The organism is Bacillus sp. ISL-77 (assembly GCF_018613105.1).
This window is the reverse complement of record NZ_JAGGQY010000033.1, coordinates 57,672-113,027: the sequence shown is the minus strand read 5'-3', so window position 1 is coordinate 113,027 and position 55,356 is coordinate 57,672. Positions and strand designations below refer to the sequence as shown.

Here is a 55,356-nt window from a genome sequence, read left to right as displayed (position 1 = left end):
CAGTGGGGATTAAATAGGATGATCCCGGTACAATACCGAGGTCACCTGTTAGCTGCATAGGCCCTTTTATTAAACTGTCCATATTATGGGTTACAGTTCACTTAACAGCTTGCGTCTCTTTTTTTTGTGGAAATATAGACTACGAGGTAAAAAACGAAATTATACGCAAGTATAAACGAAAAATGGGTCGCGGCATGCTTTAAATAAAGTAGCGCTACGGCTTTTTTATTCGTACCAAGAACGCTAATGAGCTGCGCCTATCTTTAAGTAAGACATTCGAAGGGAGATAATTAATATGAAAAAAACAAAAGAGGATTTCATGCAGTATGTAACAATGTTTGATGAGGAAGACAAGGAATTTTTCCTTGAAGGTGCAGAAATAGACGAGGGCATAAAAAACGTGGTAGACGCAATCAACGAAATAGACGACTTTGTAACCATGAATAGTTGTCAAGGTGGCGGACATAGAGCGAATGGCATTATAGAACTAATAGTGCCAAGTCAGCCGCAAGACGTAAAAGATTTCGTAAAAGAATTAATGAAAGACTACGACGTAAATCATTGCCCTATTACTTACGTAGATTTTTACGTTCTAAATAATAACTACATCTTGGCTCATGAATTATTTATATTCTTACAGCGTAAATTTCCCGACGTACTACAATGTACCTTAGAGTTCCAATATGACTTCATTGTAAACGACGATGATGAAGCTATTCCAACAGGAGAGGTCGATTACCGTTACGGTATTAAGTCCACTATAGGTTATGACAAAGAATTACTCGATGACTTATCGAAGACAATTCGTTATTTTAAGACACTAATCGTAAACGAAAAGGAATAACAACGGTTCAGGGCGCAGGCTTAACGGCTTTCGTCTTTTTTTTGCCTTCCATGCCAAAAGCTGCTGAGAGCTGCGCCTATGTACGAGAAATCAAATCGTACAGGGGGCGCAATCATGAACAACGAAAGTCAAACGAAAGTTAGACCATTGACGAAAAGAATCGGTAAATATACTTGCGAGGTTTATTCCGTGAATGAGCCAAGCCCCGAAGCAATCAAGAACACTAATCGAGAAATCAATCGACTAATGAATAAAAAGTTTACCGAATAAACGAAAAGAAACCGCCCACGACAGGCGGTCTTTTTTTATAATTTATTCGTAGTATCTATACGATAATAGACACAACTGAGCCAGTCACAACAGGTGGGAAGAACTTAATTAATTTTCCAAAGAATTGAGAAATAATAATGACGATAAGTCCTGAGATAAGAATCGATCCATAAATAGCGGAAATACCATACTGTCCTCCAATGGCAATCATTGGTCCGACTGCAGTAAACGTACAGCCAAGTACAATCGGTAAACCAATTCCGAAAAAGCGATTCTGCCAAACTTGTAAAATTGTCGCAATTCCGCACATTAAGATATCGATCGATACCAAGTAGGTTAATTGTTCTCCGGTAAATTTAAGTGCTCCTCCGACGATAAGTGGGACGATTACCGCTCCGGCGTACATGGCTAATACATGCTGAATTCCTAACGAGGCTATTTTAAAAGGATGTTGTTTCATTTAATTAATTCCTCCACGTTCTCATTTATAAATGACACTTTTCCGTTTGAAAGCGAGGCAATCCGTGCTAAGGATTCAACCCTTAAACCAAGGTCCTTTAATTTTTGTGGACCATGTTGAAAGGACTTCTCGATGACAATGCCAATTCCAACAACTGTTGCATGGCTTTTTTGAACAATATCTACTAAACCAAGTGCAGCTTCCCCATTTGCAAGGAAGTCATCAATGATTAGGACTCTATCATTTTCATTTACATATTTCTTTGAAATGGAAATTTCGTTTGTTTCATTTTTAGTAAATGAATGGACTGAAGCTGTTAATAAATCATCGACAAGCGTCAAAGATTTTCTTTTTCTTGCGAAGATTACAGGAACATTCATATATAAACCAGCCATAACTGCAGGAGCAATTCCTGAAGATTCAATGGTTACGATCTTTGTAATACCATCACCTGCAAAAATCCTTGCAAACTCTTTTCCTATTTCAAGCATTAATTGCGGGTCTATTTGGTGGTTTAAAAATGAATCTACCTTTAGAACATTTTCCGATAGAACCTTACCGTTAGTGCGGATTTTCTCCTCTAGTAATCTCATGTTTTTTTGACTCCCTTTTAAAATAATAAAAGCCCAAAGGTCATTACATCACATCAAAAAATGAGTGAGGCAATGACCTTTGGGCTTTGTGTCCGAAAGGAAAAGGAATTAGCGCTCTTTAAAAAGAATCGCGACTTTCCCATTACCCACTCATAGTCTGATTGTTAACGGCAATCGGGTAGAAACTTGCGGGCCATATCCCCGCGATTATATGAGTGAAACCATATTAATTTATTCACATTATAAAACACAAGAAAAGAGTAAATCAATCATTTTTTCGCAAAAAACGAACATTTTGTTTTTTAAAATTAAAAATCGTTCGTGTATGGTAATCGTTTTAATTGGCGTAAATAAAAGGCTATATCAAAGATTGAATAACCATTCATTTTCAGGTACTATTATAGTGTATAATTTATTCAGAAAATTCTAAAATAAAGGGTGAGCAAAATGAAAAAATCGATTCCTGAATCATGGTGGAACCAGTTGAAACTACCGGTCATTTCGGCCCCGATGTTTTTGGTTTCAGGCACTGAACTCGTGAAAAATTGTTGCTTGAATGGCGTGATTGGTTCTTTTCCTGCTCCAAATGCAAGACCAATTGAGGTTCTTGATCAGTGGATGGGGAAATTAAATGAAGAGCTAGAAAAGGCTCGTGCACTCGATCCTAACCGAAAAATTGCTCCTTGGGCGATGAATATGGTGGTACATAGCTCTTACAGCCGCCTGCAGGAAGAACTTGCATTGATTAAAAAGCACCAGCCGCAATTGGTGATTACCTCCTTAGGAAGTCCGAAACTAGTCGTCGATATTGTGCATGAATATGGCGGGCTCGTATTCTCTGATGTGAGTGATTTGAAGTTTGCTCAAAAAGCAGCTGAATCTGGTGTCGATGGACTTATTTTGGTAGCAAGCGGGGCGGGCGGTCACGCGGGTCAAATTAACAGCTTTGCCTTCGTGGATATGGTCCGTAATTTCTGGGATGGTATCATTGTCCTTGCTGGTTCCATTTCAACAGGGAAGGGAATTTTAGCTGCTCAGGCAGCAGGCGCTGACCTTGCCTATATGGGAACCCGCTTTATTGTTGCGACAGAAAGTATGGCCAATGATGAATACAGGGAAATGCTGGTTGAAGCCACACAAGAGGATATCATTTTAACGGATGCTTTCTCCGGCATCATGTGCAATATGCTGGTACCTAGTATTAAAAAGGCAGGTTTGGACCCAGAAAAACTTGTCAAAAAAGACAATGTAAACTTTGATAATATGCAAAGGGAGACGAATGCGAAAGCATGGAAGGATATTTGGTCAGCAGGACATGGCGTCGGGGCAATAAATAAAATAGAATCGGCTTCTGAAATAATTAGTAGTTTAGAAAAAGAATACAAGGAAGCATTACAAAATATCAATCGAAATGTAGGGAAATTGAGTTCGGTTTCCGTAAAATAAGAAAAGCATACGATTGCGAAAAGGGACTCTCACAGTGAAGCAAACAAATGTCCTTGACGAGGAAAATTAAATAGATGAAAAAAACCGGGCATTGTCCGGTTTTTCTTTTGGAGTAAAAGAACTTATCCCCGAATTTTGCTTACTTTTTGTTTTTCTCCTTTGATACCATATTGACTACTTTATAACCTGGTTTCATCTTAATCTTCTTAATACCACTATTCATTGTGACTTGGTACATGGTAAATTTTCGAGGCTGATGTTCCAGTCTATCAATTTTTTTAATGGTTTCTTTTTGAAAATATTTATGTATTTTCTTCGTTTGCTTTTCTGGTTTTTCACCGTAAAGAAAATCGTAAGCAATTATAAATAGAAAAATAAATACCGCCCCAATAACTAGTGTGTATAAGGTTGAAAACAAAAATGACAAGGTTGACATCCTTTCTATGTAGCGTCGGAATGACTCAGTACGATTAAAAACAATTATAACTTAAAACCATGCCATTATAAAATAATTCATTGATAGCAGTTTGGTTATCTTAAGAAATAACATTATTTTTGACTGGGTACACTAAAAGAATATAAAAATATTTTTGTTTATTTGTCCACTAGATATGCACAACAATAAAAATTTATGATAAAGTATAGTATAGGAATCCTTTAATACCAGTGTTTAACAAAGGTGTGGATGTCCGCTTGAAACGGACGATTGTTTTTCCGTAAACGACAAAGCACGTTCAAATGAATAAAGGGGGAATTGAATATGTCCAGTACTATTTTGGAGCAATTTTTAAATGAAAATCTTGATAATTTAAAGGGAAAAGGTTTGTACAATGTCATCGATCCGCTCGAAAGCCCAAATGGACCAGTTATAACAATTAATGGCAGAGAACTAGTCAATCTATCTTCCAACAACTATTTAGGCTTAGCCACGGATGAACGTTTGAAAAAAGCCGCTACTGAGGCGATTGAACAATACGGAGTTGGGGCAGGGGCCGTTCGAACCATTAACGGAACACTTAAACTCCATGTTGAACTGGAAGAAAAATTAGCTGAATTCAAACATACAGAAGCAGCGATTGCTTACCAATCTGGATTTAATTGTAACATGGCGGCTATTTCAGCAGTAATGGATAAAAATGATGCGATACTTTCGGATGAATTAAACCATGCGTCGATAATCGACGGCTGCCGGCTTTCCAAAGCAAAAATTATCCGTGTGAACCACTCCGATATGGAAGATTTACGTGCAAAAGCAAAAGCAGCAAAAGAGTCAGGCCTTTACAATAAAATTATGGTGATTACAGACGGCGTGTTCTCGATGGACGGAGATATTGCTTTACTGCCTGAAATTGTCAAGATTGCTGAGGAATTTGATCTGATTACATATGTAGACGATGCTCATGGATCAGGTGTGCTTGGAGATGGGGCAGGGACCGTTAAGCATTTTGGTCTTTCTGATAAAATTGATTTTCAAATCGGTACATTATCTAAAGCAATTGGCGTAGTTGGCGGTTATGTCGCTGGTAAGAAAAATCTCATTGACTGGTTAAAAGTTCGCAGCCGTCCATTCCTATTTTCTACCTCATTAACTCCTTCCGATGTGGCAGCAAGTAAGAAGTCAATTGAAATCTTAATGGAGAGCACGGAACTGAACAAAAAGCTCTGGGAAAATGGAAATTATCTAAAAAAAGGCTTGAACGAGTTAGGTTTTAATATCGGCAACAGCGAAACTCCGATCACTCCTTGTATTATCGGGGACGAAGAACTTACTCAACAATTCAGTAAACGTTTGAATGATGAAGGGGTTTATGCCAAGGCGATTGTGTTCCCAACCGTTCCACAAGGGACTGGACGAGTGCGTAACATGCCAACAGCTGCACATACAAAAGAAATGCTCGATCAAGCGATTGCTATTTATGAAAAAGTCGGCAAGGAAATGGGCGTTATTTAGGTTTCACCCTAACTGATTAAGTAACGTAAAAATAAAGTAAATCACTATTTTTAGTAAGAGTGAAGAGGACGGAGAAACGACGATGAAGCGTATTTTAATCACAGGTGCTTTAGGGCAGATTGGATCAGAATTAACTTTAAAGCTAAGAGACATCTATGGTGCGGATAATGTCATTGCTACAGATATTAAAAAGAATGACAGCGAAGCCGCTCAAAGTGGTCCTTTTGAGACCGTCGATGTAACGAATTTAAACCAAATGGTGGAAGTGGCTAAAAAATACAACGTTGATACTGTTATGCATTTAGCCGCTCTTTTATCAGCTACAGCAGAAGCCAAGCCTGTGTTTGCCTGGAATTTAAATATGGGCGGGCTAATGAATGGTTTGGAAACTGCAAAAGAGTTAAAGGCACAATTTTTCACACCAAGTTCGATTGGTGCTTTTGGTCCATCCACACCTAAGGACAGCACCCCACAAGATACGATAATGCGTCCAACGACGATGTACGGTGTCAATAAAGTGGCAGGGGAATTATTGTCTGATTACTATTTCCAAAAGTTTGGTGTCGATACCCGCGGCTTGCGTTTTCCAGGGTTAATTTCCTATGTTGCACTTCCTGGCGGAGGGACCACGGATTATGCCGTTGAAATCTATTATGAAGCGATCAAGAATGGCCAATATACTTCATACATTGATAAAGGTACCTATATGGACATGATGTATATGCCCGATGCCCTAAATGCAATTGTTGACCTAATGGAGGCAGATTCATCAAAATTAATCCACCGTAATGCTTTCAACGTGACAGCGATGAGCTTTGATCCTGAAGAAATTGCGGCTTCTATCGCTAAGTATGTACCTGGATTTGAAATTTCTTATAATGTTGATCCAGATCGTCAAAAAATTGCGGAAAGTTGGCCAAATTCAATTGATGCTAGTGCGGCAAAAGAGGAATGGGGCTTTAAATACGCGTTTGATTTGGATAAAATGACCAAGGATATGGTAGAGAAGCTACGTCAGAAAAAATAATAATTATAATAATCCTGGACCAAAATGGTTCAGGGCTTTTTTTGCATAAAAGAAAAAGCGAATCAACTAAGGCTTCGCTGTTATCTTGTTACATAGATATATTTGTCTTTTTTCTCGGTAACTCTACCAATAATCGCAGCATATGCTAGACCATTAGAATGTAGCTTGTCGACATATTGAGCCGCTTCCTGTTCACTAAGTGAAACAAACAGACCCCCAGATGTAATCGCATCACATAGGACCAGCTGCTCCTCCTGAAGAATATCCTCATAAACAACATCATCAGCTATCCATTTATGATTCGACTTAGAACCACCAGGCACCACACCATTTTTCGCTAATTCAAGAGCACCTTCTAAAACAGGGACTTGTGAGAGTGAGAATTCAAAACTAACATTACTACCACGTGCCATTTCACTGCCATGTCCAAGTAATCCGAATCCAGTTACATCAGTTACAGCGTGAGGATGAAATTCTGTTAAAACTTCAGCTGCCACCTTATTTAGCGTAGCCATTGTCTCTGTCACAATCTGTTCCTGCAGAGGAGTTACGACACTTCTTTTTATACCGGTTGTGATAATACCCACACCAATCGGCTTAGTTAACACGAGAACATCACCAGGCTTGGCGCCGACATTTTTCCAAACTTTATCGGGATGGACTATTCCTGTAACGGAAAGTCCAAATTTAGGTTCCTGATCATCAATTGAATGGCCGCCAACGGTAATCGCACCGGCTTCTTTTACTTTATCTGCCGCACCACGAAGAATATCAGCTAGCATTTCGGCACCCAACTTTTTAATCGGAAAGCCGACAATATTCATAACTGTTTTAGGTTCACCGCCCATGGCATAAACATCGCTTAATGCATTTGCAGCCGTGATCTGACCAAACATATATGGATCGTCGACGATTGGGGTAAAGTAGTCAACTGTCTGTATCAAAGCGATGGAGTCGGTTATTTGGTAAACTCCAGCATCATCAGAAGTATCAAGTCCCACTAATAATTCAGGAACAGGTTCTTGTTTCGGTAATTGACGCAACACTTGCGCCAGGTCCTCAGGACCAATTTTACAGCCTCAACCCGCTTTTGTTGACAAAGAAGTTAGGCGAATTTTATCTTGTTCACTCAACATGTCCACCTCCATTTATATAGTATAACTCTTTCAAAAAAAAACCGCACGAATAGACAAAAAAATTGCTGAAGGAAAAGGAATAGGTTAAAATATTAACACTATCCTGATGTAGGAAACACTTTTTTGGAGGGTATTTTTATGAAGAACTATCATGTTATTGTTGAATTTTGCATGCAATGAAATTACGCACCAAAAGCCGCGAGTTTCGCGGAAGAGCTATTTAATCATTTTTTTAGAGATATTCAAAAGTTAGAACTGATTCCTAGTTCAGGCGGTGCTTTCGAAGTGACCGTGAATGGGGAGAAGATCTATTCGAAGCTCGAAACAGGTGTTTTCCCTGATACCGATGAAATGATAGAGATCATTTCTAATAAATAAAAAATAACCCTCAAATCCGTTTGGAAATGAGGGTTATTTTTTTAAAGATAAAATTATTATGTCAACTGCAGCATAAAAAATGATGCCACAAGTTTATCTTAAGGCAGGAATGAATCTATTTTTTCCTACTCCTCTATCTATTTTTGAAATAATTACCTCTAGAATTCCATTTGTAAATGTAGCAAATACGTTTTGATTAATGACTAGAAACGGAAAATTAATGGAACGGACTCTTTTTTGTTTATTCATGTAAGGGGGGTATTTGGATGCAGAAATCATTAATTTATTTCCTTCTATATAAACCTTTATTTCCGAAGCCTCGAATTCGCTTAAAATGGCCTCAACAATCCATTCCTTTTCTGTTTCATAAAGATCGATTGGAAATTGTGTTTCATCATAATAGGAAGTTAGTGGATCTAGAAAATAGTTTTCCAGCCATTTCTCCACTAAGTCAAAATCAAAGGTTTGATTTTTAAGTTGTTTCTTTTTTGACATATCTAATCCCCCTTGCTCGTTTCATTTTATTCAATGTGACTTAAAACGTGAAACTGATGTGATATAATTGGGAAAGTTAAAGCGCCCGTTTGTGAATTCCACTCATTAATACAGGCCTGGACTAGTCAAATGTCAGAGAAAAAGAACATGTGATAAAGGAGTTTTTATGTTGAAAGAATGGCTACGCTCATTACCACCGGTCCATGAACTTCAAAATCATGAGAGGTTTTTAACTCTCCTTCTAGAAAGTCAGCTTGATCATGCGCATCTGACCAAACAGCTTAAAGAGGTCATTGACAATATTAGGGATGCAATCCTAAATGATAATTGGCCAGGTGGTAGGCCAGGGACCAACCATTTTATTGAAGACCTATTTTTTATTCTCGAAACAAAAATACAGAAACAGTATTCTTATACCTTAGAAAAGGTCATAAATGCGACAGGAACTATTTTACATACAAACCTAGGAAGGGCTAGATTAAGCGAAAATGCAATAAACCATGTGATTGACACTGCAAGGAACTATTCAAATCTTGAATATAAGCTAACGGAAGGTGAAAGAGGTTCAAGACATAGTCATGTTGAAGCATTAATTAAAGATATCACCGGTGCAGAGGCTGCTATGGTGGTTAATAATAATGCTTCTGCTGTCTATCTGGTTTTAAGAGCTCTAGCTGCTAACAAAGAAGTCATTGTTTCAAGGGGACAGCTTGTTGAAATCGGTGGCTCTTTTCGAATCTCATCTATAATGGAAGAAAGTGGGGCAAAACTTGTAGAAGTTGGCACCACTAATAAAACACATCTTTATGATTACGAAAAAGCTGTCAGTTCAGAAACTGCGATCGTCATGAAGGTACATACTAGCAACTTTAAGGTCATCGGATTTACCAAATCTGTTGATACCGAAGATCTTGTTGGGCTTACGAAACGATTAGATAGTGTCATTTTTTATGAAGATCTCGGAAGTGGTGCTCTATATGACTTTAGAAAGCACGGAATTGGTGAAGAACCGGTAGTAAAAGAGGTCATTGAATTAGGGGCAGATGTTGTAACCTTTAGTGGTGACAAGCTTCTTGGCGGTCCACAGGCCGGTATAATTGCTGGAAAAAAAGAAATCATTGATTGCTTAAAAAAACACCAGTTGGCACGCGTTGTCCGTGTTGATAAGATGACGTTGGCTGCGCTTGAGGGGACATTAATCGATTATGCTCGTGGAGAAAATGGCTTAGTAAATATTCCAACCGTTCGTGATTTATTAGTTTCCTCTGAAGAATTAGACGTACGATCGCAGTCGTTTATTACAAATTTATTACAAAATACTGGAAAATATGTTACAAAAATTACAGAAGGAAGAAGCCAAGTGGGTGGGGGTACGATGCCGGATGTTGAGCTTCCAACCATGGTCGTGTCCTTAAAACATTGTGAATTGACGGCAGAACAGCTGGGAAGAAAGCTTCGATCCGAAGTGAAACCAGCAATTGTTGGAAGGATTCAAAAAGATGAATTTATCATTGATTTACGAACAGTGACTCCAGAAGAAGAAGAGGACCTGCTTCGGGCATTAATTAAAGTATAGACAAGCTTAGTAATCGACTGATGCCCCAGCACTTTAACAAAGTGCTGGGCATTTTTTGACTTGCGCCTATCTTATAAGTTTCTACATATCGTGATGTGTATTATGTTTGGCTCTAGTATGGTTGCGATTCTTGACTTTGTGAGAACCGCTTAATGGTTCAGGCTGCCCCGATTGTTTTGGTGCATTTTTTCGCATGTCTTTGCCATCGTTTTTGTTCATATTTCATCCCTCCTATATGTTAGGATGCAGTGATAAAGTCCTTTTATACCGTATATTTTTTGTTGTTCTGTGCAATTTAACGGTAAACAAAATGAAGGAGTGAATAAAGAAAGATGGATAAATTCCCATACAATAAAGATAAACAACAAGCGTTTCAAGCAGCACAGCAGGGGTATGAGAATGCACAAGGACTATTCGAGACAATTGTAAGTGATAGTGCAAGTTATGGTCATCAACTAAAGCATCTAAAAGACGAAGTCAATGAAGCCTACCAACAAATTGAAAATGCACTAGAAGTGGCATCGGAACATCAACGATCGCAGCTAGAGCGTTTCCAGCAGGATCTGCAAAGCATGGTGACAGAAGTAAACCAGACAGAATAAGAAAAGCAGGCGGAGGAGCCCGCCTGCTTTTTGTTATTATTGATTTTTCTTTCGTTTTTTGTTATTCATTCTTTCTTTTGCAGTTAATTCTGGTTCGCTCGCCATTTCCTCATTAAAACCTGCACCTTTACCTTGCCCCTTGGCTGCATTCATCCCTGGAATTACATGATTAGACTTTCGTTTCACCATTCTAATCACCTCCTACACTTTTACTATTTCCTCCATAGCAAAAAACATGACATTGAAAAAGTTTTTTGAGATAATAAATAATGAAAAAGGCGGTTTTCCCATGTCTTAAATCACATTAGCACAAATAGTGTTTTTTGAATTTTCAGAACAAAATACATAAAAAACATAAGTGAAACTTATCAATCGCAATAACTTTCTTGTTATTTACTTATGTAATCGCTTGTATTAAGATAAGAATTGTGAGAAAAGTTAAGCAGGATGGGAAAATTCAAACTTTTCAACTTTTCGTTAATTTTCGATTTATTAATGACGAATTAGGGGGTTTTTTACATGGTAAAAAATGATGTATTTAACGCACGCACTTCCTTTGAAGTGAATGGTAAACGTTACAACTATTACCGCTTAAGTGCACTGGAAGAGGCAGGAATTGGAAAAATTTCTAAATTGCCTTACTCTGTAAAAGTACTACTTGAATCTGTATTACGCCAATTAGATGGCCGAGCAATTTCAAAAGAGCATGTTGAAAACTTAGCAAAATGGGGCACAAATGAGCTAAAAGAAGTGGACGTACCATTTAAGCCTGCTCGTGTTATCCTTCAAGACTTTACAGGTGTTCCAGCAGTTGTTGACCTTGCTTCTTTAAGAAAAGCAATGGCAGACCTTGGCGGAGATCCTGACAAAATCAACCCTGAAAAAACGGTTGATCTTGTAATCGACCACTCCGTACAGGTTGATGCATATGGAGCAGCTGATTCCTTAAAAATTAACATGGATTATGAATTCGAACGTAATGCTGAGCGCTACCAATTCTTAAGTTGGGCGCAAAAATCATTTAATAACTATCGCGCCGTTCCACCTGCAACAGGTATCGTACACCAAGTAAACCTTGAATACTTGGCTGATGTTGTCCACGTTGCAGAAACAGATGGTGAATTAGAAGCTTATCCAGATACTTTGGTTGGTACGGACTCCCATACAACAATGATCAATGGTCTAGGTGTTCTTGGATGGGGCGTTGGCGGTATTGAAGCTGAAGCAGGAATGCTAGGTCAGCCTTCATACTTCCCTGTACCAGAAGTAGTAGGTGTTAAATTAACAGGTGAGCTTCCAAACGGTGCTACAGCAACTGACCTTGCTTTAAAAGTAACTCAAGTTCTTCGCAGCCATGGGGTTGTAGGGAAATTCGTTGAGTTCTTCGGACCAGGAGTATCAGTACTGCCACTTGCAGACCGTGCAACAATTGCAAACATGGCTCCTGAATACGGTGCTACTTGCGGATTCTTCCCAATTGATGATGAATCACTTGCATACATGCGCTTAACAGGCCGTGAAGAAGAGCATATCAATGTAGTAGAACAATACTGTAAAGCAAACGGTTTGTTCTTTGATCCAGCGATCGAGCCAGTTTATACAGATGTAGTTGAAATCGATCTTTCTGTCATTGAAGCAAATCTATCTGGTCCAAAGCGTCCTCAAGATTTGATTCCACTTTCTAAAATGAAAGAGGAATTTGTGAAAGCTGTTTCTGCTCCACAAGGAAACCAAGGCTTCGGCTTACAAGCAGATGAGCTTGACAAGTCTGCAACTGTTAATTTCCTAAACGGTGACGAAACTACTATTAAAACTGGTGCCGTCGCAATTGCTTCAATCACAAGCTGTACCAATACATCTAACCCATACGTTCTAGTGGGTGCTGGACTTGTTGCGAAGAAAGCAGTTGAATTAGGAATGGAAGTTCCTAAATTCGTAAAAACTTCCTTAGCACCAGGATCTAAAGTTGTAACTGGATATCTTCGTGATTCGGGGTTACTTCCTTACCTAGAGCAAATCGGCTTCAACCTCGTTGGTTACGGATGTACAACATGTATCGGTAACTCCGGCCCATTAAAGGAAGAAATCGAAAAAACAATCGCTGAAAACGATCTTTTAGTTACATCTGTTCTTTCCGGTAACCGAAACTTCGAAGGACGTATTCACCCGCTTGTTAAAGCAAACTACCTTGCTTCACCACCATTAGTTGTTGCTTACGCTCTTGCTGGTACTGTAAATATTGATTTTGCAAACGAAGCAATCGGTAAAGATAAAGATGGAAATGATGTATTCTTCAAGGATATCTGGCCATCAACTGCTGAAGTTAATGATGTTGTTAAACGTACAGTAACTCCTGAACTATTCCGCCGGGAATATGCAAACGTGTTCGGTGACAACGAGCGTTGGAATGATATCAAAACAAGCAATGAGCCTTTATATACTTTTGATGAGGATTCTACTTACATCGCAAATCCGCCGTTCTTTGAAGGCTTATCACCAGAACCAGGTATCGTCGAGCCATTAGCAGGACTACGTGTTGTTGGTAAATTTGGTGATTCAGTTACAACTGACCACATTTCACCTGCAGGAGCAATTGGTAAAAATACTCCAGCTGGTAAATATCTGCTAGAAAAAGGCGTTGCAATCCGCGACTTTAACTCTTACGGATCCCGTCGTGGTAACCACGAAGTAATGATGCGTGGAACGTTCGCAAACATTCGTATTCGTAACCAAATCGCACCAGGAACAGAAGGTGGGGTAACTACTTACTGGCCAACTGGCGAAGTGACATCTATTTACGATGCTTGCATGAAGTACAAAGAAAACGGTACTGGATTAATCGTTCTTGCTGGTAAAGATTACGGAATGGGTTCTTCACGTGACTGGGCTGCTAAAGGTACAAACCTTTTAGGTATTAAAACAGTTCTTGCTGAAAGCTTTGAACGTATTCACCGTTCAAACCTTGTGTTAATGGGTGTGCTTCCACTTCAATTTAAAGATGGCGAAAGCGCTGAAACACTTGGCCTGACAGGTAAAGAAACCATTGATGTTCAAGTAGACGAAAATGTAAGACCACGTGACCTTCTAAAAGTAACTGCAACGGACGAAGCTGGTAACAAGAAAGAATTTGAAGTTCTTGTTCGTTTTGACTCTGAAGTTGAAATTGATTACTACCGCCACGGCGGAATTCTTCCAATGGTTCTACGTGAAAAATTACAAGCTTAATATTGAAAAACACCATGCCAGCTGGTATGGTGTTTTTTCGGAAGAAATGATTGACAAATCTAATGATCCTCCAATAAAATAATACTAACAAACGAAAAGGAATGGTAAAGAGGCATGAAGTTATAATCTTATTTTTCAGACATGATTCGAATAACGAAAAATGTTGAACCTGAAGAATAGGATTCGTCTGTCCTTTTTTATGTCCTGATCGTATATGCCAATAAAACCTTTAAAAGGTTTATTTGTTGATTCATATTAACGGCAAATTGTGATCATTTCTAAGACATAAACTCTCTTCAGGTTCAATTGAAGGGAGTTTTTTTATGCATTCAAATCAAAAAACAGTCATTAAAGTAATCGGCTTAGAAAAAAGTTTTCATTTAAGAAAGGTATTCGAAAATATCCAATTTGATATAAAGAACGGGGAAAGGATTGGCCTTGTCGGATACAATGGTACAGGAAAGACAACACTAGCCAATATCCTTTTTGGAAAAATAACACCCGATAAAGGGATCATCGAAAAATCAAGCGAGTTAACAATAGGCTATCTATCACAGTCGATTGATTATGAGATAAGTGATTTTCATCAGTCATTATCAGGAAGCACAACGAAAGAATTATTCCAGCATGCTAGTGAGTTAGGTCTTCAAAAGGTCTATGACTGGGAGGAAGACCGATTAAATCATTTAAGCGGAGGGGAAAAATTAAAACTGGCACTCTCGACGGTTTGGGCATCAAAACCTGACTTCTTAATTTTGGATGAACCGACAAATCACTTGGATTTTCATGGGATTGAATGGCTGGTAACCGAACTAGAAAAATTTCAAGGACCTGTCTTAATTATCTCTCATGACCGTCATTTTTTAGATGAAACAGTGCATCGTATTTTCGAAATTGAACATGGCAAACTCCACTTTTACAATGGTAACTATAGTGACTATCGTGTTGAAAAACAACATCGGGCGGAGAATCAGCGACATCAATATAGCGCCCAGCAACGGCAAATAGAAATGGTTGAATCACAAATGGAACAATTAAAGTCATGGTCTGAAAAAGCCCATCGTGATTCAACCAAAAAGGGATCAGGACCCAGTAAAAGACAAAATGGTATTAAGGAATACCATCGGGCTAAGGCTAAAAAAACAGACAATCAAGTGAAATCAAAAATGAAACGTCTGCAAAATGAGCTTGGAAAAAATAAAATTGATAAGCCGTTAGATGAAGTCCAAGTAAGGTTCCAGTTTGACACTCAAGGGAAGAGAGGCAAACGGATTGTCGAGGCCAAACGTCTAAATAAATCGTACGAGGATCGAACACTCTTTCATAGCTCTAACTTCTACATTAATCATGGAGAGCGAATGGGACTCTTAGGGGAAAATGGCTGCGGGAAAACGACATTAATTAAGATGATCCTAGATCAAGAGACGTATACAGATGGTAATCTATGGAAGAGTGACTCGATAAACGTTGCTTATTTAAGTCAGGATGTTGATGATTTACCAGACGATAAATCGGTGATGGAGGCTTTAGGTTTCACAGATAGGGAAGATGTGTTAAAAGCACGGACCTTACTCGCCAATTTGGGCTTACAAGACGCGTTCGTTACTAAACCAATTAGGACTTTGAGTTTGGGCGAACGAACAAGAGTAAAGCTAGTCGATATGTTAATGAAAGAATACGATGTTCTTATCCTAGACGAACCGACGAATCATTTGGATTTGCCGAGCAGGGAGCAGCTGGAAAAGACATTAGCAGAGTTTAAAGGGACGATAATAACGGTTTCCCATGATTATTATTTCTTAAATAAATTATGCGACCGGCTGCTAGTATTTGAAAACCAGCAAATTAAACGGGTAGAAATGACACCAGAGGAATATTTTAATAAAAAAGTAAAGAAAGAGGATAATCAAGAAGAAGTATTATTAATCATTGAAAACAAGATCGCGGTGATTTTGGGAGAATTATCATTAATCGATCAAAAAGATCCTAAATATCTTGTATTAGACCAAGAATTTAAAGAACTTCTTAAGCAAAAACGGGATTTAAGCAATTAACAACGGAAGAGAGCAGGAATATCTGCTCTCTTTTGTTGTTTTTCCTTGATAATTGATGGTTTATTTGTGAAAAAATCGGATTTATTTGCGGAAATAGCCTGTTTATTTGCGAGAAACTGACTTTTATTTGCGGGTATGGTGTTTTTATTTGCGAATCCACAAGCTGATTATTTTTCATCTAATAGGGTAAGCAGTTCTTTCTCTTTTTCCGCTCGCATCCCCGATTTCCACTCATATTCCGTCAAATGGCGAGTTTTCTCCCACTCATAAATATCAGCGATACTTTCCTCAAGCTTTCTATAAGAAAGTCCACTCTGAATCGCTTTATCAACGTTGATGGAGAAAGCACCTTTCCAAGGCTCTTTAGTCTCAGGTGATAAAGGATAATTCTCTGGTACCCAGAGAGGCATCTCTGTCCAAGGGGCCACTTTTTGATCCAAAAGGAATTTCTCATCTGCCCAAACCACTTCTGGATTTGAATCAGTCACTTTGATACATGCGTCGATAAACTCTTTCATCGTTAGAGAATAATCAGGCCCTGTTGCATTAAAGGTTCCTGTGGAATCCTGCTCTTCCATATCGAGGATCCAATTCGAAAGGTCTTTATTGTCAATAACCTGCACACGTCGATGAGGGCTCCCGGGCACCATAACCTTGCCGCCTTTTGCGATTCTGTTAATCCAATAGGGAACACGGTCGGTATAATCATTCGGCCCAATTAACTGACCCGCCCGTACGTTTAACACTCGTCCAGGCAAATTTTTTTCAGCAATCTGCTCACATAACGCTTTAAAATGTCCATAATATTCATAAACCGGCTCGTCTGAATCCATTGAAAGTTTATTAGCTTCCTCAAATGACATTTCTAAAACAGAGTAGCTTTCATCTAAATTTTCTGGAACCCAGTCTTGGTAAACGGATATACTCGAGATGAATGTATAATGTTTTACGCGATCCTTCAATAAATTGGTTGTATTTTGGACCGTATATGGAATAAATCCGCTTGTATCCAAAACAGCATCCCAGTGACGGTTTTGAAGCGCTTTCAAATTACCAAACCGATTCCCAGTAAGGATTTCAACGTCTTTTATTCCTGGATTTTGAATTCCGCGATTAAAAATCGTCACTTCATGATTTCGCCTCAAAGCCTCTTCCACAAATGTCCTCCCTAAAAAGCGACTTCCACCTAAAACAAGAATCTTCAAAAGAATCCCCCTCCAGTCTTGTTTTTATTTTAACAAATTTTCGCGCAATTTAGTTAATATTTAAGAATTCCATTTTACAAAAATGAAAGTATTGCATATGTCATGGATATTGTTAAAATTACATAGGTAGAAGTTGAAATTTAATATAATAGATGTTATTTAAGCAGAAGGGATGTTTCTCCATGGAAAACACATACTTACAATCCGTTTCTTATGAAAACGGAGTCCTTAAAATACTTGATCAAACCAAAATTCCAAATATAACAGAATTTCTTGAAACGACTAAAATTGAAGACGCCTGGGATGCAATAAAACAATTAAAAGTCCGCGGTGCCCCAGCGATTGGAATCGCGGCAGCATATGGTTTAGTGCTTGGTATAAAAGATGCATCTGAAAATTCCTTTGAAGATTTTTATGCTCATTTTAAAAAGCAATCCGATTATTTGGCCACTTCACGACCTACCGCAGTTAACCTATTTTGGGCACTAAAACGAATGAATGACAGAGCCTTAAAAGAAAAAGAATTACCGATCCATCAAATCAAAGAAGCACTAGAAAATGAAGCACATACTATTCGCAATGAAGATGAAGAAGTTTGCCGTACGATCGGGGAGAATGCATTAAACCTTTTAAAGGATGGGATGGGAGTTCTCACACACTGCAATGCGGGCGGCATCGCAACAGCAAGATATGGAACAGCCCTTTCTCCGCTTTATTTAGCAAAAGAAAAAGGCTGGGATATAAAGGTGTTTGCAGATGAAACAAGACCGCTTTTACAAGGTGCTCGTTTGACAGCTTGGGAGCTTATGCAAGCTGGCATTGATGTCACCCTAATCACAGACAATATGGCAGCAATGGTCATGCAAAAAGGCTGGGTTGACGCTGTTATCGTCGGTTGTGATCGCGTAGCGGCAAATGGTGATGTCGCCAACAAGATTGGTACATACGGTGTGGCATTATTAGCGAAGGCCCATAATATTCCGTTTTACGTAGCGGCACCGATCTCTACCATTGATTTAGAAACTAAGACAGGTGCTGATATCCCAATCGAGGAGAGAGATGCCTCCGAAATAACTGAAGGATTTGGAAAAAGGACAGCCCCTGAAGGTGTGAAAGTATTTAACCCCGCATTTGATGTCACTCCTAATGACTTGGTTACAGCAATAATAACCGAAAAGGGTATAATAAAAGGAAATTATCAGGAAGAGCTTCACAGACATTTTATATCCTAAAGAAAAGAAAGCAGTTAACCTAATCGTTAAAATAGTCACGAAAAATATTTTAGCTGAATTGAAAAAACATCTATAAAAACATGTAATCTTTGTGAATTGTCACAGTTTCGGCATATCCAAGTTTTGTTTCACCTAAGTTTATAGTGTAAAATCGAAGTAGCAGAGTATGAAGTAAAGGAGGATTCGGGGATGATTAAAAAAGTAATTGCTGCCGTAATATTAGTTACATTACTTACTGTAGCGATTGTTCAGGCAATGGATAAAAAAACAGAAACTCCCGAAACTACAAGTCAAACAACAGCTAGTAAAGAAGGACTCGCTATTGGAGCAAAGGCACCTGATTTTGAACTTAAAACATTAACAGGTGAGACAGTGAAACTCTCCAATTTAAAAGGAAAAAAAGTTATGCTTAACTTTTGGGCAACTTGGTGTCCGCCTTGTAAAGCAGAAATGCCAGCTATGGAGCAATTTTCCAAGCAAATGGAAAAGGATATCGTAATTTTAGCGGTTAACATTGATCCACAATTAGATGTCCAAGGATTTGTTGATGAAAATAAAATTACTTTTCCAATCCCTCTTGATGCCGATGATAAAGTAAATGAAAATTATCAAGTACTTTCCATTCCAACTACATATTTTATTGATAGTAAAGGGATTATCCAGAATAAATATGTCGGTGGAATGAAACTTGAAGATATGAAAGATTTTACAAATAAACTAAAATAAACAAAAGACGTTGGATTACTCCAGCGTTTTTTTCTTTTATAATAAATATTTAAAAAACGATATAATTTTCAAAAAGTTGTAATAATTGCAACCGTTTCCGGGCATAATAACTGTTACAATAGGAAATAAGGACGGTGATATACCAATGAGAAAACCTAGAAAACGCTCGTTTGCAGAGCTTGTATCTGAAAATAAATCACAACTTTTAAAAGATCGTGCTGCAATTGAAAAAATCGAACAGCGCTTGGAAGAAAAACGTCTCGGTAAAGCAGAATAACTAAAAAAGATTACCAATTATGTTTTCCAACCTTATGGAGAAAATGAAAGTAAGGAGGGATCATGACATGGGTAATCCGAAAAAAGATAGCAAACATTTTGTACCTAGCCATACTGGCACACAACCCCGAGGGTTTAATGGGAATAAGGGGAAGAAAATGAATGATACATCAGGGCAGCATGCCCAAGTAATTCAAACAAAAGGTGAATAGGTATAGATTATAAGACTCAATAGGCGAAAGCCTCTGGGTCTTTTTTGTTACCAAAAAAATTTCCTTGTTTATTTTTCGTACTCAGTAACAAACTATATCTGTACCAATTACACCATAGGAGGAATTATGATGGCCTATAATAACAAACCGAATCCAGATGATCGCAGCGATAACGTTGAAAAGCTTCAAGCCATGATTCAAAATACGGAAAATAATATCGAAGCAGCTGAAGAATCTTTAGCATTAACAGACAGTGAGACACAACGTCAGGAAATTGAAGCAAAGAATGAACGCCGACGTGAAAGCATCGACTCCTTCCGTTCAGAAATTAAGGATGAGGCACATAATCAAGAAAGCTAAAAAAGTGGGAGACCTGTTCATTATGGACAGGTCTTTTTGTTTAGGTATGGAGCGACTGTTATGGTAAGATAGAAAGGAAATTTTAAAGAAGAAGTGATAACCTTGAGACAACTAGTAAATCAACTTACAATACATGATAAATTAAAGCAATGGGAAATTGAATTGAACGAAAACGGGTCCATTTCAAATGAAAGTGCATTAATTTCCGCTCTTACGTACGAATCCAATCCCGTTATCCTATCAAAGTTATTAACACTTGCCGCTTTGTCACGGATTGGTCGAAATAAAAAGGATAAAATGGCAGCGGTATGGCTTGAAAGAGCGCTTAAACTATACCCTGAAAATCAAGCCGCAAAAGAATATATGATTCAATCTGATTGGAAAAAGATGGAGGGGTTACTTTCGCAGCTTACCTTTCCTGCAATGAGAGAAACAGATAATCGAACAGCCAAAAAGAAAACAGCGGAACAATACATAGAAGTGTGTCAAAACTTTTTAACGGATGCCGATGAGATTCACCAGGTTTTAGAATTGAAAAGAGAGCTTTCCTCAACATTAGAAAATAAGGATTTATTCCAAAAACATCAGCTTCTTTCCGAGTTGTTGTCTTCTGCTATAGACGAAACAGGAAACTTATTAAAGGCAGCTGAGGAGTACGATCAATCGATTACAGGTGTTTTCCATACTTCCACCTATTATGATGACTTGAAATTGCACTTATCTAATTTAGAGGAAATTAAAGCTACCTGGCAAAGGGAATTTATTGAAGAAGAAACTGAGAGTCTTCCTGATCGAATCAACGCCTTGGATCAACTGAATGAAATGATTGGGATGGAGTTTGTTAAAAATCGGGTCAATGATTTCTACCGGTTTCTGAAGTACCAAAAACAGCGGAAGGAGCTCGGTTTTCAAATTAAGGATGAACTGAGCTTGAACATGATCTTAACCGGAAATCCGGGTACGGGAAAAACAACACTTGCCCGCTTACTTGCGAAAATTTATCATGAGTTAGGTGTCTTGCCTCGTGAGGAAGTAATTGAGACGGATCGTTCGCAGCTTGTTGGTTCATTTGTCGGCCAAACAGAAGAAAACGTCCGAACGGTTGTCGAGCGCTCTATTGGCGGGGTGTTATTTATTGATGAGGCCTATAGTCTAAAACGTGAGGGGCAAACAGGCAACGATTATGGTCAAGCGGCGATTGATACACTGGTTTCGCTTATGACAGGAAATGAATATGGCGGGAAATTCGCGGTCATTATGGCAGGCTATCCTGAGGAAATGCGTTCATTTCTAGATGCTAATCCGGGTTTACGAAGCCGTTTTCCTCAGTCCAATCTCATTCATTTGCCAAATTATTCGAATGAAGAGTTAATAAGCATTGCAGAACATGTGGCATCAGATAATGATTACTTCCTTAGCGAAGAAGCAAAAATCGAAATCAATCATCGTCTCGATCGTGAACGGGTTGATGATTCCTTTGGAAATGCAAGAACAGTCCGCAATATTGTCTTAGATGCGATTTTTAAAAAGGGCTCTGACAAGGAAGTAAATGATGATAACATCTTAGATTATATGTTACTGAATAAAGAGGACTTTCTTTTAGACAAAGAGGAAAGTGTAGAGTCTCCTTATGAAAAATTGGACCGTCTAATCGGTTTAGAAGCCTTAAAGGTGGAGATGAGATCACTTATCTCATTTGTAAAAATGCAGCAGTACCGGATGAAAAAAGGGTTGCCGCCCGTACCTATTCAGCTTCATGCTGTTTTCACAGGAAACCCTGGTACAGGGAAAACAACCGTAGCTAAGATTTATGCGGAGCTTTTAAAGGAATGTGGCATTTTAAAACGAGGTCATCTTATCGTAGCAAGCAGGGCAGATTTTGTAGCCGGATATGTGGGTCAAACGGCAGGGAAAACAAAGAAAAAAATTAGGGAAGCGCTCGGTGGTGTCTTATTTATTGACGAAGCCTATTCCCTTTTCAGTTCGACAACAGGTGATTTTGGTAAAGAGGTCATAGATACACTTGTTGATGAAATGACCAAGCATAATGAAAACCTAGTCGTTGTCTTGGCAGGTTACCCACATGAAATGGACTTGCTCCTAGAAAGCAATCCTGGTCTTCGCTCCCGCTTTAAAAAGTTCTTTTTATTTCCTGATTATTCACCAGAGGAACTGCTTGAAATCATGGCGGTCTATGCTAATAGTTTTCAATACCACCTAACAGGGGAAGCAAAAGTGCTGTTACAACAAAAGATGGATGAAGAATCCTTCAAAGGGAATGGCCGTTTTGCAACAAACATGGTGGATGAAATGATTCAAGCACAGGCCTCAAGATTAATGGATGTTGCAGAAGATGAAGATCTTTTTGAAAAGTCCCTGCTGCTTGAAGTAGCAGATGTAATAAAGGCAATCAATAAAATGTAAAATATGATCACGAAAGGGTCGTGACCCGTGGAAAATTTATTTATTTCGACTAGAGAAATTCAGCTCTATTATGCTGATTCAGATATGATGGGTGTTATTTACCATGCTAATTATCTAAAGTTTTTTGAACTTGGCAGAACAGGATTAATTGAAGATATTGGATACAATTATCTTGCCATGGAGGAGTCAGGCTATTTTGCTCCTGTTTATGACGTTCAAGTGACCTACAAAAAGCCGTTACGCTATGGTGATAAAGGGTTTGTAAAAACATGGGTAGAATTAAATAATGGCATCAAAACTGTTTATGGATATACGATTGTAAATGGCGATGATGAAATATGTGCAGAAGGAAAAACAACCCATATTATTGTTAAAAAAGATAATTTTAGACCGACTTCATTCAAAAAGGCATTTCCTGAATGGTATTTAAAATATGAGGAAATTAAGAAAAAGGACTAAAATTCTTACTTTTATCGGCGAATTAATTTATACATTGAGGTGTCTTGATTGGCCTTTGGAATTAAAAAACAGCAAATAAGCGAATGGAAAAGAAAAATTGACAACGGAGAAATTGCGTTTTTAACCCATTATTGGCTTGATGATCGCTTTCCAGGTTCAAATACAGTCACTAAGGTGGGCTGCAATGACCTTGTAAAATTAGCAGTTTGGGGCCAAAAACATGGGTTAAGGAAAGAATGGATCCATCATCGGAAGGATGGTTATTCTCATTTTGATTTAATAGGTGAGCGACAAAGAGAAATTTTACAAAAAGAAGGTTTGTTTGAACATATATGGCAAAAAGAAATCCGTCCACTTGAAGAGTAACCACTCTAAGAGTGCGGATTTCTTTTTAGATTAGGAATTTCGGCAAATTTAAACGGGAATCATACCCCATCCGGATACTATTAATAGGATCGTGATCAAGGTATGAACAATGAAAGCTGGAATGATACTTTTAGATGATAACGTAAATAATCCAAATATTAATCCTAGAAAAATATAAAGAATTGATATTAAGATTGAAAATCCAAACATGGTCGTATGTAAGCCAAAAGCAATGCTGGTGACGATCAAACCTAATCGTTGATTGGTTATCGTAATCAGTTTATAAAGAAGTATTCCGCGCCACAAAACCTCTTCTAGTATACACTAGCAATAGATTACCTAGAAAAAATGATATGACCATCCAGGCAAATAAGCGTTTCTCTTCCTTAAAAAAAGCAACTAATAATAATAAAGTAATCAGAAAAACAAAAAAAGGAGTGTAGTAACCTCTTGCAAAAAAATAGGTCATGGTTAAAAATAACAGACTTAACAAGATACCTTGTCGATTAATACCTTCCATCCGCTTTGTTCCTCCTACCTTTCTTTTATGAGTAAAAAGGCCCCGCTTTACCGGAGCCATTGTTGCATATGTGTTTGAATTTCTTTAAATTTTGCATTAGCATTTCGAAGACCAAATGATCCTGCTTTCTCTAATGGAACCACACGGAAATTATGATTCTTTTTACTTGCGACATAGGTTGGGTAAAAAGCCGGGTTAGAAAAATCAATGGTGGTTCCTTTTTCTGATACATGTTTTGTAATATCAATGGTGGTTAAACCGCCTATATCTTTATAGTCACCATGTTGGGCGGAAATAAAATTCCCTAATGAATAAATAACAAACGTTCGTTTGCCTTCTGCTGTTTTTATCCATTCCATTGGCTGCAGGACATGGGGATGAGAGCCAAAGATGATGTCGACTCCTTCATTAGCAAGAAATTTTGCAAGGTCTTTTTGTTCTTTTGTCGGCATTCGCTTGTACTCATTACCCCAATGGATGCTCATGACCACTACGTCTGATTGTTTTTTGGCGCGATGAATTTCTTCTTTCATCGATTCGCGATTAATCAGGTTGACGAGAAAATCTTTTCCGTCTGGTATGGGGATTCCGTTCGTTCCGTAGGTATAGGAGAGAAAAGCAAGCTTAATCCCATTTTTATTTAGTATCCTCAAATTTTGACGGTCCTTTTCATCAATGAAGCTTCCCACATGTGGCAGGCCAATACTTTCTAAATAAGCGGCTTCCGACTTAATCCCTTTTTCGCCTTTATCTAACGTGTGATTATTGGCTGTTGATACGATATCGACCCCAGTATGGACGAGTGCATCTGCTAGCTCGTATGGGCTATTGAATCTTGGATAACCGGAAAGACCCAGTGCTTGTCCCGCCAACATACTTTCTTGATTGGCCGTTAAAACGTCTGGCTTTTCTAATAGTGGTTTCACATTTTCAAACATAGGTTCAAAATGATAGGAAGCTCCATTAAAGGCATCTTTATAAACTTTGTCGTGAATCAAAATATCCCCTATGGCACCAAGTGTTACTTTTTCTGTTATCTCGTAATTAATCATTAGTAAAGAACGAGGCTTATGCTCTTTTGAAGGATACACTTTTTCGTCTTCATCTGAATGTTGACTTTGTTGAATTAAGAGATAAGAAGCTAATCCGACACATGCAACAATAATTAAAACTGAAGGTATAATAGCATTCCGCTTCATAATTACTCCTTAATAGGCGCTTGTTTTTTATGTAATCCCTTTTTTAGACTGTTAGTTATACTATATTATATATTTCTATAATTTTAAAACTATTTAATAAATTAAAAAGGAACCGCTATAGGTTCCTTTTCATTATAACCATTTAATTTTCGGTTCCGTTTTATTAATAATTCTTTTAATATTGGCTCGGTGCCGGTATATCACAAATGATGCTAGTAGAAATACTACGATGAGCAATGGGATGTCCCATTCACGAATAATACCAGTAATAATGGCAAACAGAACAGCTGTAATTCCTGCGATCATCGAAGATAAGGAAACATATTTTGATAGGTATAAGCTGATAAAAAAGATAACAAGGACTGTGATAAACATATACGGTGCGTAGAACAATACGACACCACCTGAAGTAGCAACGGCTTTTCCGCCACGAAACCCGGCAAAAATCGGATAGGTATGACCGATAACAGCCAATACCCCAGCCAGTAATGGATTCACATCGACATGAAAAAGATAGGGCAGGGATGCTGCTAATGTACCTTTCAGAATATCAGCAAGTGTCACCGCCATTCCCGCTTTAACACCGAGTGTCCGAAACGTATTTGTTCCGCCTAAATTTCCGCTCCCATGCTGGCGAATATCTGTTTTATAAAATACTTTTCCGATAATTAAACCAGAGGGGATTGAACCTAGTAAATACGCAAGAACCAAAACTAAAATAATTTGAACCATTAACAAATTCTCCTTCAACAAAAAGATCCAGTTCTTCTATTTTACCATGTAATATAGAAAAAACACCACGCTTTTCCTTTTCTGTCCAAAGTAAGTACAAATAGAGTCAATTTTATTACGAAAAAAAGGAGAATTTTCAAACCCTTTGTTAATCCATTGAAAGCAAAGTATAGAGACAATATAATTTAGATAAAATCATATAAAACATATAAAAACCGGCCGACGATACAAGTGAATTGGTCGGTTTTCACATATCCAATCATCCTGAAATTATAAGAGAGGTGAAAAATCAATGGCAACAAATCTTCAGCAATACCTAAATGATCAATACCAAGATGTTAAAGGGATGCATTTGTTCAAAACGTAATAAATAATCGAAAAATACTTATCAAAATAGATGAAACGGATAAAGAAATATCGGCTGAATTTATCGATAATGCTGGTGGAATTGAACCCTCACTGCTTGAGAAAATCTTCGAACCTTATTTTACTACAAGACATCATGGCACCGGTTTAGGACTTTATATGGCCAAGAAAATATTGGAGAACATGGACGGAAGTGTCTTGGCAGAAGATACTGGTGATGGAGCTCGATTCTGCCTTACCGTTCCAAAGGTAGCAGCCGCGGTCAAACCGAAACTTTTATCCAGTTAAAGAATATTTTATGCAGCCTCTTCTACCAAGGGTTTTTCTGTTAAGAACTTTTTATTATGTATTTTTTGAAAATATAGGTAAAATAATGAGAAAAGGGAGTGAGACATATGAGCATTGAAAATCCAAGTCGTAATGAAATTGGGACAATTTTAAAAAAGGCAAAAAGAATCGCTGTTGTTGGTTTGAGTGATAATCCTGAAAGAACATCCTATCAAGTTTCTGCTGCTATGCAAAAAGCGGGTTATGACATTATTCCAGTGAATCCTACTGTCGATCAGGTTCTTGGTGTCAAGGCAGTTGCCTCTCTGAAAGATATTGAAGGACATGTAGACATTGTTAATGTTTTCCGTAGGTCAGAACAATTGTTCGATGTAGCCAAAGAATTTAATGAGATCGATGCCGAAGTATATTGGGCGCAGCTTGGACTAGAAAATGATGAGGCGTATGAGTTTTTAAAAAACAAGGGCTATACGGTTATTATGAACCGCTGCATTAAAGTCGAACATGCGTTAACAAAAGCATAATGTTTACCATAAAACTGCTAATTATTAGCAGTTTTTTTCTTTCAATCCCCCAAAAAACACTAGATAATATTATTACTAAAATATGTTGTTTCAAATTACGTATTTGCCAAATTAAAATAAATCGCTACAATATAGCATAGACGCCGCAAGATTTATGATAAAATAAGAAGCGGCAAACATTGGTTCTATTTTAAAATATAAAAAGATAATAAAAAGATGACTAATCAATTAGTTCATGAAGCAATTAGAAGGATACTTCTTTTTGTAGGGAATGAAAGGGGTATTTTAGTGGCAAGGAATCAGCAAGCTTTTGATTATAATGATGATGCCATACAGGTACTAGAAGGTCTAGAGGCGGTTCGAAAGCGTCCAGGAATGTATATTGGCAGCACCGATTCACGCGGTCTTCATCACCTCGTTTATGAGATTGTCGACAATTCTGTCGATGAAGCACTTGGAGGATTTGGTGATCAAATCATTGTAAAAATACACAAAGATAATTCAATTAGTGTTAATGACCGAGGGCGCGGCATGCCTACGGGTATGCACAAAATGGGGAAACCGACACCAGAGGTTATTTTAACAGTGCTTCATGCCGGCGGAAAGTTCGGCCAAGGCGGATATAAAACAAGCGGCGGTTTGCATGGTGTAGGTGCATCGGTAGTTAATGCATTATCTGAATGGTTAACTGTCACGATTAAAAGGGACGGTTTCGTATATGAACAGCGCTTTGAAAATGGCGGAAAGCCAGCAACCACTCTCGAAAAAATCGGCAAAACCAATCAAACGGGAACAACGATTCATTTTAAGCCAGATTCGACCATTTTTTCGACGACTACTTACAATTTCGAAACATTATGTGAGAGGTTACGAGAGTCAGCCTTCTTGCTAAAAGGATTGAAAATCGATATTATCGATGATCGTAATGATTTCCATGAAGTCTTTCATTATGAGAATGGAATTGAAGCCTTCGTTGCTTATTTAAACGAAGAAAAGGATGTCCTTCATCCGGTTATCAGCTTAGAAGGATCTCAGCATGGAATAGAAGTGGATTTTGCGTTTCAATTTAATGATGGCTATTCCGAAAATGTCCTCTCCTTTGTAAATAATGTCCGCACAAGAGATGGCGGTACCCATGAAGCAGGGGCAAAAACAGCAATGACAAGGGTATTTAACGATTATGCCCGCAAGGTTTCATTCTTAAAAGATAAAGACAAAAACCTTGATGGTGCAGATATCCGCGAAGGTTTATCGGCAATAATCTCCGTTCGAATCCCGGAAGAACTACTTCAGTTCGAAGGACAAACAAAGGGGAAATTAGGAACTAGTGAGGCTAGGTCAGCAGTCGATGCTGTTGTTTCTGAACATCTCTCCTATTTTCTTGAAGAGAACCCTGATATTAGCTCCCTTCTTATCAAAAAATCGATTAAAGCCTATCAAGCACGAGAAGCTGCTAGAAAAGCGCGTGAGGATGCAAGGAGCGGTAAAAAACGGAAACGGTCGGATGCCGTTTTGTCTGGTAAACTAACACCTGCCCAATCACGTAATCCGCAAAGAAATGAACTATACCTGGTGGAGGGTGATTCTGCGGGAGGTTCCGCAAAACAAGGGCGTGACCGCCGATTTCAAGCCGTACTTCCACTTAGAGGTAAAGTAATCAATACGGAAAAAGCAAAACTCTCTGACATTTTTAAAAATGAAGAAATCAATACGATCATCCATGCAATTGGCGGTGGGGTCGGTACGGATTTTAATGTAGAAGATATCAACTATGACAAAATTGTCATTATGACGGATGCTGATACCGATGGAGCACACATTCAGGTCTTATTACTTACCTTCTTTTATCGATATATGAAGCCGCTGCTAGAAGCAGGCAAAGTGTTTATTGCCCTCCCGCCGCTTTATAAAGTGAGTAAAGGGACAGGCAAAAAGGAGATTATCGAATATGCTTGGAGTGATGATGAGCTCCAGGGTGCCCTGAAAAAAGTTGGCAGAGGCTATATTATTCAACGATATAAAGGACTTGGCGAAATGAATGCCGACCAACTATGGGATACAACAATGGATCCAGAAACACGGACATTGATTCGTGTAAAAATAGATGATGTTGCACGAGCAGAACGCCGCGTTACAACCCTTATGGGCGACAAGGTTGAACCGCGCCGTAAGTGGATCGAAAGTAATGTAGCATTTGGTTTAGAAGAAGATGACACCATTTTAGAAAATGAAAATATTACGGTCTCCGAGGAGGGTTCTGAAGGATGAGTACAAATGAAAAATTCCGTGACTTGCCTCTAGAAGATGTAATTGGTGATCGTTTTGGCAGATATAGTAAGTACATCATTCAAGAACGTGCCCTTCCGGATGCACGAGACGGCCTAAAGCCTGTACAGCGAAGAATTCTTTTTGCGATGCATGTGGAAGGAAATACGTACGATAAAGGCTTTCGAAAATCAGCAAAAACCGTTGGTAATGTCATCGGTAACTACCACCCTCACGGTGATACCTCTGTTTATGAGGCAATGGTGCGGATGAGTCAGGACTGGAAGGTTAGAAACGTTCTCGTGCAAATGCACGGAAACAACGGTAGCGTTGATGGTGATCCGCCGGCAGCTATGCGTTATACTGAAGCAAGGCTTTCAGCGATTGCTGCTGAATTAATGCGTGACATCGAAAAAAATACTGTTGAATTTATTCCAAACTTTGATGATACATCGAAAGAACCAACGGTCTTGCCAGCGATGTTCCCGAACCTTCTTGTCAATGGTTCGACAGGAATTTCAGCAGGTTACGCTACGGATATTCCCCCGCATCACCTTGGAGAAATCATTGACGGGGTAATCAAGAGAATGGATCAACCGGATGTATCTGTAGACGAATTGATGACCATCATCAAAGGGCCAGATTTCCCTACAGGCGGTATCATTCAAGGGATTGATGGGATTAGAAAAGCCTATGAAACTGGTAAAGGGAAAATTATCGTACGGAGTAAAGCAGAAATAGAAGAGGTCCGTGGCGGTAAGCAGCAAATCGTCATTACCGAAATACCATATGAAGTCAATAAGGCCAATCTTGTTAAAAAAATGGATGAATTCCGTCTCGATCGAAAAGTAGAAGGAATTTCAGAAATCCGTGATGAAACGGACCGAACTGGCTTAAGAATAGTCATTGATTTAAAAAAAGATGCCGATGCAGAAGGTGTCTTGAACTATTTATACAAAAATAGTGATCTTCAAGTAACCTACAATTTTAATATGGTTGCCATCTATAAAAAACGTCCAAAATTAATGGGACTAAGAGAAATGCTGGATGCCTATATCGAACACCAAAAAGAAGTTGTTACAAGAAGGTCGCAATATGATCTTAATAAAGCGAAAGAACGTCAGCATATCGTCGAAGGATTAATGAAAGCTTTATCCATCCTTGATGAAGTAATTGCCACCATCCGTGCATCCAAGGATAAACGCGATGCGAAAGATAATTTGATGGCAAAGTATGGTTTCACAGAGATGCAAGCCGAAGCGATCGTTTCCTTACAGCTTTATCGCTTAACAAACACCGATATCACTGCACTGAGGCAGGAAGCGGAAGAATTAGCGAAGAAAATTGACGAGCTTACTAGTATTTTAGCAAGTGAGAAAACTCTTTTCTCTGTCATTAAAAAAGAATTAAAAGATGTGAAGAAACGTTTTGCAGATGCGCGTCGTTCTAAGATTGAAGCTGAAATCGAAGAATTGAAAATCAATCTTGAAGTTACCGTCCCTAGTGAAGACGTGATTGTAACGATCACAAAACAAGGGTATGTAAAACGGACGAGCCCACGTTCATATGCAGCTTCCAATGGTCAGGATTTAGCGATGAAAGATTCAGACCGTTTGTTAGCACAGCTTGAAATGAATACAAAGGATGTCCTTCTCCTCTTCACGAATAAAGGGAATTATTTATTCTGCCCTGTTCATGAGCTTCCGGATATCCGTTGGAAAGACCTTGGCCAGCATGTCGCGAATATTATTCCAATTGAACGTGATGAAGAGATTATCCAAGCGATTCAGGTTAAAGACTTTGAGGCAAATCTATTCCTTGTCTTTGTCACGAAAAATGGCATGGTCAAGAAAACAGAGCTTAAACAATATAAAGCACAGCGATATTCCAAACCGCTTGTTGGCATCAACCTTAAGGATGATGATCAAGTAACTGATGTTCATATAACAGATGGTACGAAAGAATTATTCTTAATCACCCACTTAGGTTACTCCTTATGGTTTCACGAAGAAGAAATCAGTATTGTCGGTGCACGTGCTGCCGGAGTTAAAGGGATTAATTTAAAAGAAGACGATTTTGTCATTGGCGGTAAAATTATTAATCCAGATAGTAATGAAACGATCGTTATTGCGACGCAGCGTGGAGCTGTGAAGAGGATGAAAATGAAAGAGTTTGAAAAAGCAACTCGAGCCAAGCGCGGGGTTGTCATTTTAAGAGAGCTTAAATCAAATCCACACCGAATCACCGGATTTGTTATTGCTAATGAGCAGGATATTATTTATCTCCAAACGGAAAAAGGACATATCGAAACACTTCTTACAGTAGATATTCACTTCAGTGACCGTTATTCGAATGGCTCGTTTATACTTGATGAGGATGATAACGGCAAGGTAACCACTGTTTGGAAAGTAGCAGCACTTGAAAAACCAAATGAATAATTTTTTGTGGGCTCTCTAAAAATAAGAGAGTCCCTTTTTCATCTTTTTTCCAAAACTGGACATACTAACTAATAACAGAGTTGGGAGGGTTCATGGATGAAAAAAGAGATGCTTCTGGTGATTGCTTCGTTTTTTCTCATGTCACTTACTGCGATTACTGGGGTTTATGCAATTGAAGAAACTACAAAAACGGTCACCATAACAAAAGAGCAAGAAGATATTACAGGAGACGAAAAGGAGGAAGAAATCCTTTTAAAGGGTGTTCCTTATCAGAAAGGAGATACATTTTTAGAGAAAATCTATATTGAAATTGCCGCCTCCAATGGAAAGACCTTTTCCTTCCCTTTGGAAAGTGGTGCTAAGGCGTCACTCCTGCTAGTGGACTTAAACCATGATGGGGTGAAGGATTTATTTGCAAGTGTGTTAACCGGAGAAAATGAGGGGATTGTCCATAACTACTCTTATTCTATGAAGGATTTTGTCCATACGAATTTAGCCCTGCCTGAGCCGCTTGAAATGGATAGTCATTTTTTAAATGGGTATAAAGCAGAAATCAAACTTGCCAAAACGGGAAAATCCTATCGGTTTGATTTAAATGACCGTCAAAAATATTATAAAAAGCTCGGTCTTTATTATAAAGGAAAATTAAATGAGCCTACAGAATTAACCGTAAACCCTTTTAGCAGTCTCCAACCGATTCAATTAGAGGGCAATAAAGTGGGATTACTGGGGGAGCAGAGGGTTACTGGAATCGCAAATGCGGACCTTATTGCATTGGTTAAATCTACTTGGTTGTTAGAAAAAGGTCATTGGAAGCTCATCGGCACGGTGGTTAATAAAGAAATCAATAAATGATCGTTAAACACAGGATTCCCTGTGTTTTTTTTATTGTAAAAATTTGACGGAATTTCCAGTCGGGAATATACTTATGTTTGCTTAACAAGCCAAATGATCTTTTTTATAAACTTAATAAATATATTTGTTCATATTTAGTTCATAAAAATAGGATAAAGTTACTCGTATGAATTATTGAAAACGGAGTTGAGAGATGTTGATCAAATTAACCAGATTTCTAAAACCATTTCAATTACCCATCTATTTGGTTTTAGGCCTAGTGCTTTTACAGTCATTGTCAGAACTTTATTTGCCAACGTTAATGGCAGATATTGTTGACAAGGGTGTCGTGACTGGTGATACCAACTACATATGGAAAATTGGTGGTTTCATGCTGCTCGTCGCGGCAGGAGGGATGATTTGTTCCATTGCTGCGAGTTTCTACTCAGCAAAAGCAGCATCAGGGTTTGGAAAGCTATTGCGGAGCAAAATTTTCTCCCACGTAGGAAACTTTTCACTGCACGAGTTTGATAAACTTGGAACTGCTTCATTGATTACAAGAACTACCAACGATATTACTCAAATCCAGCAAGTATTAGTAATGATGTTACGAATGATGGCGATGGCACCGATGATGTGTATTGGCGGTATCATTATGGCCTATTCAAAGGATGCCAAGCTAACGTTAGTTCTTGCTGTCGCTTTGCCAATTCTCGTACTGGCGATCGTCATAATCGCAAGAAAAGGTATTCCACTATTTAAAGCAATGCAGGTAAAATTGGATAATCTCAATCGCGTTTTACGAGAAAACTTAACTGGTATTCGTGTTATTCGCTCATTTAATCGAGTGCAGCATGAGAAGAAACGTTTTGATGAAGCCAACTGGGATTTAACCCAAACAGCTATTAAGGTAAATAAAATCATGGCTGCAATGATGCCAATTATGATGATTGTTCTTAACCTCTCAACTGTAGCGATTGTCTGGTTTGGCGGACTTCGGATTAGCAATGGGCATATGCAGGTCGGTGATATGATGGCATTTATCCAATATGCTATGCAAATTATGTTCTCTTTCATCATGTTATCCATGATGTTTGTGATGATACCAAGGGCATCGGTATCTGCTGTCCGAATTAACGAAGTGCTGGAGACGGTAGCCGATATTAAGGATCCATCTTCGTCGTTATCAGGGGAAAGCACAAAAGGGCACGTAGAATTTCAGGATGTTACCTTCAGTTATCCTGGAGCAGAAATGCCTGCAATTTCAAATATTTCTTTCTCGATGAAGCCTGGTGAAATAACAGCTATTATTGGGGGAACAGGCTCAGGAAAGTCGACACTTATTAACTTGATTCCGCGTTTTTATGATGTCGATAGTGGAAAAGTTCTTGTTGATGGAATGGATGTAAGGGATATGGCACAAGAACAGCTTAGGGAAAAGATTGGGTTTGTCCCACAGCAATCAGTACTATTTACCGGGACAATCACAGAGAACATTCGTTATGGGAAAGAAAATGCAACGGCAGAAGAGGTCGATCATGCTGCCGAAATAGCCCAGGCGAAAGAATTCATTTCAAACATGCCAGAAGGTTTTGATGCGGTAATCTCCCAAGGGGGAACAAATGTTTCTGGTGGACAGAAACAGCGGTTATCCATCGCCCGAGCCCTCGTTCGGAAGCCTGAGATTTATATATTTGATGACAGCTTTTCCGCATTGGACTTTAAAACAGATGCCAAGCTGCGCGCTGCACTAAAAGGGGAAACTGGCAATTCAACGGTATTAATCGTAGCACAACGAGTGAGTACAATTATCGACGCAGACCAGATTATTGTCCTAGATAATGGAGAGATAACCGGAATCGGCACGCATAAAGATTTGATGGAGTCGAGTGCGGTTTATCGAGAGATTGTGATGTCACAGCTGTCAGAGGAGGAAATCGCATGAGTAAGCATCAAAAACCAGAACAAGAGTCTGGGCCGCGCAAACCTGGTCTTGGCCCCGGCGGTGGATTTGGCCCGATGGGTATGGGAATGCCTGTCCAAAAGGCAAAGAATTTTAAGGGAACGCTAAACAGATTAATCAGCTATTTGAAGCCTTATAAAATACAGCTGCTTTCCGTATTAATTACTGCTATTATCAGTACGATTTTTGCAATTGTCAGCCCTAAAATCATGGGGAAGGCAACCACAAAATTATTTGAAGGTTTGATGATGAAACTCAGAGGAGTTCCTGGGGCTAAAATCGATTTTGAGTATATCGGTCAAATTATTATTTTACTAATAGGTCTTTATATATTGAGTGCGATTTTTGCCTATTTACAACAATATATCATGGCTGGTGTCGCACAAAAGACAGTTTATAATCTCCGTAAAGAAGTGGAAGAAAAGCTAAACAGGCTGCCGTTAAATTACTTTGATTCACGTACCCATGGGGAAATTCTCAGCCGTGCGGTCAATGATGTTGATAATATCAGCACAACTTTACAGCAAAGCTTAACCCAGTTGATTACCTCAGTAGTTACAATTATTGGAGTAATCGTCATGATGCTATCAATCAGTCCTTTGATGACATTGATCGTGATTGTGACACTGCCGCTAAGCGGTGTAGCGATTGCAAAAATCGCCAAAAAATCACAACTGTATTTTAAAGGCCAGCAAAAATCACTAGGCGAGCTAAATGGTCATGTAGAAGAAATGTATACAGGTCATAAGGTAGTCAAAGTATTTGGCCATGAGCAGAAATCGATTGACAAATTTGAAGGAATTAATGAAACACTCTACCAATCAGCCTGGAAGGCACAGTTTGTTTCTGGAATGATTATGCCGCTTATGTCATTTATCAATAATATTGGCTATGTCCTTGTATCCGTCGTTGGTGGAATCTTAGTCACTAAAAAAGCGATTGAAATTGGTGATATTCAAGCCTTTATCCAATATGCGCGGCAATTTTCCCAACCAATTGCACAAACAGCATCGATTGCCAACGTGATTCAATCAACTATCGCAAGTGCGGAACGTGTGTTTGAAATATTGGATGAAGCTGAAGAGGTCCCAGAAGCGGTTGCTACAAAAGTGATTTCTACTCCGAGGGGTGAAGTAACATTTGAACATGTTACTTTTGGCTACGAGGAAAATGAAATCTTAATCGAAGATATGCAAATTGATGTGAAATCTGGCCAGACGGTTGCGATCGTCGGACCAACAGGGGCAGGGAAGACAACACTTATTAATTTGTTAATGCGTTTCTACGAGATTAATTCCGGTCGAATTTTGATTGATGGCATTGACACGAGAGATTTAAAAAGGGAGCACTTAAGGAGTTTATTCGGTATGGTGCTTCAGGATACCTGGCTGTTTAACAGTACTATTTTTGATAATATTGCATACGGAAGGGAAGGGGCAACAAAAGAGGAAGTGATGGCAGCGGCGCGAGCAGCCAATGCGGACCATTTTATCCGAACTCTTCCAGACGGTTATGATACGATATTGAACGAGGAAGCATCCAATATTTCTCAAGGCCAAAAGCAACTATTAACCATTGCCAGAGCGATACTCGCGAATCCAGCGATTCTAATACTTGATGAAGCAACAAGTAGTGTAGATACCCGGACAGAGGTACAAATTCAAAAGGCGATGAACCATTTAATGAAAGGGCGCACAAGCTTTGTTATAGCACACAGATTGTCGACGATTCGTGATGCAGATTTAATCCTTGTGATGAATAATGGCAGTGTGATTGAAAAAGGAAATCACGTCGAATTACTTGAAAAAGGCGGCTTTTATGCAGATTTGTATAATAGTCAGTTTACTGGAAGCAATTCAATGAAAAATGTGGGATAAAAAAATGCGTTTGGAGAGCATATGAGCTTTCTGAACGCATTTTTAATTTTGCAAAGTGAAAAATATTAAAAAATTTATTCCGTCTCATTTTCTTAAGTATACTTTGGAATTGAGATTATTTCATTTATTTATTACATAATAATATTATGTAAACTGATAAAATAAAAAAATCAACTGCCTTTTTTACAGACAGTCATTATTAATCCAGTTGTTCTTTTGGCATATCCATTTTATCAACAGCAATTTTAAGATCATCATTCTTAATATGTGTGTAAATCATTGTGGTTTGGATCGATGAATGACCTAATTGACGTCTTAATTTTGGTACATCATTGATTTCAGCATGGTATCTGGTCGCAAACGAATGCCGCAGCTTATGTACGGATAATGATGGTTTACCAAATGCGGTGGCATATTTTTCAATTAATTTTTCAACAGATCTTCCCGTTAATCTTCGTGATTTTCCTTTTGGTCCAATGGGTGCAGAAATAAACAACGCCTTATTGGTCTTATCAACCTGGTACTTAGCAGATCTAATCGACAGATATTCTTCCAGATCAGCCATTGCAACCTGACTAAAGAAGACAAATTGTTCTTTATTACCTTTTCGAATGACTCGTACACAATACTTACTAAAATCGATATCGTCTAATTCAATTCCAACTAACTCCGAAAGGCGAAGTCCAGAACCAAGGATTAATGACACAATCGCCGTATCACGTTCTTTATTTAATTGATAAAAGTTAGAGATTTTTTTGTTATCTTTGTTCATTTCGCCATAATCATTAGCAACAAAGAGGCGAAACTTCTCATATTCATCGCCAAGAAGAATTTTACCTTCCATTTTATTTGCTTTTGTTTCCATGCTGTCTTTTACTTCATTAAATTCAATTTTCGCCATGACATTACGATTAATGTATGGTTTTAAATCTGGTGTTTCAGCAATGTTTTGCATGTAATTAAATAGTGATTTTAATGCAGATAATTTCCGATTTACGGTGAGTTCTTTATTATTTAATTGATAATGGAGATAGTTTAAAAAACTTTCAACCTCTAAAACTGTCATTTGCTCCAGACGTTCCAAAGGAATATCTTTGACATTGCCAGACACTAATTGCTCGCTGATCATCCAGTTGAAGAAGATTTTATAATCATGACAGTAATTATATAAGGAAGCCGTCGAAAGTTTTCTGAGTTTGTGGTTTATGTATTCATCAACATACCACGGTAATTCGTTAAGTATGGTTTGCAATTTTTTATAATTTGTTAGTTTATCCTGATTTACCATAAAATCACCTCACTTCTATATTTTACTTAATCGAGTTAATTACGTCAAATTTATATTTTACGTAATTATTATTACGCTAAAGCATTAAAATAATTCTAACTCTAATTGTTTGTACAACGACAAGCACGTTAAACACACTTCTCTTCTTAAAATGGCAAAATCAAAGTTCTCCCATTACAAGCAACAGTTCATTTCGTGTGATTTACAATATAAAATTAGTTATACAATTTACTTAAATAAAAAACTAGCGAAAAGAAAGTATCCCATATGGTACCATACCTTTTTAGTATTTCCCCTACCCTTTTCTTTTTTGCTACTTAACGTTATGTGGTTCTCAACTTACTTCGTGGCGTTTTAGTCCTAATTTCATTTACACGCCCCTTTTTTTTAGATTATATGACAATTTCAATAATTTTTTTAATATTCCTTTTATAACAAACTTGCACCGGTAATCAAAAAAAGCCACCTTTGAAAGGCAACTGGTTTATAAAAAAGTAATTTTCATAAAAAAGAAAACGGCAGCATTTGCGATGCCGTTTTCTTTTATTTTAGAAAGTCCCAAAAAGTATCTAGAAGTATCCCTTAATAAATTCAATATAAAAAACAAATTCTTTGACTTGAGAGAACAAAAAATTTGTGTTAATTAATATTATTTATTAAGTGAACCAATCAATATATTTAATGTTTCGTTAATAGGAATAAGAAAATACTACATCGTACAGGACTATGCGGATGGAATGTGTTCTATAGGGACTCCCTTTTCCTTATGGGTTCTTGTCTTCAATAACATAAAGAACGAGAAAATCACAAAAAACAGACAAACAAAGTATACATTTCGATACCCTGCAAACTGGGCAATGACACCTCCGCCCAGATTCCCTATTAGTCTTCCAATGGTCGAGCCATTGGAATAAATGGTTGTTGATAGTCCCGGTGAATGAGGCAGCAAATTCGTGAAATAGCTCAATCCATTACCCATAAGTATCGCAACTGATGTTGCCTGCAGAAGCTGCGCTACGACCAACTGCCAGGAAGCAGTCGATACACTTAAGATAATATAATAGATAACCGAAACAAAGCACCCGATTATCATCAGGGAATGATTCGATATTTTTTTGCTCAGGGCACCGAGAACAATCATAATTGGAATTTCAAAACCAGCTGAAATACTAACCACCAATCCGACTTCCGTATGCGTCCCATGAAGCTCATTCACAATAAAAAGTGGCGTATTGATACCGTTAATGGCATTGACCGCAAATAGAAAGATAAAGGCGATAAGTGGCTGAATGATCTGCTTGTTTTTTACAGATGGGGAGACAGCACTGGTTCTATTCTTACCATTTTGAACTGTTTTTCTTTTTCGTAGAAACAGGATTACAAGAGATGCAATGATAAGATAGATGGCGGATGTCCCTAAAAAAAGCCCCTTATAGCCGAGTGCACCCAAAATGAAAGTACCACCTAATGGTCCAATTAGGAAACCAAGTGATACAAGAGAACGCAATGTAGACATCGCAAACGTCTTGTCATCGGAGTTGCTTTCATTCGCCGATTCCTGTGCAGAGGCATAGATTTGCGGCATGGCAGCAGCTCCTAAGCCATTAAACAGAGTGACGACAATCAGCAGGATATAGAAGTTGTGAAACACTAAATACGAAGCATATCCTAGCGCAGAGGAAAGCATGGCTAAAATAATCAACCATTTTCGGTCTAAACCGCTATCGGAATGTTTCGCAATAAGTGAGTTTACCACGACTCCGCTTAAGGAACTTATCGCCATAAAAACGCCAAAAGCTCCTGCAGTCATTCCAAAATCTTCAGTAAAATACAAGGATAAGTAGGGCTGAGTAATGGAAATGCCGATACCGACAAGCAGCATACAAATGACGTATAAACGATAACCTTTAATCGCAAACAAGTTTTTTAACCGTGCAAACACATGTAATCCTCCTAGCCTTCTAGCCTACTTTTCTGCAATATAGGAATCTTGTAGTTCGTCATTTTTTAGAAATGGAAACAAAAAACTACTACAAATTCATCTACTATTAACAATTAAAATTATGGTTTATAATTTCAATTAATTTAAATTCTTTGTTCTCATATTCAAATTTCAATATGCAACAATTTAACTTTCCTTCTTTTATTAAATAATGTTTGTCCATGTCTCATTAAATATAACGTCTTTTTCATTTGTATCCCCTCATTGAATCTTAAAAATTACTTTTTCCACCATGATGAAACAGGAACAGACAACCTTCCATCCAATTGAACAGTTTCACCAATTTGTGGAGCGATGAGATTCACATCATTTTTCTTTGCCGCTTTTAATGCTCGTTCTATCGGTTCTGTCCAACCATGATTCGCAAGTGTAAAGGCACCCCAATGCATTAACATCATATGCTTGCCTTTTACATCTATATTAGCCTGTACGGATTCTTCCGGAAACATATGAGCCCATGACCAGCGTCTATCATATTGACCGCCTTCTATTAAAGCGATATTAAAAGGTCCGTATTTATCGCCAATTTCCTTAAAATGTGTATCATAGCCGCCATCTCCACTGGTATAGAAACGTGTTTGTTTTCCTAGAATGACCCAACCACCCCAAAGGGTCGAATCTCGATTAAAAGGTCCTCTTCCTGAGAAATGTTTGGATGGGGTCAATGCAATGGTTAAACCTTGGAACTCAGTTTCATCCCACCAATTAAGTTCTGTAATTTTTTCTTTTGCAACACCCCATCGAATCAAATGATTACCTACACCGTAAGGAACGAAGAAATGACCGACCTTGCTCTTTAGCTTTTTTATAGATTGATAATCTAAGTGGTCGTAATGATCATGCGTAATAAAGACGGCATCAATAGGAGGCATTTCTTCAATAATATCCAACATATCTTCACTGTAGCGTTTAGGTCCTACAAAAGAAACAGGTGAAGATATGGGACCTAGCATGGGATCAACGAGTATCTTTTTATTATCGATACTAAGTAAAAAAGCAGAATGCCCAAACCAAGTTAAACTATCTTCATTACTATTAATTTTGTTCCAATCAATCTCAGAAACAGGAATTTGACCAGCAGGATTGCGTTCTTTACCACCTGAATTAGTGTCCTAACATAATTATCAAAGGTATTATATACCTCTTTTTGTTCGTTACTTGGGTTACCGCCGAATACTGGATTTATATTTATAAACAATGAAATGACAACTCCTAAACCACTAATAAAACCAATAAATACATCATTATTTTCTTTATAATTCTTTTCTTAGCTTTTGGTGCAACATGTCCGTTCATTTTCTGTGTTGTTGTAAGTTCTTCGAAATTAGACATTTTATCTATTGCCCTTGATCCCGATTTCCGGCAGGTGGAGAAGGGACACATCTCCTCAGTGTTTATTCACTACATATTTCCATTTTTTGCCACATCGGGAAATACCGCCATTGCTCTTTCCGGGGTTATTTCTGGGTGCGTAGAAAATATTATAAATGAATTTGACATTTTAAAATCCCTTCTCTCGCGTTTCTTGCATTTCATTCTGTTAGAACATTAAATATCAACAGAGATTTTTCTAGCGCAGGAACTAGTATGTCTAGTAGCTCCGCATTGTACGTGACAAAGTGGCGGTCTAAATCGCTTCGATGCAGTATCAAACGGTTGTTTGTTGCTCCAAATTTGACGCCAATTCCGAAGTAATCTTCAAGAGCCCTCACGTCCCCCAGCGGGTTCGGGTGCGAAAATTCAACTGACTTAGCAGGAAAACGATGACCTGAGCCTATCCTTCCTAGCTGCAGCAGAGATGCAAATGTCAGATAAACCAAAATCGGTGGTTCAGGCTGCTCAGTATAAAGAAATTCTAGTTCGATGGTACAGAGTTCTCCATCCTCGGTGATATGAAGGCGTTCGGGAAAACAAAGTTGTTTGTACCTGGCAATTCGACTTAGAGCGTCCCGGTAGTCACGAGCATGATAGGGTGCTAAGACGCTCGGTGGCAGCTGCGCTGGATTTAACTCCGCAATGAACTTAATTATTCCAACAGCAGCGTCACTCATTAATTCGGAGACAGCACTCCAAATCGCGAAATACTGGGCTGTAGTCACTTCAACCGATTCGGTAAGAATGGTGAGCGGCAACTGTGCTTTGCGAACCACGTCCTGAGCAGAAATACCTAATTGATGAAAGCCTGCCCAAGTTGCCACGGGGATTTTTATGCGGTCTAAGGAATGTGCCGTCATACATCATCGCCTCTTTCTGATACTTACACACTAAGCTTTGGTTGTGATTTGTACCTTTCGTTGTGGATGATACAGTTATTATTCTACCTATCCAACGTCGTATTGTAATTAGCAAAGAACGACATAATGTTTGTATATTGCGCCATTTTATGATTGCAGGCTAATGGAAGGTCATTCGTTCATAGGGTGCTCGAAACTATCCGCTTATCCGTTTCAGTTCATGACTTTCTGTTTGTTATTTATTATGTTCTATCTAATTATGTAACATTTGAAAAAGCGAATGGTATCACATTCTTATCAAATGATTGCCTAATACTCTCACAGCTGTTTCGCAACCGGAAAATTTGCATTAGAATAGAACTAGCAAGAAAAAATAACAAGGAGGGGTTTTATGTTTGAACAATTATATAAACAAAGAGTGGAGCTCACCAAAATCATAGAGCACTATACAGGACGAGACGGCACTTATAACACTGATATTCCATCTTTATTTTTCTCACGTTACTCTAATGATACTGGTCCACATTACGGAGTTTACAAGCCTTCCTTGTGCATTATAGTTCAAGGGATGAAGGAGGTATTGCTGTCACAGGAGAGTTATCAGTATGGTCCTGCCGATTACCTTGTTGCATCCGTTAACTTGCCAATAATCGCACAAGTCACTGAAGCCTCTCCCGAAGTTCCTTATCTGGCTCTCAAACTTGAAATAACACCGAATGAAATATTGGAGGTGTTACGTGAATTCCAAATGGGAGTTGACAAGAAGGAAAATGCTAAACGAGGTATGTATGTCAGCAAAATAGAGCCATCTTTGCTAGACGCGGTAACAAGATTAGCTCGTTTGCTAGATACTCCGAAAGACATCAAGGTACTTGCTCCTCTAATCGTAAAAGAAATTATCTATAGGGTTCTGCAAGGAGAACATGGGGGGATGCTGAAACAAATAGCAATAGAAGGAAGTTCTGCCCATCAAATCAGTGATGTAATTGAACATATCATGAATAACTATGAAAAATCTTTTAAGATTGACGAACTTGCGGAAATAGCAAATATGAGTGTTTCTTCACTTCATCGGCACTTTAAAGAGATAACCGCGATGAGCCCAATTCAATTCCAAAAACAACTTAGACTTCAAGAAGCCCGAAGCCTGTTATTATCCGAATCTGCAGATGCAGCAGATGTTGCATTCCGGGTAGGCTACGAAAGCCCATCCCAATTCAGCCGTGAATATTCCCGCATGTTTGGTTTACCACCAAAAGAAGATATAAACCGCCTGAAGGCGACATATGTATAAAAAAGGTGCATTAATCCGATCCTGGATTAATGCACCTTTTCATTCTGCAAATTTGCCTTCATTATACCTTTTCCAATAATTCATTTAATATTACTCCCTTTTAAACCTGTATCAGATTCTTTTATTGCTCTGTGTAAGCCCTAGTTTTATCCTGTTTTTGAACAAATTTCAGAACATAATGAGTCCCACTGATATATATTCCCATGATGGATAGATGTTCTATTAAAAATCCCATGTTGGATTCATCATAGCTCCATCCGAATGGATTATATAGGGTTAACCTAGAAAGCATATCACTCTCGAAGGAAGTCTGCACACCATAGACAACAATCAACACCGCTATCACACGCAAAGCGGTTGTGTGAATACGGCTCGTGCTGGTAATTCCCGTCATCTTTCGTACTGCATTGATAATTTTTCCCCATGACATTCTTATATGCACAGCCATGAAGATAAATCCCCAATATGAAGACATAACATGTATCTGTAATAGAATCATGTCATTGTTTATAGGAATAACGGCAAAGATGTCACGGGAAATTGGAACAGAACTTATCATCACCATAATCATGGAAACAAGAAAAAGCGAATTGACCGCAATGCTCAGTTTACGTTGTACATTGTGCTTTCCCTTAAAAATCGTCTTATACCATCGTCGATTTAAAATATTGTGGGCAATAAACAACAACAACAATAAAACTCCTACCAGTTCATGGATCGTATTTCCGGTAATCTGGTAAGCCATTGCAACTAACGTCAGAACTGTCATAGCAAGATCAATAGCCAGCCTGATTAACATATTTCGATTCAAGAAGTTCTCCTCTTTCTAATTTAATTAAAAACTGGGTCGGTTTTCCATTCAAATGCTCTTATGTCTCTTTATTAAAATGAATCATCAAAAATACCTTCTGGATGATCCCCGCTTTTTCTTCATCTTCCATTAAGCCATTTCCATGCAAAATATCCCGCGGGTCCTCCGGATTATTGTCTACCTCTTTTACCTCCCAGTGATTTGTAGGGATACCTGCGATCTGGGATTCTGTGCTGCTCTCCTTTGATCCTGTAACATCTTCAAGGTCATAACTTTTCATCTCATCCAACTTATTCACGTAGTCATCTCTTTCCGCGTTCGCATGGCAGGAAAAGCAACGACCGATGTCTGCATCTTCGTCCACTGATCCGTCAGGAGAAAATGACTGGTATTGCCAATCCCCGTTACGCATATCTGGAGGATTTTGGTCACCCCAACGATCGCGCTTTTCCATCACGAAGTATCGGTAAAGTTCTTCATCCCTAAAGATCTTAAGAGTGATTACAGTGCCACTAGGTATCGGCTGTCCATTCTGCACTGCTTCAATAGCTTCCGGGCTAGTGTAGAGTTCTTCGTAAGTATTTCCACGGGTCACAGTCGTGAAGAGCACTCCGTTGTCGTAGCCTTCAGGGAATTTGACAAGTTCAGTGCCATTCCCAGGGGATTCTTGTTTGGAACTGTCACTAGATTGCTCCTGTTGGGAAATCCCATTTGTATCAGTGTTGTTGCATGCAGTAAGAGTGAGAGACATTACCAATGCAAGGGACGGAAATAATAGTTTTTTCATTGTGCTTTCCTCCTAAATTTTTCGTATTTGTATTGATTCGTTAGAGTCAAAATTGTATAAGCTTCTGGGATGTGATGCTGTTTTTTTGGTAATAAATACTGATTTATCAAAGGTAATGACTATTATTTTTGGGAACTAGCTGCTTATATTCTTTTCATCAAGTTTCCTCTGTTTAGAACTTTGGGTTTTATTTTTCATCAGAATAATAGTTATAGAAAAAGTAGAGGCTTTTTTATTATGCGGTAAATGAAAAAACGACCGATATCCTATTCCTCTCAAATGGTTGCCTAATCCTCCCACAATAAAAATTAAAGCTACACGCCTAGTTTACTTTGAACCAAATCACAAATAGTTTCGTGTTAATTACTAACTAGAAAGGAATGACTTAACTGCTTTATGTCATGCGGAACCAGTGGGGTATCATTGGCGAGGAATCTATTGTTCCCCTATGAAAAACAGCGTCAAAATAAAGATGAAGAAGAGAATGACATAGGACAAAGAAGATTTAATCAGGGGTATAAACATTTAAAATGGAGATTTAAAAGAAATGAACTTTACACTAATTTTAAAGGGATTTTGAATTTAGGACTTTTATGTCGTTATACAATAATAAGGAACTAAGCCTGCAAGGTACCCTAAAGAAGTCTTACAGTTTTTTTAAATAAGTAACTTCTTTTTCATAAGCTTTAAAAAAATCAAAACACCTTTCGGAATAATTCTCCAAAAGGTGTTTTTTATTGTTTCTTATTTTTAGGATTCATCAGCTGATTTTTACTCTTCTAACATTGGTTATATAAATCCACCATTTACACGGATTGTTTTTTTAATATATATTTAATTACACTAATCTACATAGGCTAACCCATTTTTTATTAAATCCGATTTAATATGCCAGAAAGTATCCAATCACGTTGGCGAGCGCGAATGCGGTAGTAAGCTTTCCTGCTGTTGATACTGATACACCGATGGAAACAGCTACTTGATCCAGGCTCCCTTTTCGAACATTAATGGATCGAATTCATCGATGCATGTTTGACGACAACGCGGCGGATGAAGAACGCCATAGCAAGACCGATTAGCGTAACGGTCAACGTGAACAAGAACACGTTCTGTGAGCCGAACGTCATCGCGTTAGCCATCTCAGACTGTTTCGTTGGCGTTGGGGAGTTGTGCAAATACTTATCCATACCGCTTGTAAGGATGATAATGGCAATCGCTGTTCCAATTGCTCCTGCGACCTGCTGAAGTGTGTTCATGACTGCCGTACCATGTGGGTAAAGCTCCGGTGGCAGCTCGTTCAGCCCGTTAGTCTGCGCCGGCATCCAGACCATTGAGATACCGACCATTAATCCGATATGCAACGAGACGATAAAAGCAATCGAAGATGCAGATGATATGTCGGAAAGAAACCATATCGATATCGCGACGACGATGAGACCGGGAATAACCAGCCACTTTGGCCCATATTTATCGAACAAACTCCCCATGCGCGGCGACAGGATGCCGTTCAACGCGCTGCCCGGCAACAGCATAAGTCCAGCGGCAAACGGTGACAGGTTCATACCATTCTGAAGAAACATTGGCAGAATAATCATGCTAGACAAGATGATCATCATAGATGACAGTACCAAAAGTAGCCCCACGTTGTACATCGGGTACTTGAAGACGCGCAAGTCCATCATAGGTTCACGCATAACCGTCTGCCGCCGCGTGAACAACACGAGTGCGACTAGCCCGATGATAATTGAAGTGACCACGACCGGGCTGGTCCAGCCTTCGGTGCCTTCTCCTGCCTTGCTGAAGCCGAAGACGACGCCACCGAAGCCGATCGTTGATAATGCAATTGATAATAGATCAATGCGAGGTTTCGTCACCTCTGTGACGTTTTCCAAATACTTCAACCCTACCAAAAGCCCTATCACCAAAAATGGCAGTGATAGCCAAAATATATAATGCCATGATAAGTATTCAATTAGGAGACCAGCTACAGTCGGGCCGGTCGCCGGTGCGAACATGATGACAAGTCCGACAAACCCCATCGCCGCCCCACGTTTCTCAGGTGGATACACGACGAGGATCGTATTGAACATGAGCGGAATCAACAGGCCCATTCCGACCGCCTGTAAAACACGAGCGACCATAAGAATTTCGAAATTGAATGCGAGCGCCGCAATTAAAGTGCCGACAATCAAGCTCGTAAGAGAACCAGTAAACAATTGCCTTGTCGTAAACCATTGTAGCAGTAACCCAGTCATCGGCATCAGAATGCCGAGTGTAAGTAAGAACCCTGTTGTCAACCACTGTGCGGTTGCAGCTGAAATTTGGAACACATCCATTAAATTACTAATCGCAATGTTGAGCGCCGTCTCGCTGAACATGCCAACGAAACCGCAGATAAGCAGCGACGCCATAATGGCTCGCGTATTGTATTGTTTCATTTTCGACTCCACTTCCCTCTACTAAAATGTACACCTAATTCTTTATAAAGATTATTTTAGATTTTAACATTAACATATCCTTAATAAAACTAATTTAGCTCCCTCCGTCTTCGGGTTTGTTCACCCCCACGTAATCGATGCTGACTTTCGATGTGAGTCTAATATTTTACCATACTTCTCTCCTGGAGCTTCAACATAAAATCTTATTGAACTGATAAAAATTATCAATTATGGTATGATTGTATAAGTTAATTATTTAAGGAGTGAAATCATGAGTGTACATAAAGATTTAATTAAACACGCGGCAAATCAACATGAAACCTATCAAAAATTCTTAGCACTCGACCAACAACGGGAACAATATATCGAAGAAGCGATTGAGTTATGTAAACAAGGTAAACCTTTTTCAACCGATAAAATCAATGCAGTCACCAAAAGTATTAATAAAATCAACCTGCGCTTTATTCCAACGAGGCAAACCGTTACGGGTGAAATGGTCCAGGAATTCGTGAAAAAAAACTAATAATAAATAAAGAACGGACAGCATCGTTAGATCCTGTCCGTCTTTGTTTTATAGATGGTTACTTTTTAAAAATAGTCGCGATGACTTGATCATAGGACATTTCTGTATCGACTGTAAATGTACCCGGACGCAAATTTTTCTCAACACCTTTTTTCTCTACATCTCTTGAGAATTTAAAATCATCAGGTACGATTTTTGCTTTTTCAAGCATTCTACCGACATCGATACTGGTCATCCCTTGTGTTACTGAAATAACTGCTCGATAGACGATCTTTTTAGAATTATTATTGGCTGAAGCTGCTGAAGCCGCTTTTTTGGTTGCTTCTATTGTCTTATCATAGTCTGCCTTCGGTTGAACAATATACCCAGCTGTTAAAAGCGTATCTTTCATCTCTGCTTCAGTTGGCTGAACGACTGTTTTCTGCTCGCTTTTGGTCGGTTTGGGAGCTGCTTTTGTGACTGCAGGATCTTCAGTGAAGTAAACAGCACCACAAATGGTCGAAGCTAGAAGAATTCCGGCCGCAAAGCTGCTCACTACATTAAATTTCATTTGCTATTTTGCTCCTTTCATCCTTTGCTGCTAGATAAGGTGCAAGGAATTGGTTAATTTCACTCTCTGAAACTTGTTTTTTCTGAGCAATGGTTTCAATCGAATATTTGCGTTTATATAAATCTAGTACTTCACGCTTAAATATCATTTCTTCTGGAGTCAGTTGAACGCCTGCTTCCTTTGTAACCACTTCTATATCAAGTTCCAAATTGCGAATTTGCTCGTGCACGTTATTGATATCTTTCATAACAGAAACATGAACCATATCAATTTCCTTATGTTTTTGTTTTTCTAAGTTGCGATTCGATATAATTGAAACGATTAGCAACACAGCTGATATCGCAATCAACAGAATTATAGTCCATTCCATCATATTAGTTTCCTCCTTTTTTACTTAGCAATCCACAATTCCCTATTATACATCCTAAATATAAATATTTCGATTAAAACCGACTAAATGAGACACAAGTCGGATGGATTTGACAAATCGAACCTCCTTTTCTATAAAATTACTACATGAAAAAAAGCAATGCAGGTACGAATGCATTACTTTTTTCGTGGTTTTATATCCATCCTCACAGTTCAAACTCCCATTCATCCTTAAGAATTAAATAAAGGACAAGGAGAGTGTTTTCTAAATCAGAGGTTTTTTCGCCAGCCGGAACCAGGCCGATTTTCGGAAATAACAGTTCAGCAATTTGTTCCGTGAGTTGATTTCTTTCCGCTAACGGAATTTGCTGAAAACGGCTGGCATATGTACTTACCAGCTTCCACTCCTTTATTCCCAAGGATTTCAGCGTCCATTCATCAATCGTGAGATCTTCCTTAGTAAGCCCTCTGTTGTTGATTTCTTCTTCGAGTGGAGATTGTTTCTTATTCCGTTTTGCCTTGCGCTCATGCACGACAATCGTCCCAGCGACAAGATCGCCGAGCCGTTTATGTTTGGTATGGAAAAAGATCATGATAATACCTAGGAAGTAAGCCGTCGGCAAGGAATCAATGATTCGGATCAGATTCCGGATAAAGCTGGAAAGCAACGTGATGCTATGACCGTTTTCCTGAATGACTCGGATCCCCATTAACTTCTTCCCAAGCGTTCTCCCTCCCGAGAAAAACTCAAACGCAAAAAAGTAGCCCCAATTAACGAGAAACAACATGATAATCGTTATTGCAATAGGCAGTGAATTCCCGATCAAAACAAATTCCATTTTTGACATCCCGTCCAGGATGAAAAAAAGGACAATCAAGGATAAAATGTTAAAAGCCATTAATAGTAACTGGTCAATGATAAAGGCTGCAGACCTGCTGCCTAAACCAGCGATTTGAAACTGAATCGACACGAATTCGGGTGTTTTTATTTCTACATGATCTTCATTCATAAGCTTCCCCCGTCACATGGTTGATTATTTCTATTTCTATTTTTCTACAATATTACTATAATAAGGAGAATAAAGACAAAATTAATACATAGCCCCATTAAAGTAGGTGTCAGGATGAATGTAAAACAATTTGTAAAAATACATCGTGAAGAATGGAAACAGCTCGAACAGTTAATCACAACGATAAGCAAGCACAGAAATAATATAACAGGTGACCGAATCACTCAATACCATCGTCTCTATCAAAAGGCGGCACAACATCTTTCCTACAGTCAAACTTATTTTCCTAATGATGAAGTCACCCAATATTTGAACGGACTTGTAGCTAAATCACATAATCTATTGTATAAAGACCAGGTATCAAGCATCAAACAAATCCGTCATTTTTTTAGTGAAAAATTTATTGGGCTCTTGTTAGAGCAATGGAAATTTGTCATGTTTGCAATGATCTTATTTATGATTGGTGCTTTGGGGAGCTTTCTTTCAGTCATGAATGACCCTCTGCATATCTATTCCATTCTCCCAGCCGAAATCGCTAAAGGTGTGGACCCGGAACAACTTGGGAAGGGCCATGATGCGGTGGACTCATCCCTCATGTCGGCAAGCATTATGACAAATAATATCAAGGTCGCGATCCTTGCTTTTGCCGGTGGTATTACATTTGGGCTTGTGACCGTTTATTTGATGGTCTACAATGGCATCATCATTGGTGCGCTCGCTGCCCTATTTTGGCATCAGAGTAAATCGTATGACTTTTGGGCATTTATTGTTCCCCATGGGATGATTGAGCTTACAGCCATATTTATTGCTGGAGGAGCTGGTCTTTTAATGGGCTATAAGCTGTTTGTCCCAGGGCAATATTCAAGGAGTTTTCAATTAAAGCAGCAAGCGATGCGCTCCGTTCAACTTCTGCTTGGAACGATTCCCTTGTTTGTTATTGCTGGCATCATTGAAGGGTTTATCACACCAGCAGATATTTCATTAGAAGCAAAGTATAGTGTTGCTTTCTTAACGGTAATCGGGTTGCTCCTTTATATTGTGATTGGAAAGCTAAAACTTACAAAGGTTATAAAAGATTCTGATTAATAATGTCAATATAATGCGAAACAGCTGTAATCGCCAACTTTTCCTCACGGGCCTCAATCATTTGGAGGCCTTGTTTTTCCCATTTGATTTTTTCTCTTTTCTTAACAAGAATTTGCTGCTGTGAAATACTTTTTCGGATCGCTGCTTGGACCGTATTCGGCTCCTCTTTGACTCTTCTTAAAAGTGTCTGATCCTCAATCCCAATCATTAAAAATAAATGCCGTTGTCTTAGACGTCTTAATAGCATAAGAGCACTTTCCTCATGAAGAAAGGTGCGGACATCACTAAATAATAGGAGCAGACTTCGTTTCTTTTGAACCATTTCTAAATATTGCAGGATGGCAGCATAATTAGACTCGGCTGCATCCACTTTTAATGAATAGATTGCTTGAAGGATGGTCTGTAGATGGGCTATCCCTTTGGCAGGGGGCACAAAGACTTTTATGTCCTTTGAAAAGGCAAGTACCGACACATAATCTCCATTTTGGAGTGCTGCCGCTGTAACGGTTAATGCCGCTTCTAATGCTTTTTCTAAACGATTCCCCTTAGATAATTCTGCCCCCATCATTCTTCCACAATCAATTAAGATTGTAATATACTTTCCATGCTCCGGTTCATATTCATTCGTCATCACTTCACGAAGCTTCGCTGTTTGGCGCCAGTTGATTTTACGCGGATCATCCCCGACGACATAATTTCTAATCTTGGAAAATTCGCCAACTCCACTTCCCTGTCTCCGAATCTTTAACCCATCGTAAACCAAATACTTCTGTGCATTTTCTAAATACTGCTTGGTCTCGGTTAAATCAGGAATGACTTTCACTGAATCCGCTAATTCAACTGTCATTTGCTTTTCCCACAAACCCAGCAAACTCGCATATCGAAAATAAAGCTTATTGATTTCGTATTTTCCTCGTATTATCGCACTCGTACTATACGAAATTTCGACCGTTGATTTTTTTGATATTGATCCAATGATAGGAAACGGCCTTTCGAAGGACTGCGGCAAACCATCGACCATTCGGTATGAAAAAGGATAAGGAGAGTCATTCTGAACCTCAATCTTTATGGTATATGAAATTCCTCTTTCAAACTCTTCCGCCATCAATCGTTGAAAGAATAGTTGCTTCTTTTTGGGTGAAAAAAACAAGTCTGTCAGACTAATGAAAAGCACAATGATATTAGTAGTAATAACAAAACCCCAAGAAATTTCCCAAATCGTACCGAGAACTAATCCAAAAGATAGGATTAGGAAAACAAGCAGTAATCGTTTAGTTGGTAAAATCCCTCTATCTTGGAACAGGAACCGAGCCCACCAGCTCTTCAATGATTTGGTCAACGGTTTCTCCCTCCAATTCTACATGCGGGGATAACTGAATGCGATGGCGCAGGGCCGGTTTGGCGACTATTTTGATATCGTCTGGAGTCACATAATCCCGTCCAGAAAGGTAGGCCCATGCTTGTGCTGCTTTTCCTATCGATATTCCTGCTCGGGTACTGGCACCAAATCGGATGGCATCTGCATCACGCGTTTTTCTGACAATTTTCATCATGTAATCTAATACATTCTCACTAACAGTAACTTTTTCGATTTCTTTTCTAATCCTTAAAAAATCTTCCATATCTAAGATGGGTGAAACAACCTTTTCGTCAAAGCTGTTTTCAATTACTTGTTTTAAGACATTTTTCTCTTCCTCATAGCTTGGAAATTCAATTTTCAGCTTAAAAAGGAAACGATCCTGCTGTGCTTCTGGAAGCGGGTAGGTACCTTCAAATTCAATCGGATTTTGGGTAGCGACCACAAAAAACACCTCAGGTAACGGATATGTTTCACCTTGGATGGTCACCTGCTTTTCTTCCATTGCTTCTAATAGGGCAGCCTGGGTCTTTGCAGGTGTCCGATTTATTTCATCAGCTAAAAGGATATTTGTAAAAATTGGTCCCTTTAACGTTTGAAAAGTGTTTTCCTTCATATTGTAAATCGTGCTTCCGGTAATATCACTTGGCAATAAGTCAGGTGTAAACTGGATCCGGTTAAAGGTACCTCCTAAAAGATTCGCTAGAGTACGTACCATTTGAGTTTTTCCGGTGCCAGGCACTCCTTCTAGCAGGACATGCCCCCCTGCTAAAATAGCGGATAAAAGGAGTCTTAAATTTAGACTCTGACCTAAAATCCTCTCTTCATATTTTTCCAAAAAGGATGTTAATTCTGTTTTCATTCTTCAACCTCTCTCCTTAATTGCTCAAGCTTTTTCGACCATAATAAGTATTCCTGTTTTGTGATTTTTTCTTTTTCGAGGATGTTTACTAACCCTATAAGAAAAGGTCTAATCTCATTTGCAGGCACTTTAGTCCATTTTCTTTCAAAATAACTCGATAAATCCTTCCATTCCCGATTATATGGAATTTGCCATCGTTCCTGGAGAAGCAGTTTGACATAGTCTGCTTGGATGATTATTGAATCACGATAGCGTTTGCCGCGGAGAAACCAGGCAGCAACTGCTTGGATTCCCTCATCACTAAAACGAACCGACTCTTCCCTTGGGACGAAAATAGGTCCGAAACGCTTTCCCTTCGACCATAACCAGAGAATCATCAATAGTCCCCCTTGCAAAACAAGAAGTAAAAACCACATCGGGTACACATTCAAAAAAGTAGACGCATTTTCTCCACCGTGAATGTATTCATCAAACAGAATCGTGTCCGTGGACCCTTCATTGATCAGATAGAGAAGAAGTCGTAAATGGTCTTTTTTTAATAGATCCCCATTTGTCATCCACCTAGGGGTAATCGCTACAATTAAATGACCATTTCCATATGATTGTTTAACCGCAATGGGACCAGCCTTATCAAATATTAATACTTCCTCTTCCTTCTTGGTCTGCAAACGGATGACTGAATCGATTTGAGCACGGTAGGAAGTATGACCTTGAGTGTAAACCTTCATTGTTTCTTGTGTGTCAACTGATTCTGTTTTTACGTCAAACATCCCTTGTGGATCGTTTTGTAATAACAAGATGGTGTTTCCGGCCTTCATAAAATTGATATAAGCCTTCATCTCTTCCTTTTCAGGAATAAACGAAGGTTCGACCATGACAAGCAATTGGTGATCTGAAGTTGCTGATAGCAATTCTGGTGAATAGCTCCAGATTTTACCTGCTTTTTCTTTTTTTACATATGTATAAAATGCCTTCACACCAGTCGGCGAAGGTGAATCAGTAACATATGCTGGGAAAACTTGCGGTTTAGGCGAATAGCTAAAATAGCTGAAGACTAGAAATAAACTGAGCAGGATCACCAGCCCGATCCAAGTGCGTATTTTGGAAAGAGATTTCATAAAATATTCTCCTCCCCTGTATCGCCAAGTACTTTTCTTGCTTCATGATGAAAATGGGAGTATTCTTCTTTCTGTACGTTGCGTTCCCCATAGGTCACTTCCTCAAAGAAGTGTGCAAGCTTAAAAAAGAGTTCTGCCTTTTGTGAATCTACTTTACTTAGTTCATCATAATATTCCCAATTCGTTTTCCAAATTCTAGCCTCCAGCAATCCCTTCTCATGAAAGTAAAGAAGCAGTGCTAAAAACAAATGGCGGGTGGAAAGTGTATATGCTCCTAACGCCTCTTGTTTTTCTGCCTCTTCCAGATGTTTTTGATACGTCCAATTCATTTCCTTCATCGATTGAAGCGGCTTTTGATTGCGAAGGAGCCGAGTTCGGCGAGTATGACGGATGAGAAAAAAAGTAGATAAAGCTAACAGGATGATGATAACCACTATGATTGAAATAAGAAAATGACCGGAAGCTCCGCTTGCTGAATCGATGGCAGGAAACAATTTTTCGAGCTGTGCTGCGATCCAGTCTTTGGCATGATCCCACCATGTTGCAATGAAACCCTTTGACTCGTAATAAACTTTGTATTCTTTTGTTTTTAATATTTCTTCAAGGTCATCGCGTGCCTTGTTTGCATCTAACATAATCATCACCTAACATAATAGGTTTTTTATTGAACAGTCTTATAGTCTTCTAGCATCTCTTTGATATCATCCGCATCGTGTCTTGTTTTTAAATCAAGATACATAACCCCATAGCCCACGGAGAAAATCATTGTCGTAACTAAAGTGACAAGGTTTGAAATCAAGGTTAATAACACACTATTACCTAAAACCATTCCAAACGTTACTTGGACACCAAAGCTGATACTTGAAATAATAAAATAAAACACGATATAGAGACCCATCAACACCCATGTACGCTTCCTTGACAATCTCCAGCTTCTTCCTAAACCAGGTGAATCCTTATCCAGCACTACAGAGCCAAAATAAAAGCTCCAGCGGGTTAATAATAGTCCAATTCCAAGGGCAAACCCCAGAAATAGGACAACTCCTAAAAGGATCCCTAAAACCGGATTCACTGTCGTCGCAACCACACCACCGGTGACTCCGACGATCGCGAGTGGAATAATGATAATCCCCATGGTAATAAGAAAGAATAAGATACTGCTGCCAATCATCGGCCAAAATCGTGAAAAGGCTTGTTTAATTACGGAACCGACGGTATATTCTTCATTTTTTCGAACATGATTGATAGTAAATAGGATCGCTGCCTCCGCAACAGGTGCCAAAATGGCGCTAATCAAGCCAACT

General features: G+C 38.7%; 52 protein-coding genes, 3 pseudogenes and 1 riboswitch (1 of these 56 cut by a window edge). Of the genes and pseudogenes, 28 read left to right on the top strand and 27 right to left on the bottom strand.

The genetic code is table 11. The annotated features are described in order from the left end of the window. The first annotated feature begins 295 nt into the window (after nt 1-295). Nucleotides 296-844, top strand: coding sequence for a tRNA wybutosine-synthesizing 3 family protein (locus tag J7E77_RS13220; protein WP_214714933.1), 549 nt, complete (start codon nt 296-298; stop codon nt 842-844). A gap of 114 nt (nt 845-958) precedes the next feature. Then, complete coding sequence (locus J7E77_RS13215; protein WP_214714932.1) at nt 959-1,114, top strand: hypothetical protein; 156 nt, start codon at nt 959-961, stop codon at nt 1,112-1,114. Nucleotides 1,115-1,175: 61 nt separating this feature from the next. Here J7E77_RS13215 and J7E77_RS13210 read toward each other — a convergent pair. Continuing rightward, a pseudogene (locus J7E77_RS13210) lies at nt 1,176-1,574 on the bottom strand (solute carrier family 23 protein); the annotation flags it as partial. Further along, nucleotides 1,571-2,167: a xanthine phosphoribosyltransferase gene (locus J7E77_RS13205; protein ID WP_214714930.1), complete on the bottom strand. Its 597-nt coding sequence runs from the start codon at nt 2,165-2,167 to the stop codon at nt 1,571-1,573. The pseudogene J7E77_RS13210 and the gene J7E77_RS13205, both read right to left, overlap by 4 nt. A 133-nt stretch (nt 2,168-2,300) precedes the next feature. Then, nucleotides 2,301-2,402, bottom strand: a riboswitch (purine riboswitch). Between the two features lie 212 nt (nt 2,403-2,614). On the opposite strand from J7E77_RS13205, the gene J7E77_RS13200 reads away from it, so the two are divergent. Beyond that, nucleotides 2,615-3,613 carry an NAD(P)H-dependent flavin oxidoreductase gene (locus J7E77_RS13200; RefSeq protein ID WP_214714928.1) on the top strand — a complete coding sequence of 333 codons (999 nt, stop codon included), beginning with the start codon at nt 2,615-2,617 and terminating at the stop codon, nt 3,611-3,613. A gap of 139 nt (nt 3,614-3,752) precedes the next feature. Here J7E77_RS13200 and J7E77_RS13195 read toward each other — a convergent pair whose 3' ends face one another. Next, nucleotides 3,753-4,040, bottom strand: a complete 288-nt coding sequence (locus J7E77_RS13195; protein WP_214714926.1) for a hypothetical protein — start codon at nt 4,038-4,040, stop codon at nt 3,753-3,755. 333 nt (nt 4,041-4,373) lie between these two features. Here J7E77_RS13195 and J7E77_RS13190 point away from each other — a divergent pair, with 333 nt between their 5' ends. Then, nucleotides 4,374-5,564 (top strand): glycine C-acetyltransferase, encoded by a 1,191-nt coding sequence (locus tag J7E77_RS13190; RefSeq protein ID WP_214714924.1) that lies wholly within the window; start codon nt 4,374-4,376, stop codon nt 5,562-5,564. Nucleotides 5,565-5,646: 82 nt separating this feature from the next. After that, a complete protein-coding gene (locus J7E77_RS13185; protein ID WP_214714923.1) occupies nt 5,647-6,591 on the top strand; it encodes an L-threonine 3-dehydrogenase in 945 nt (314 codons plus the stop codon). Nucleotides 6,592-6,671: 80 nt separating this feature from the next. Here J7E77_RS13185 and selD read toward each other — a convergent pair whose 3' ends face one another. Then, nucleotides 6,672-7,727: a selenide, water dikinase SelD gene (selD, locus tag J7E77_RS13180; RefSeq protein WP_373408496.1), complete on the bottom strand. Its 1,056-nt coding sequence runs from the start codon at nt 7,725-7,727 to the stop codon at nt 6,672-6,674. A 138-nt stretch (nt 7,728-7,865) separates the two neighbouring features. Here selD and J7E77_RS31735 point away from each other — a divergent pair, with 138 nt between their 5' ends. Continuing rightward, entirely contained in the window at nt 7,866-8,105 is a 240-nt protein-coding gene (locus J7E77_RS31735; protein WP_374102969.1) for an Rdx family protein, read from the top strand. 93 nt (nt 8,106-8,198) lie between these two features. Here J7E77_RS31735 and J7E77_RS13170 read toward each other — a convergent pair whose 3' ends face one another. After that, the gene (locus J7E77_RS13170; RefSeq protein ID WP_214714922.1) at nt 8,199-8,600 is read right to left on the bottom strand and encodes an Hsp20/alpha crystallin family protein; all 402 of its coding nucleotides are present in this window, start codon (nt 8,598-8,600) and stop codon (nt 8,199-8,201) included. Nucleotides 8,601-8,769: 169 nt separating this feature from the next. Here J7E77_RS13170 and selA point away from each other — a divergent pair, with 169 nt between their 5' ends. Beyond that, complete coding sequence (selA, locus tag J7E77_RS13165) at nt 8,770-10,176, top strand: L-seryl-tRNA(Sec) selenium transferase (RefSeq protein WP_214714921.1); 1,407 nt, start codon at nt 8,770-8,772, stop codon at nt 10,174-10,176. Between the two features lie 81 nt (nt 10,177-10,257). Here selA and J7E77_RS13160 read toward each other — a convergent pair whose 3' ends face one another. After that, nucleotides 10,258-10,395 (bottom strand): small acid-soluble spore protein P, encoded by a 138-nt coding sequence (locus J7E77_RS13160; RefSeq protein WP_088087701.1) that lies wholly within the window; start codon nt 10,393-10,395, stop codon nt 10,258-10,260. A 113-nt stretch (nt 10,396-10,508) separates the two neighbouring features. On the opposite strand from J7E77_RS13160, the gene J7E77_RS13155 reads away from it, so the two are divergent. Next, nucleotides 10,509-10,778 (top strand): hypothetical protein, encoded by a 270-nt coding sequence (locus J7E77_RS13155; RefSeq protein WP_088087700.1) that lies wholly within the window; start codon nt 10,509-10,511, stop codon nt 10,776-10,778. A 36-nt stretch (nt 10,779-10,814) separates the two neighbouring features. On the opposite strand, the gene sspO is transcribed toward J7E77_RS13155, so the two are convergent. Continuing rightward, nucleotides 10,815-10,967, bottom strand: a complete 153-nt coding sequence (sspO, locus tag J7E77_RS13150) for a small acid-soluble spore protein O (RefSeq protein WP_026567316.1) — start codon at nt 10,965-10,967, stop codon at nt 10,815-10,817. A 330-nt stretch (nt 10,968-11,297) separates the two neighbouring features. Between sspO and acnA the strand changes: the two genes are divergently transcribed. Together acnA and abc-f are read left to right on the top strand one after the other, a co-directional pair. Further along, nucleotides 11,298-14,003, top strand: coding sequence for an aconitate hydratase AcnA (gene acnA, locus J7E77_RS13145; RefSeq protein ID WP_214714920.1), 2,706 nt, complete (start codon nt 11,298-11,300; stop codon nt 14,001-14,003). A gap of 323 nt (nt 14,004-14,326) precedes the next feature. Further along, nucleotides 14,327-16,057: a ribosomal protection-like ABC-F family protein gene (gene abc-f, locus J7E77_RS13140; protein ID WP_214714919.1), complete on the top strand. Its 1,731-nt coding sequence runs from the start codon at nt 14,327-14,329 to the stop codon at nt 16,055-16,057. A gap of 167 nt (nt 16,058-16,224) precedes the next feature. Here the strand turns inward: abc-f and J7E77_RS13135 are convergent, their stop codons facing one another. Next, nucleotides 16,225-17,262: an NAD-dependent epimerase/dehydratase family protein gene (locus J7E77_RS13135; protein ID WP_214714918.1), complete on the bottom strand. Its 1,038-nt coding sequence runs from the start codon at nt 17,260-17,262 to the stop codon at nt 16,225-16,227. Nucleotides 17,263-17,444: 182 nt separating this feature from the next. On the opposite strand from J7E77_RS13135, the gene mtnA reads away from it, so the two are divergent. From mtnA to J7E77_RS13095, 8 genes are all read left to right on the top strand, one after another. After that, the gene (mtnA, locus tag J7E77_RS13130; RefSeq protein ID WP_214714916.1) at nt 17,445-18,494 is read left to right on the top strand and encodes an S-methyl-5-thioribose-1-phosphate isomerase; all 1,050 of its coding nucleotides are present in this window, start codon (nt 17,445-17,447) and stop codon (nt 18,492-18,494) included. Nucleotides 18,495-18,683: 189 nt separating this feature from the next. Then, the gene (locus J7E77_RS13125) at nt 18,684-19,220 is read left to right on the top strand and encodes a redoxin domain-containing protein (RefSeq protein ID WP_214714914.1); all 537 of its coding nucleotides are present in this window, start codon (nt 18,684-18,686) and stop codon (nt 19,218-19,220) included. 145 nt (nt 19,221-19,365) lie between these two features. Beyond that, nucleotides 19,366-19,497 (top strand): FbpB family small basic protein, encoded by a 132-nt coding sequence (locus tag J7E77_RS13120; RefSeq protein WP_088087694.1) that lies wholly within the window; start codon nt 19,366-19,368, stop codon nt 19,495-19,497. A 67-nt stretch (nt 19,498-19,564) separates the two neighbouring features. Continuing rightward, nucleotides 19,565-19,708: an acid-soluble spore protein N gene (locus J7E77_RS13115; RefSeq protein WP_098260605.1), complete on the top strand. Its 144-nt coding sequence runs from the start codon at nt 19,565-19,567 to the stop codon at nt 19,706-19,708. 129 nt (nt 19,709-19,837) lie between these two features. Further along, complete coding sequence (gene tlp / locus J7E77_RS13110; RefSeq protein WP_088087692.1) at nt 19,838-20,068, top strand: small acid-soluble spore protein Tlp; 231 nt, start codon at nt 19,838-19,840, stop codon at nt 20,066-20,068. Nucleotides 20,069-20,170: 102 nt separating this feature from the next. Continuing rightward, entirely contained in the window at nt 20,171-22,492 is a 2,322-nt protein-coding gene (locus tag J7E77_RS13105; protein WP_251026873.1) for an AAA family ATPase, read from the top strand. Nucleotides 22,493-22,519: 27 nt separating this feature from the next. Further along, nucleotides 22,520-22,951, top strand: a complete 432-nt coding sequence (locus J7E77_RS13100; protein ID WP_214714909.1) for an acyl-CoA thioesterase — start codon at nt 22,520-22,522, stop codon at nt 22,949-22,951. 48 nt (nt 22,952-22,999) lie between these two features. Beyond that, nucleotides 23,000-23,317 (top strand): hypothetical protein, encoded by a 318-nt coding sequence (locus J7E77_RS13095; protein WP_214714907.1) that lies wholly within the window; start codon nt 23,000-23,002, stop codon nt 23,315-23,317. A gap of 48 nt (nt 23,318-23,365) precedes the next feature. On the opposite strand, the gene J7E77_RS13090 is transcribed toward J7E77_RS13095, so the two are convergent. From J7E77_RS13090 to plsY, 4 genes are all read right to left on the bottom strand, one after another. After that, nucleotides 23,366-23,623 carry a CPBP family glutamic-type intramembrane protease gene (locus J7E77_RS13090; protein ID WP_214714906.1) on the bottom strand — a complete coding sequence of 86 codons (258 nt, stop codon included), beginning with the start codon at nt 23,621-23,623 and terminating at the stop codon, nt 23,366-23,368. Continuing rightward, nucleotides 23,598-23,837: a hypothetical protein gene (locus J7E77_RS13085; RefSeq protein WP_214714905.1), complete on the bottom strand. Its 240-nt coding sequence runs from the start codon at nt 23,835-23,837 to the stop codon at nt 23,598-23,600. The genes J7E77_RS13090 and J7E77_RS13085 overlap by 26 nt, the downstream gene beginning before the upstream one ends. Before the next feature lie 47 nt (nt 23,838-23,884). Beyond that, the gene (locus J7E77_RS13080) at nt 23,885-25,036 is read right to left on the bottom strand and encodes a CapA family protein (protein ID WP_214714904.1); all 1,152 of its coding nucleotides are present in this window, start codon (nt 25,034-25,036) and stop codon (nt 23,885-23,887) included. Between the two features lie 132 nt (nt 25,037-25,168). Beyond that, on the bottom strand, nt 25,169-25,768 hold the full coding sequence (gene plsY / locus J7E77_RS13075) for a glycerol-3-phosphate 1-O-acyltransferase PlsY (RefSeq protein ID WP_214714903.1): 600 nt from the start codon (nt 25,766-25,768) through the stop codon (nt 25,169-25,171). 366 nt (nt 25,769-26,134) lie between these two features. Here plsY and J7E77_RS13070 point away from each other — a divergent pair, with 366 nt between their 5' ends. The 7 genes from J7E77_RS13070 (at nt 26,135) to J7E77_RS13040 (ending at nt 36,323) form a co-directional block, all read left to right on the top strand. Next, nucleotides 26,135-26,422, top strand: coding sequence for an ATP-binding protein (locus J7E77_RS13070; protein WP_214714943.1), 288 nt, complete (start codon nt 26,135-26,137; stop codon nt 26,420-26,422). 107 nt (nt 26,423-26,529) lie between these two features. Beyond that, nucleotides 26,530-26,946: a CoA-binding protein gene (locus J7E77_RS13065; RefSeq protein ID WP_214714902.1), complete on the top strand. Its 417-nt coding sequence runs from the start codon at nt 26,530-26,532 to the stop codon at nt 26,944-26,946. 288 nt (nt 26,947-27,234) lie between these two features. Further along, the gene (gene parE / locus J7E77_RS13060; RefSeq protein WP_214714901.1) at nt 27,235-29,214 is read left to right on the top strand and encodes a DNA topoisomerase IV subunit B; all 1,980 of its coding nucleotides are present in this window, start codon (nt 27,235-27,237) and stop codon (nt 29,212-29,214) included. Continuing rightward, the gene (gene parC / locus J7E77_RS13055; RefSeq protein ID WP_214714900.1) at nt 29,211-31,649 is read left to right on the top strand and encodes a DNA topoisomerase IV subunit A; all 2,439 of its coding nucleotides are present in this window, start codon (nt 29,211-29,213) and stop codon (nt 31,647-31,649) included. The genes parE and parC overlap by 4 nt, the downstream gene beginning before the upstream one ends. A 96-nt stretch (nt 31,650-31,745) precedes the next feature. Beyond that, nucleotides 31,746-32,504: a hypothetical protein gene (locus J7E77_RS13050; RefSeq protein ID WP_214714899.1), complete on the top strand. Its 759-nt coding sequence runs from the start codon at nt 31,746-31,748 to the stop codon at nt 32,502-32,504. A 196-nt stretch (nt 32,505-32,700) separates the two neighbouring features. Further along, nucleotides 32,701-34,428, top strand: coding sequence for an ABC transporter ATP-binding protein (locus J7E77_RS13045; protein WP_214714942.1), 1,728 nt, complete (start codon nt 32,701-32,703; stop codon nt 34,426-34,428). After that, a complete protein-coding gene (locus J7E77_RS13040) occupies nt 34,425-36,323 on the top strand; it encodes an ABC transporter ATP-binding protein (protein ID WP_214714898.1) in 1,899 nt (632 codons plus the stop codon). Before J7E77_RS13045 ends, J7E77_RS13040 begins: the two co-directional genes overlap by 4 nt. A 199-nt stretch (nt 36,324-36,522) precedes the next feature. Here the strand turns inward: J7E77_RS13040 and xerS are convergent, their stop codons facing one another. From xerS to J7E77_RS13020, 4 genes and pseudogenes are all read right to left on the bottom strand, one after another. Further along, nucleotides 36,523-37,611 (bottom strand): tyrosine recombinase XerS, encoded by a 1,089-nt coding sequence (gene xerS, locus J7E77_RS13035; protein WP_214714897.1) that lies wholly within the window; start codon nt 37,609-37,611, stop codon nt 36,523-36,525. A gap of 724 nt (nt 37,612-38,335) precedes the next feature. Continuing rightward, nucleotides 38,336-39,553 carry a sugar efflux transporter gene (locus tag J7E77_RS13030; RefSeq protein WP_214714896.1) on the bottom strand — a complete coding sequence of 406 codons (1,218 nt, stop codon included), beginning with the start codon at nt 39,551-39,553 and terminating at the stop codon, nt 38,336-38,338. A gap of 278 nt (nt 39,554-39,831) precedes the next feature. Further along, nucleotides 39,832-40,858, bottom strand: a pseudogene (locus J7E77_RS13025) (MBL fold metallo-hydrolase). A gap of 314 nt (nt 40,859-41,172) precedes the next feature. Then, a pseudogene (locus J7E77_RS13020) lies at nt 41,173-41,847 on the bottom strand (AraC family transcriptional regulator ligand-binding domain-containing protein); the annotation flags it as partial. Nucleotides 41,848-42,238: 391 nt separating this feature from the next. On the opposite strand from J7E77_RS13020, the gene J7E77_RS13015 reads away from it, so the two are divergent. Then, a complete protein-coding gene (locus J7E77_RS13015; RefSeq protein WP_214714894.1) occupies nt 42,239-43,141 on the top strand; it encodes an AraC family transcriptional regulator in 903 nt (300 codons plus the stop codon). A 121-nt stretch (nt 43,142-43,262) separates the two neighbouring features. On the opposite strand, the gene J7E77_RS13010 is transcribed toward J7E77_RS13015, so the two are convergent. The 3 genes from J7E77_RS13010 to J7E77_RS13000 all read right to left on the bottom strand — a co-directional run bounded on the left by J7E77_RS13010 (nt 43,263) and on the right by J7E77_RS13000 (nt 47,177). Next, nucleotides 43,263-43,952, bottom strand: coding sequence for a DUF4405 domain-containing protein (locus J7E77_RS13010; protein ID WP_214714893.1), 690 nt, complete (start codon nt 43,950-43,952; stop codon nt 43,263-43,265). Nucleotides 43,953-44,010: 58 nt separating this feature from the next. Then, nucleotides 44,011-44,739 (bottom strand): cytochrome P460 family protein, encoded by a 729-nt coding sequence (locus J7E77_RS13005; RefSeq protein ID WP_214714892.1) that lies wholly within the window; start codon nt 44,737-44,739, stop codon nt 44,011-44,013. Nucleotides 44,740-45,743: 1,004 nt separating this feature from the next. Beyond that, on the bottom strand, nt 45,744-47,177 hold the full coding sequence (locus tag J7E77_RS13000) for an MDR family MFS transporter (protein ID WP_214714891.1): 1,434 nt from the start codon (nt 47,175-47,177) through the stop codon (nt 45,744-45,746). 271 nt (nt 47,178-47,448) lie between these two features. Between J7E77_RS13000 and J7E77_RS12995 the strand changes: the two genes are divergently transcribed. After that, nucleotides 47,449-47,700 (top strand): DUF2533 family protein, encoded by a 252-nt coding sequence (locus J7E77_RS12995; RefSeq protein ID WP_214714889.1) that lies wholly within the window; start codon nt 47,449-47,451, stop codon nt 47,698-47,700. A gap of 58 nt (nt 47,701-47,758) precedes the next feature. Here the strand turns inward: J7E77_RS12995 and J7E77_RS12990 are convergent, their stop codons facing one another. From J7E77_RS12990 to J7E77_RS12980, 3 genes are all read right to left on the bottom strand, one after another. Further along, on the bottom strand, nt 47,759-48,250 hold the full coding sequence (locus tag J7E77_RS12990; protein WP_214714887.1) for an endolytic transglycosylase MltG: 492 nt from the start codon (nt 48,248-48,250) through the stop codon (nt 47,759-47,761). Beyond that, nucleotides 48,240-48,623 (bottom strand): hypothetical protein, encoded by a 384-nt coding sequence (locus J7E77_RS12985; RefSeq protein ID WP_308160574.1) that lies wholly within the window; start codon nt 48,621-48,623, stop codon nt 48,240-48,242. Before J7E77_RS12985 ends, J7E77_RS12990 begins: the two co-directional genes overlap by 11 nt. 202 nt (nt 48,624-48,825) lie before the next feature. Next, nucleotides 48,826-49,629: an RDD family protein gene (locus J7E77_RS12980; protein ID WP_214714885.1), complete on the bottom strand. Its 804-nt coding sequence runs from the start codon at nt 49,627-49,629 to the stop codon at nt 48,826-48,828. Nucleotides 49,630-49,743: 114 nt separating this feature from the next. On the opposite strand from J7E77_RS12980, the gene J7E77_RS12975 reads away from it, so the two are divergent. Continuing rightward, nucleotides 49,744-50,715 (top strand): stage II sporulation protein M, encoded by a 972-nt coding sequence (locus J7E77_RS12975; protein ID WP_214714883.1) that lies wholly within the window; start codon nt 49,744-49,746, stop codon nt 50,713-50,715. Here J7E77_RS12975 and J7E77_RS12970 read toward each other — a convergent pair. The 5 genes in view from J7E77_RS12970 to J7E77_RS12950 are tightly spaced (at most 26 nt apart) and all read right to left on the bottom strand, a layout consistent with a single transcriptional unit that may run on beyond the window. After that, entirely contained in the window at nt 50,696-52,054 is a 1,359-nt protein-coding gene (locus J7E77_RS12970) for a DUF58 domain-containing protein (RefSeq protein ID WP_214714881.1), read from the bottom strand. The genes J7E77_RS12975 and J7E77_RS12970 overlap by 20 nt on opposite strands. Continuing rightward, nucleotides 52,005-52,934 carry an AAA family ATPase gene (locus tag J7E77_RS12965; RefSeq protein ID WP_214714879.1) on the bottom strand — a complete coding sequence of 310 codons (930 nt, stop codon included), beginning with the start codon at nt 52,932-52,934 and terminating at the stop codon, nt 52,005-52,007. The genes J7E77_RS12970 and J7E77_RS12965 overlap by 50 nt, the downstream gene beginning before the upstream one ends. Next, on the bottom strand, nt 52,931-54,052 hold the full coding sequence (locus tag J7E77_RS12960; protein WP_214714877.1) for a DUF4350 domain-containing protein: 1,122 nt from the start codon (nt 54,050-54,052) through the stop codon (nt 52,931-52,933). Before J7E77_RS12960 ends, J7E77_RS12965 begins: the two co-directional genes overlap by 4 nt. Next, a complete protein-coding gene (locus tag J7E77_RS12955) occupies nt 54,049-54,687 on the bottom strand; it encodes a DUF4129 domain-containing protein (protein WP_214714875.1) in 639 nt (212 codons plus the stop codon). Before J7E77_RS12955 ends, J7E77_RS12960 begins: the two co-directional genes overlap by 4 nt. 26 nt (nt 54,688-54,713) lie before the next feature. Continuing rightward, nucleotides 54,714-55,356, bottom strand: partial view of a hypothetical protein gene (locus tag J7E77_RS12950; RefSeq protein WP_214714873.1) — the 3' portion only. The gene runs 275 nt beyond the window's last position; 643 of the gene's 918 nt are visible here — the last part of the coding sequence; its start codon lies off the right edge, out of view; the stop codon is at nt 54,714-54,716.

Excerpts from the sequence above, each read along its gene's own strand:
- abc-f (WP_214714919.1), top strand. The coding sequence starts at position 14,327 with ATGCATTCAAATCAAAAAACAGTCATTAAAGTAATCGGCTTAGAAAAA.
- J7E77_RS13220 (WP_214714933.1), top strand. The coding sequence starts at position 296 with ATGAAAAAAACAAAAGAGGATTTCATGCAGTATGTAACAATGTTTGAT.
- J7E77_RS13080 (WP_214714904.1), bottom strand. The coding sequence starts at position 25,036 with ATGAAGCGGAATGCTATTATACCTTCAGTTTTAATTATTGTTGCATGT.
- J7E77_RS13085 (WP_214714905.1), bottom strand. The coding sequence starts at position 23,837 with ATGGAAGGTATTAATCGACAAGGTATCTTGTTAAGTCTGTTATTTTTA.
- J7E77_RS13155 (WP_088087700.1), top strand. The coding sequence starts at position 10,509 with ATGGATAAATTCCCATACAATAAAGATAAACAACAAGCGTTTCAAGCA.
- J7E77_RS12975 (WP_214714883.1), top strand. The coding sequence starts at position 49,744 with ATGAATGTAAAACAATTTGTAAAAATACATCGTGAAGAATGGAAACAG.
- J7E77_RS13185 (WP_214714923.1), top strand. The coding sequence starts at position 5,647 with ATGAAGCGTATTTTAATCACAGGTGCTTTAGGGCAGATTGGATCAGAA.
- J7E77_RS13115 (WP_098260605.1), top strand. The coding sequence starts at position 19,565 with ATGGGTAATCCGAAAAAAGATAGCAAACATTTTGTACCTAGCCATACT.
- J7E77_RS12965 (WP_214714879.1), bottom strand. The coding sequence starts at position 52,934 with ATGAAAACAGAATTAACATCCTTTTTGGAAAAATATGAAGAGAGGATT.
- J7E77_RS13160 (WP_088087701.1), bottom strand. The coding sequence starts at position 10,395 with ATGAACAAAAACGATGGCAAAGACATGCGAAAAAATGCACCAAAACAA.
- parC (WP_214714900.1), top strand. The coding sequence starts at position 29,211 with ATGAGTACAAATGAAAAATTCCGTGACTTGCCTCTAGAAGATGTAATT.
- tlp (WP_088087692.1), top strand. The coding sequence starts at position 19,838 with ATGGCCTATAATAACAAACCGAATCCAGATGATCGCAGCGATAACGTT.
- J7E77_RS12960 (WP_214714877.1), bottom strand. The coding sequence starts at position 54,052 with ATGAAATCTCTTTCCAAAATACGCACTTGGATCGGGCTGGTGATCCTG.
- J7E77_RS13205 (WP_214714930.1), bottom strand. The coding sequence starts at position 2,167 with ATGAGATTACTAGAGGAGAAAATCCGCACTAACGGTAAGGTTCTATCG.
- plsY (WP_214714903.1), bottom strand. The coding sequence starts at position 25,768 with ATGGTTCAAATTATTTTAGTTTTGGTTCTTGCGTATTTACTAGGTTCA.
- J7E77_RS13125 (WP_214714914.1), top strand. The coding sequence starts at position 18,684 with ATGATTAAAAAAGTAATTGCTGCCGTAATATTAGTTACATTACTTACT.
- J7E77_RS13050 (WP_214714899.1), top strand. The coding sequence starts at position 31,746 with ATGAAAAAAGAGATGCTTCTGGTGATTGCTTCGTTTTTTCTCATGTCA.
- acnA (WP_214714920.1), top strand. The coding sequence starts at position 11,298 with ATGGTAAAAAATGATGTATTTAACGCACGCACTTCCTTTGAAGTGAAT.
- J7E77_RS12955 (WP_214714875.1), bottom strand. The coding sequence starts at position 54,687 with ATGTTAGATGCAAACAAGGCACGCGATGACCTTGAAGAAATATTAAAA.
- J7E77_RS13000 (WP_214714891.1), bottom strand. The coding sequence starts at position 47,177 with ATGAAACAATACAATACGCGAGCCATTATGGCGTCGCTGCTTATCTGC.
- J7E77_RS13005 (WP_214714892.1), bottom strand. The coding sequence starts at position 44,739 with ATGAAAAAACTATTATTTCCGTCCCTTGCATTGGTAATGTCTCTCACT.
- J7E77_RS13215 (WP_214714932.1), top strand. The coding sequence starts at position 959 with ATGAACAACGAAAGTCAAACGAAAGTTAGACCATTGACGAAAAGAATC.
- J7E77_RS13015 (WP_214714894.1), top strand. The coding sequence starts at position 42,239 with ATGTTTGAACAATTATATAAACAAAGAGTGGAGCTCACCAAAATCATA.
- J7E77_RS12980 (WP_214714885.1), bottom strand. The coding sequence starts at position 49,629 with ATGAATGAAGATCATGTAGAAATAAAAACACCCGAATTCGTGTCGATT.
- xerS (WP_214714897.1), bottom strand. The coding sequence starts at position 37,611 with ATGGTAAATCAGGATAAACTAACAAATTATAAAAAATTGCAAACCATA.
- J7E77_RS13065 (WP_214714902.1), top strand. The coding sequence starts at position 26,530 with ATGAGCATTGAAAATCCAAGTCGTAATGAAATTGGGACAATTTTAAAA.
- J7E77_RS12990 (WP_214714887.1), bottom strand. The coding sequence starts at position 48,250 with ATGAAATTTAATGTAGTGAGCAGCTTTGCGGCCGGAATTCTTCTAGCT.
- J7E77_RS12985 (WP_308160574.1), bottom strand. The coding sequence starts at position 48,623 with ATGATGGAATGGACTATAATTCTGTTGATTGCGATATCAGCTGTGTTG.
- mtnA (WP_214714916.1), top strand. The coding sequence starts at position 17,445 with ATGGAAAACACATACTTACAATCCGTTTCTTATGAAAACGGAGTCCTT.
- J7E77_RS13200 (WP_214714928.1), top strand. The coding sequence starts at position 2,615 with ATGAAAAAATCGATTCCTGAATCATGGTGGAACCAGTTGAAACTACCG.
- J7E77_RS12995 (WP_214714889.1), top strand. The coding sequence starts at position 47,449 with ATGAGTGTACATAAAGATTTAATTAAACACGCGGCAAATCAACATGAA.
- sspO (WP_026567316.1), bottom strand. The coding sequence starts at position 10,967 with ATGGTGAAACGAAAGTCTAATCATGTAATTCCAGGGATGAATGCAGCC.
- J7E77_RS13170 (WP_214714922.1), bottom strand. The coding sequence starts at position 8,600 with ATGTCAAAAAAGAAACAACTTAAAAATCAAACCTTTGATTTTGACTTA.
- J7E77_RS13120 (WP_088087694.1), top strand. The coding sequence starts at position 19,366 with ATGAGAAAACCTAGAAAACGCTCGTTTGCAGAGCTTGTATCTGAAAAT.
- J7E77_RS13040 (WP_214714898.1), top strand. The coding sequence starts at position 34,425 with ATGAGTAAGCATCAAAAACCAGAACAAGAGTCTGGGCCGCGCAAACCT.
- J7E77_RS13190 (WP_214714924.1), top strand. The coding sequence starts at position 4,374 with ATGTCCAGTACTATTTTGGAGCAATTTTTAAATGAAAATCTTGATAAT.